This is a genomic window from Lysobacter firmicutimachus (assembly GCF_037027445.1).
In the GTDB taxonomy this organism is placed as follows: domain Bacteria; phylum Pseudomonadota; class Gammaproteobacteria; order Xanthomonadales; family Xanthomonadaceae; genus Lysobacter; species Lysobacter firmicutimachus.
Genome location: NZ_JBANDL010000002.1, coordinates 54,665 through 112,335 on the forward strand (window position 1 = coordinate 54,665; position 57,671 = coordinate 112,335).

Annotated in this window: 52 protein-coding genes and 1 pseudogene (1 of these 53 cut by a window edge); 26 read left to right on the forward strand and 27 right to left on the reverse strand. The window is 62.7% G+C overall.

The features are described from left to right. Nucleotides 1-29: 29 nt before the first annotated feature. Complete coding sequence (locus V2J18_RS00335; RefSeq protein ID WP_336130538.1) at nt 30-686, reverse strand: response regulator; 657 nt, start codon at nt 684-686, stop codon at nt 30-32. 704 nt (nt 687-1,390) lie between these two features. On the opposite strand from V2J18_RS00335, the gene V2J18_RS00340 reads away from it, so the two are divergent. From V2J18_RS00340 to V2J18_RS00350, 3 genes are all read left to right on the forward strand, one after another. Then, nucleotides 1,391-4,807 (forward strand): DUF6531 domain-containing protein, encoded by a 3,417-nt coding sequence (locus V2J18_RS00340; RefSeq protein WP_336130539.1) that lies wholly within the window; start codon nt 1,391-1,393, stop codon nt 4,805-4,807. A gap of 180 nt (nt 4,808-4,987) precedes the next feature. Next, the gene (locus V2J18_RS00345) at nt 4,988-6,178 is read left to right on the forward strand and encodes an RHS repeat-associated core domain-containing protein (RefSeq protein WP_336130540.1); all 1,191 of its coding nucleotides are present in this window, start codon (nt 4,988-4,990) and stop codon (nt 6,176-6,178) included. Continuing rightward, entirely contained in the window at nt 6,175-6,549 is a 375-nt protein-coding gene (locus V2J18_RS00350; protein WP_336130541.1) for a hypothetical protein, read from the forward strand. The genes V2J18_RS00345 and V2J18_RS00350 overlap by 4 nt, the downstream gene beginning before the upstream one ends. A gap of 51 nt (nt 6,550-6,600) precedes the next feature. Here the strand turns inward: V2J18_RS00350 and V2J18_RS00355 are convergent, their stop codons facing one another. Together V2J18_RS00355 and V2J18_RS00360 are read right to left on the reverse strand one after the other, a co-directional pair. Continuing rightward, nucleotides 6,601-7,056, reverse strand: a complete 456-nt coding sequence (locus tag V2J18_RS00355; RefSeq protein WP_336130542.1) for a hypothetical protein — start codon at nt 7,054-7,056, stop codon at nt 6,601-6,603. A gap of 334 nt (nt 7,057-7,390) precedes the next feature. Continuing rightward, a complete protein-coding gene (locus tag V2J18_RS00360) occupies nt 7,391-9,181 on the reverse strand; it encodes an ATP-dependent nuclease (RefSeq protein WP_336130543.1) in 1,791 nt (596 codons plus the stop codon). A 793-nt stretch (nt 9,182-9,974) separates the two neighbouring features. Between V2J18_RS00360 and V2J18_RS00365 the strand changes: the two genes are divergently transcribed. From V2J18_RS00365 to V2J18_RS00415, 11 genes are all read left to right on the forward strand, one after another. Then, complete coding sequence (locus tag V2J18_RS00365; protein WP_336130544.1) at nt 9,975-10,349, forward strand: DUF6900 domain-containing protein; 375 nt, start codon at nt 9,975-9,977, stop codon at nt 10,347-10,349. A gap of 187 nt (nt 10,350-10,536) precedes the next feature. Further along, complete coding sequence (locus tag V2J18_RS00370) at nt 10,537-10,779, forward strand: hypothetical protein (RefSeq protein ID WP_336130545.1); 243 nt, start codon at nt 10,537-10,539, stop codon at nt 10,777-10,779. A 177-nt stretch (nt 10,780-10,956) separates the two neighbouring features. Further along, nucleotides 10,957-11,499 carry a DUF3489 domain-containing protein gene (locus V2J18_RS00375; RefSeq protein ID WP_336130546.1) on the forward strand — a complete coding sequence of 181 codons (543 nt, stop codon included), beginning with the start codon at nt 10,957-10,959 and terminating at the stop codon, nt 11,497-11,499. 459 nt (nt 11,500-11,958) lie between these two features. Next, a complete protein-coding gene (locus tag V2J18_RS00380) occupies nt 11,959-12,594 on the forward strand; it encodes a hypothetical protein (protein ID WP_336130547.1) in 636 nt (211 codons plus the stop codon). 99 nt (nt 12,595-12,693) lie between these two features. Further along, on the forward strand, nt 12,694-12,969 hold the full coding sequence (locus V2J18_RS00385; protein ID WP_336130548.1) for a helix-turn-helix transcriptional regulator: 276 nt from the start codon (nt 12,694-12,696) through the stop codon (nt 12,967-12,969). Nucleotide 12,970: 1 nt separating this feature from the next. Then, the gene (locus V2J18_RS00390; protein WP_336130549.1) at nt 12,971-14,770 is read left to right on the forward strand and encodes a hypothetical protein; all 1,800 of its coding nucleotides are present in this window, start codon (nt 12,971-12,973) and stop codon (nt 14,768-14,770) included. Next, nucleotides 14,767-14,991: a hypothetical protein gene (locus tag V2J18_RS00395; protein ID WP_064749713.1), complete on the forward strand. Its 225-nt coding sequence runs from the start codon at nt 14,767-14,769 to the stop codon at nt 14,989-14,991. The genes V2J18_RS00390 and V2J18_RS00395 overlap by 4 nt, the downstream gene beginning before the upstream one ends. After that, on the forward strand, nt 14,988-15,833 hold the full coding sequence (locus tag V2J18_RS00400; RefSeq protein WP_336130552.1) for a hypothetical protein: 846 nt from the start codon (nt 14,988-14,990) through the stop codon (nt 15,831-15,833). Before V2J18_RS00395 ends, V2J18_RS00400 begins: the two co-directional genes overlap by 4 nt. A 124-nt stretch (nt 15,834-15,957) precedes the next feature. After that, the gene (locus V2J18_RS00405) at nt 15,958-16,431 is read left to right on the forward strand and encodes a DUF2924 domain-containing protein (RefSeq protein WP_064749623.1); all 474 of its coding nucleotides are present in this window, start codon (nt 15,958-15,960) and stop codon (nt 16,429-16,431) included. Next, the gene (locus V2J18_RS00410; protein ID WP_336130553.1) at nt 16,428-17,789 is read left to right on the forward strand and encodes a recombinase family protein; all 1,362 of its coding nucleotides are present in this window, start codon (nt 16,428-16,430) and stop codon (nt 17,787-17,789) included. Before V2J18_RS00405 ends, V2J18_RS00410 begins: the two co-directional genes overlap by 4 nt. Continuing rightward, nucleotides 17,786-18,244, forward strand: coding sequence for a hypothetical protein (locus V2J18_RS00415; RefSeq protein ID WP_064746973.1), 459 nt, complete (start codon nt 17,786-17,788; stop codon nt 18,242-18,244). The genes V2J18_RS00410 and V2J18_RS00415 overlap by 4 nt, the downstream gene beginning before the upstream one ends. 179 nt (nt 18,245-18,423) lie before the next feature. On the opposite strand, the gene V2J18_RS23085 is transcribed toward V2J18_RS00415, so the two are convergent. The 5 genes from V2J18_RS23085 to V2J18_RS23090 form a co-directional block, all read right to left on the reverse strand. Next, on the reverse strand, nt 18,424-18,705 hold the full coding sequence (locus V2J18_RS23085) for a universal stress protein (RefSeq protein WP_079248063.1): 282 nt from the start codon (nt 18,703-18,705) through the stop codon (nt 18,424-18,426). A gap of 284 nt (nt 18,706-18,989) precedes the next feature. Beyond that, the gene (locus tag V2J18_RS00420; RefSeq protein WP_079248064.1) at nt 18,990-21,428 is read right to left on the reverse strand and encodes an aminotransferase class V-fold PLP-dependent enzyme; all 2,439 of its coding nucleotides are present in this window, start codon (nt 21,426-21,428) and stop codon (nt 18,990-18,992) included. Nucleotides 21,429-21,517: 89 nt separating this feature from the next. Continuing rightward, complete coding sequence (locus V2J18_RS00425; RefSeq protein WP_336130554.1) at nt 21,518-24,517, reverse strand: amino acid adenylation domain-containing protein; 3,000 nt, start codon at nt 24,515-24,517, stop codon at nt 21,518-21,520. A gap of 55 nt (nt 24,518-24,572) precedes the next feature. Then, nucleotides 24,573-25,199: a hypothetical protein gene (locus V2J18_RS00430; RefSeq protein WP_336130555.1), complete on the reverse strand. Its 627-nt coding sequence runs from the start codon at nt 25,197-25,199 to the stop codon at nt 24,573-24,575. Beyond that, on the reverse strand, nt 25,174-25,953 hold the full coding sequence (locus tag V2J18_RS23090) for an FAD-binding oxidoreductase (protein ID WP_425605917.1): 780 nt from the start codon (nt 25,951-25,953) through the stop codon (nt 25,174-25,176). The genes V2J18_RS00430 and V2J18_RS23090 overlap by 26 nt, the downstream gene beginning before the upstream one ends. A 470-nt stretch (nt 25,954-26,423) precedes the next feature. On the opposite strand from V2J18_RS23090, the gene V2J18_RS00440 reads away from it, so the two are divergent. Further along, complete coding sequence (locus V2J18_RS00440) at nt 26,424-26,789, forward strand: hypothetical protein (RefSeq protein WP_336130558.1); 366 nt, start codon at nt 26,424-26,426, stop codon at nt 26,787-26,789. A 394-nt stretch (nt 26,790-27,183) separates the two neighbouring features. Here the strand turns inward: V2J18_RS00440 and V2J18_RS00445 are convergent, their stop codons facing one another. The 4 genes from V2J18_RS00445 to V2J18_RS00460 are packed head-to-tail and all read right to left on the reverse strand — an operon-like array spanning nt 27,184 to nt 31,014. Next, entirely contained in the window at nt 27,184-28,011 is an 828-nt protein-coding gene (locus tag V2J18_RS00445) for a peptidoglycan-binding protein (protein ID WP_336130560.1), read from the reverse strand. Then, nucleotides 27,996-29,198, reverse strand: a complete 1,203-nt coding sequence (gene hxsC, locus V2J18_RS00450; protein ID WP_336130561.1) for a His-Xaa-Ser system radical SAM maturase HxsC — start codon at nt 29,196-29,198, stop codon at nt 27,996-27,998. The genes V2J18_RS00445 and hxsC overlap by 16 nt, the downstream gene beginning before the upstream one ends. Further along, on the reverse strand, nt 29,198-30,712 hold the full coding sequence (gene hxsB / locus V2J18_RS00455; protein ID WP_336130562.1) for a His-Xaa-Ser system radical SAM maturase HxsB: 1,515 nt from the start codon (nt 30,710-30,712) through the stop codon (nt 29,198-29,200). Before hxsB ends, hxsC begins: the two co-directional genes overlap by 1 nt. After that, nucleotides 30,709-31,014 (reverse strand): hypothetical protein, encoded by a 306-nt coding sequence (locus V2J18_RS00460; protein WP_336130563.1) that lies wholly within the window; start codon nt 31,012-31,014, stop codon nt 30,709-30,711. The genes hxsB and V2J18_RS00460 overlap by 4 nt, the downstream gene beginning before the upstream one ends. Nucleotides 31,015-31,952: 938 nt before the next feature. Between V2J18_RS00460 and V2J18_RS00465 the strand changes: the two genes are divergently transcribed. From V2J18_RS00465 to V2J18_RS00475, 3 genes are all read left to right on the forward strand, one after another. After that, a complete protein-coding gene (locus tag V2J18_RS00465; protein WP_336133025.1) occupies nt 31,953-33,167 on the forward strand; it encodes an N-6 DNA methylase in 1,215 nt (404 codons plus the stop codon). Between the two features lie 7 nt (nt 33,168-33,174). Beyond that, on the forward strand, nt 33,175-34,902 hold the full coding sequence (locus V2J18_RS00470; protein ID WP_336130564.1) for a hypothetical protein: 1,728 nt from the start codon (nt 33,175-33,177) through the stop codon (nt 34,900-34,902). A gap of 71 nt (nt 34,903-34,973) precedes the next feature. After that, nucleotides 34,974-35,819, forward strand: coding sequence for a hypothetical protein (locus tag V2J18_RS00475; protein WP_336130565.1), 846 nt, complete (start codon nt 34,974-34,976; stop codon nt 35,817-35,819). Nucleotides 35,820-36,380: 561 nt separating this feature from the next. Here the strand turns inward: V2J18_RS00475 and V2J18_RS00480 are convergent. Continuing rightward, entirely contained in the window at nt 36,381-36,827 is a 447-nt protein-coding gene (locus V2J18_RS00480; protein WP_336130566.1) for a hypothetical protein, read from the reverse strand. 321 nt (nt 36,828-37,148) lie between these two features. Beyond that, nucleotides 37,149-37,892 carry an SDR family oxidoreductase gene (locus tag V2J18_RS00485; protein WP_336130568.1) on the reverse strand — a complete coding sequence of 248 codons (744 nt, stop codon included), beginning with the start codon at nt 37,890-37,892 and terminating at the stop codon, nt 37,149-37,151. 97 nt (nt 37,893-37,989) lie between these two features. On the opposite strand from V2J18_RS00485, the gene V2J18_RS00490 reads away from it, so the two are divergent. After that, entirely contained in the window at nt 37,990-38,910 is a 921-nt protein-coding gene (locus V2J18_RS00490; RefSeq protein ID WP_336130569.1) for an AraC family transcriptional regulator, read from the forward strand. 130 nt (nt 38,911-39,040) lie between these two features. Here the strand turns inward: V2J18_RS00490 and V2J18_RS00495 are convergent, their stop codons facing one another. The 4 genes from V2J18_RS00495 to V2J18_RS00510 form a co-directional block, all read right to left on the reverse strand. Next, complete coding sequence (locus V2J18_RS00495) at nt 39,041-40,483, reverse strand: hypothetical protein (RefSeq protein ID WP_336130570.1); 1,443 nt, start codon at nt 40,481-40,483, stop codon at nt 39,041-39,043. Between the two features lie 574 nt (nt 40,484-41,057). After that, nucleotides 41,058-42,074: a hypothetical protein gene (locus tag V2J18_RS00500; protein ID WP_336130571.1), complete on the reverse strand. Its 1,017-nt coding sequence runs from the start codon at nt 42,072-42,074 to the stop codon at nt 41,058-41,060. A 297-nt stretch (nt 42,075-42,371) separates the two neighbouring features. After that, the gene (locus tag V2J18_RS00505) at nt 42,372-43,124 is read right to left on the reverse strand and encodes a TraB/GumN family protein (protein ID WP_336130572.1); all 753 of its coding nucleotides are present in this window, start codon (nt 43,122-43,124) and stop codon (nt 42,372-42,374) included. 102 nt (nt 43,125-43,226) lie between these two features. After that, nucleotides 43,227-43,976, reverse strand: coding sequence for a LytR/AlgR family response regulator transcription factor (locus tag V2J18_RS00510; RefSeq protein ID WP_336130573.1), 750 nt, complete (start codon nt 43,974-43,976; stop codon nt 43,227-43,229). Nucleotides 43,977-44,874: 898 nt separating this feature from the next. Here V2J18_RS00510 and V2J18_RS00515 point away from each other — a divergent pair. Beyond that, entirely contained in the window at nt 44,875-45,552 is a 678-nt protein-coding gene (locus V2J18_RS00515; RefSeq protein ID WP_336130574.1) for a hypothetical protein, read from the forward strand. A gap of 250 nt (nt 45,553-45,802) precedes the next feature. On the opposite strand, the gene V2J18_RS00520 is transcribed toward V2J18_RS00515, so the two are convergent. Next, nucleotides 45,803-46,405, reverse strand: a complete 603-nt coding sequence (locus V2J18_RS00520; protein ID WP_336130575.1) for a hypothetical protein — start codon at nt 46,403-46,405, stop codon at nt 45,803-45,805. Nucleotides 46,406-47,549: 1,144 nt separating this feature from the next. On the opposite strand from V2J18_RS00520, the gene V2J18_RS00525 reads away from it, so the two are divergent. Then, on the forward strand, nt 47,550-48,272 hold the full coding sequence (locus V2J18_RS00525) for a hypothetical protein (protein WP_141233382.1): 723 nt from the start codon (nt 47,550-47,552) through the stop codon (nt 48,270-48,272). Between the two features lie 575 nt (nt 48,273-48,847). Here V2J18_RS00525 and V2J18_RS00530 read toward each other — a convergent pair. Together V2J18_RS00530 and V2J18_RS00535 are read right to left on the reverse strand one after the other, a co-directional pair. Continuing rightward, nucleotides 48,848-50,545: a SulP family inorganic anion transporter gene (locus tag V2J18_RS00530; RefSeq protein WP_064746987.1), complete on the reverse strand. Its 1,698-nt coding sequence runs from the start codon at nt 50,543-50,545 to the stop codon at nt 48,848-48,850. Nucleotides 50,546-50,587: 42 nt separating this feature from the next. Then, a complete protein-coding gene (locus tag V2J18_RS00535) occupies nt 50,588-50,908 on the reverse strand; it encodes a helix-turn-helix domain-containing protein (RefSeq protein WP_315851250.1) in 321 nt (106 codons plus the stop codon). Between the two features lie 226 nt (nt 50,909-51,134). Here V2J18_RS00535 and V2J18_RS00540 point away from each other — a divergent pair, with 226 nt between their 5' ends. From V2J18_RS00540 to V2J18_RS00560, 5 genes and pseudogenes are all read left to right on the forward strand, one after another. Then, nucleotides 51,135-51,518, forward strand: coding sequence for a hypothetical protein (locus tag V2J18_RS00540; protein WP_064746989.1), 384 nt, complete (start codon nt 51,135-51,137; stop codon nt 51,516-51,518). A 19-nt stretch (nt 51,519-51,537) separates the two neighbouring features. Beyond that, nucleotides 51,538-51,780: a hypothetical protein gene (locus V2J18_RS00545; protein ID WP_222423725.1), complete on the forward strand. Its 243-nt coding sequence runs from the start codon at nt 51,538-51,540 to the stop codon at nt 51,778-51,780. 79 nt (nt 51,781-51,859) lie between these two features. Further along, nucleotides 51,860-52,069 (forward strand): annotated as a pseudogene (locus V2J18_RS00550) (alkylphosphonate utilization protein); the annotation flags it as partial. 49 nt (nt 52,070-52,118) lie between these two features. Further along, entirely contained in the window at nt 52,119-52,472 is a 354-nt protein-coding gene (locus V2J18_RS00555; protein WP_064746991.1) for a YkgJ family cysteine cluster protein, read from the forward strand. Nucleotides 52,473-52,476: 4 nt separating this feature from the next. Then, on the forward strand, nt 52,477-52,680 hold the full coding sequence (locus V2J18_RS00560) for a hypothetical protein (protein ID WP_064746992.1): 204 nt from the start codon (nt 52,477-52,479) through the stop codon (nt 52,678-52,680). Between the two features lie 329 nt (nt 52,681-53,009). On the opposite strand, the gene V2J18_RS00565 is transcribed toward V2J18_RS00560, so the two are convergent. The 6 genes from V2J18_RS00565 to V2J18_RS00590 all read right to left on the reverse strand — a co-directional run. Further along, entirely contained in the window at nt 53,010-53,540 is a 531-nt protein-coding gene (locus V2J18_RS00565) for a hypothetical protein (RefSeq protein WP_336130576.1), read from the reverse strand. A 53-nt stretch (nt 53,541-53,593) separates the two neighbouring features. Next, nucleotides 53,594-54,574 carry an alpha/beta fold hydrolase gene (locus V2J18_RS00570; RefSeq protein WP_336133026.1) on the reverse strand — a complete coding sequence of 327 codons (981 nt, stop codon included), beginning with the start codon at nt 54,572-54,574 and terminating at the stop codon, nt 53,594-53,596. A gap of 144 nt (nt 54,575-54,718) precedes the next feature. Beyond that, on the reverse strand, nt 54,719-54,877 hold the full coding sequence (locus V2J18_RS00575; RefSeq protein ID WP_064746995.1) for a DUF1427 family protein: 159 nt from the start codon (nt 54,875-54,877) through the stop codon (nt 54,719-54,721). Continuing rightward, nucleotides 54,874-55,113, reverse strand: a complete 240-nt coding sequence (locus V2J18_RS00580) for a DUF1427 family protein (protein WP_336130577.1) — start codon at nt 55,111-55,113, stop codon at nt 54,874-54,876. The genes V2J18_RS00575 and V2J18_RS00580 overlap by 4 nt, the downstream gene beginning before the upstream one ends. 33 nt (nt 55,114-55,146) lie before the next feature. Then, complete coding sequence (locus V2J18_RS00585) at nt 55,147-57,000, reverse strand: amidohydrolase (RefSeq protein WP_064746997.1); 1,854 nt, start codon at nt 56,998-57,000, stop codon at nt 55,147-55,149. A 121-nt stretch (nt 57,001-57,121) separates the two neighbouring features. Further along, nucleotides 57,122-57,671: the 3' portion of a hydrolase gene (locus V2J18_RS00590; RefSeq protein WP_064746998.1), read on the reverse strand. Its footprint extends 107 nt past the window's final position; only the last 550 of its 657 coding nucleotides appear in the window; its start codon lies beyond the right edge, outside the window; it ends in the stop codon at nt 57,122-57,124.

The window sequence follows — 57,671 nt, forward strand, 5'->3', positions numbered from 1 at the left end:
GCAGTTCAGCGGTTGGATTGACGTTTAGGTCAGCTACCACGATTCGGACGGCCTGAGCCGCCGCCACCCGCCGGCGGAAGCAGCCCGTACTCCATCGCTAGCCGGATCAGGCCTAGATCTCCTTGGACGCCCAACTTGGCCATCACCTTGGTCCGCACGGTACGGACGGTCGAGGTGGTCAGTCCCAGCTCCAGCGCGATATCGCCGTTTTGCCTGCCCCGTAGCACCAGCCAGACCACTTCCATTTGACGTGGACTGAGCTGGTCGAACGGCGAGACTTCGAATATCAGCCGGGCGCCCAGTGCGTCGTCCAGAAAACGACGCCCCGCCGCGACCTCGCGGACCGCACGCACGATAGCCCCGCCATCCTGCGCCTTGGAGACATATCCCCTGGCACCGGCGGCCAACAGCCGGCGGGGCACGGGCCCCGCCTCCACGACGGAGATGATCAGGATTCGAAGACTGGGGTGCCGTGCCAGCAGTCGGCGCGTGACCTCCAGCCCGTCCCAGCCGGGCAGATGAAAGTCGCACAACACCACGTCAGGAATACCCGATCCGATGGCCGTGAGAGCATCCTCGCCATTCGACGCCTCCCCAACGATCTCCATGTCGCCTTGCGCCTCTAGCACGCCCCGTAGGCCAACTCGCACCAGCGGGTGATCGTCAATCACAAACACACGAATCATCTTTATCCTCGGCACCAACGACCGAGGATGGACTTAGCCAATACGGCCTGCTCGTTATCAACCGAATCATCTGGATTCTGCTTTTAGCTGATGCGCGGCCAAGCGAAACGCGCCTCTTGGCGGACAGATGTCTACTCGTCACCAACTAATTCCGAGAAAGAATCAGAATTTCCCTACACCAAAAGCGCTCACCAAGTGCTAGCTTTTGCACCCTGTCTGTAGCGCTCAGAAAAGCACAGTTGAGGCGATGACTGCTTGGCCTCGGCTCCACGCGACATGGCCCGAGATCGGTCGGTCGCTATGCTCGGTATGAAACAGTCTCGCCAGAAGAGATCGTTCTCGGCGATGCTGGATCAAAGGAAGAAGTGACGAGACGTCGCAATCGGCTAATAGCGTTTAGACCCTGGACATGGAACGTCGTATGCATCCCCTGTAGCCCATCGGCGCTGACTTAGACCGCGTTCGCGATCTTGTCGGTAATCATCAATCTCCCTCTTTCCCCAGGCACTGGCACTTGTCCGTGCTGTCTCGTCGTGCGAACAGGAGTAGCACCCAATACGTATGGACCACAGAAGATTCAGCGCCACCCCGGATTGGTACAGCCGGGCCGTAGATCAGCGCACCAAGGAGTAGGTATGTCGATAGTTCACAAGTGTCAAAGAAAACGCAGAGTAGCCGCCAGATCTCTTGCTGCGGCTGCGCTCATGGTGGCTGCCCTAACGCAAAATGCGGTGGCGCAGGAGAGCGGCCAGCCCTGGACCTTCCAGGGCCAGACCTACAACACCCAATACGAGGCCGAGCTCGCCATCAAGGCACAGGGCGGTGCCTACCAGTACGTCGACTCGGTGCGCGAGCGGCAGATCACCGAGACCGATGTCCAGCTGACCTACGGCATTGCTCCGGAAACCGGGCAGGTACGCGATTGGTCGGCCTACCTCTCGGGCAATAGCGGCGGCACCAAGCTCAGCGAGCAAGCGCTGGTCGATGCGCTGATCGCCCACTACACCAACCGCAGCACCTCGCTCGGCTGCGCACCCAGCACTTCGGTGGTTCGCAAGGGCGATTGGCGCCCATTCAATAAATGGTCCGACGGTGTCGCGTGGCGCGAGCTCGCCGACTTCGAGGTCCGATACGTGGGCACGGCGGTCGGCGGCGCGACCTGCCAGAACCTTGTCACTAACGAACCCGCGGACCGACAGCGCACGCGTTGCTCACAGGAGTTCCTGACTTGGAACCAGAGCGGAAACGTCTGCACCAACGACTCGTACACCGCGACCATCCGTTCGTCCCTGCTGGCCTGCGATGCTTGCAATATGGTCGGCAATCCCGCCGACGTGTCGACCGGCGACAAGTACGAAACCGAGCCCGACTTCGATCTGGGATGGGTCAGTTTCGCCCGCGTCTACCATTCCGCCGCCGCCAACAACGGCAATGCCGGCTTCGGCCACGGCTGGGGGCATACCCATGAGATCCGCCTGGCGATCAATTCCGACGGCACCTTGGGTCTGATCCAAGCCAACGGCTCGCAGCTGGGATTCAAGAACGTCGACACCGGAATCGCCGAGGCCGGCGACGGCAGCGGCGACCGCATCGTTCAGGACGGCAGCCAATGGCGGCTGTACCGCGCCGATGAGGTGCTGGTATTCGACGAAACCGGAATGCTGCTCGAGCGTCTGTTCGAGGACGGTACCCGCCTCACCTACGCTTACGATAGCCTGGGTCGGCTGGCCACGATCACCCACTCGACCGGCCGTAGCCTGGACTTGGTCTACGACCGACCGTCGGCGCAGGCGGCCATTACTGCGATCAACACGGGTGGAGCCCAACTCGTTGGGTATGGATACAACGCCAACGGCCAAGTCCAGACGGCGCAGTATCTAGGCGGCACCACGCGTACCTATCACTACGAAGACGCCGCCTTTCCCCGGCACCTGACCGGTATTACCAACGAGCAAGCGCAGCGTTACAGCACCTTCAGCTACGACACGCAAGGCCGGCTCCTAGTCAGCCAGCATGCGGGCGGCGCCGACAAGGTCGCGCTTAGCTATACCGCTGCCGGTGGCGCCATCGTCACCGATGCACTCGGCTACAAGACCACCTACGGCCTTAACGACGCTGGCGCGTACCGCAAACCACGCAAGCCCGGCAATGTCGTCGATAGCCGCGGTTCCATCGTGCGTACCTACGTCGACGATTTCGACGACTTCCGCCGCCGCCTGGACACCGTCACCGACCGCAACGGCACCCAGACCAAGCACAGCTACGCCGAGGCCAACGACCCGGTCACCGGCCAGCCGGCGCGCACGCACACGGTCGTCGAAGCCGTCGGCCTGCCCCAGGAGCGCACCAGCCTGGAGCGCCGCGACATCGCCGGCAACCGCACCGTGCTGACCCAGCTCGGCAACCGCGAGACGCGGATCGTGCGTAACGCGCGCCTGCAACCGGTCACGGTCACCGTGCGCGACACCACTACCAACCAGACCCGCACCACCACCTACGCCTACTGCGAAGCCGCCGACGTCGCCGCCGCCAACAGCACCTGCCCGACCCTGGGCCTGCTGAAGTCGGTCGACGGCCCGCGCAGCGACGTCAACGACGTGGTGACCTACCAGTACTACGGCAGCGACGACAGCACCTGCGCCACCCAGCCGGCGCTGTGCACCTACCGCAAGGGCGACCTGCGCAAAACGATCGATGCGCTCGGCCGCGCCACCGAGATCCTCGGCTACGACCCGCAGGGCCGGCCGCTGTCGATCCTCGATGCCAACAACGTGGTCACCGACTACGAGTACCACCCGCGCGGCTGGCTGGCCGCGACCAAGCTGCGCGGCGCCGACAACAGCGTCGAGACCGACGACCGCATCACCCGCCTGGAGTACTGGCCGACCGGCCTGCTGCGCCGGGTCACCCCGCCGGGCGGCGCCTACGTCACCTACAACTACGACGCCGCCCAGCGCCTGACCTCGGTGACCGACAAGGCCGGCAACAAGCTCCAGTACACCCTGGACAAGGCCGGCAACCGCAAGCAGGAGGACACCCAGACCCCGACCGGCACGGTCCGCCAGACCCTGTCGCGGGTGTTCAACTCGCTCGGCCAGCTGCACCAGGCCAAGGACGCCGCCGCCCACGCCACCACCTTCACTTACGACGCCGACGGCAACCCCGACCTGACCACCGATGCGCTGGGCCGGATCAGCGACCAGAACCACGACCCGCTCAACCGGCTCAGCCGCCTGCTGCAGGACGTCAACGGCCTGGCGGTCGAGACCCAGCTGGCCTACAACGCCTTCGACCAGGTGACCCAGGTCACCGACCCCAAGGGCCTGAACACCGTCTACGCCTACAACGGTTTCGGCGACCGCACCCAACTGAGCAGCCCGGACACCGGCGTCACCGACTACACCTACACCCCCGCCGGCCAATTGGCGACCAAGCAGGACGCCAACGACGCCGTCGCCCACAGCTATACCTACGACGCCCTGGGCCGGCCGAAGACCATCTCCTACGGCAGCGGTACGAACGATGTCGAGTACGACTACGACACGGTCAACGCGGTCTGCGCCGCCGGCGAAACCTTCGCCCTGGGCCGGCTGACCGCGCTGCGCACCGAAGGCACCGAGCTGAAGTACTGCTACGACCGCTACGGCCAGTTGGTGCGCAAGGTGCAGGTGGTCGACAGCAAGTCGTTCACGCTGCGCTATGCGTATACGACCTCCGGCCAGGTACGCACGATCACCTACCCGGACAACGCCGTCGTCGACTACGTCCGCAACACCCTGGACCAGGTCACCGAAGTGGGCGTCAAGCCGGCCGGCGGCGTGCGCACGGTGCTGCTCAACGGCGTCGCCTACGAGCCCTTCGGCCCGGCCACCGGCTGGACCTACGGCAATGGCCGCAGCCTGGCCCGCAGCTACGACCTGGACTACCGCGCCAAGACGATTCACGACAACGCCGCCGGCGGCCTGTCGCTGGGCTACGGCTACAACGAAGTCGGCGAGCTGACCGAGCTCAAGGACGGCTTGCAAAGCGCCGTGCTGGCGAAGTACGACTACGACACCCTGGGCCGGCTCAAGATCACCCGCGACGGCCCCAGCAACACCCCGATCGAAACCTACGGCTAAGACGCCACCGGCAACCGCACCAGCCTGCTGCATGGCGGCACGACCACGACGTACACGTACCCGACCACCAGCCACCGCCTGACCAATGTCGGCGGCGTCGCCCGCGGCTACAACGCGGTCGGCAACACCACCAGCATCGGTGGCACGGCCAAGGAGTTCGTCTACAACGGCAACGACCGCATGAGCCAGGTCAAGCTGGCCGGCGTGGTCAACCGCAGCTACCGCTACAACGCCAAGGGCGAACGCGTCGCGGCCACCAACGGCGCCAGCGGCCCGGTCGCGGTCTACACCCTGTACGACGAAGCCGGCCGCTGGCTCGGCGACTACGACGCCAACGGCTCCAGCAAGCAACAAGTCGTCTGGCTAGGCGAGTCCCCGGTCGGCGTCCTCGCCGGCGCCGGCACCGCGCAGAAACTGCACTACGTCCAACCCGACCACCTGGGCACCCCGCGCACGGTGATCGACGCCACCCGCAATGTCGCGATTTGGAGTTGGAACGCCAAGGGCGAAGCCTTCGGCAACGACACCCCCAACCAGGACCCGGATCAGGACGGCACCGCCTTCGTGTTCGACCTGCGCTTCCCGGGGCAGCGGTATGACGCGGCGACGGGGCTGAATTACAACTACTTCCGGGATTACGATGCGGTTAGTGGCAGGTATGTGCAGAGTGATCCGATTGGGCTGGCTGGCGGCAATAGTACGTATTTGTACTCAGGCGGCAGCCCGATTGATTCCATAGATCTCTGGGGCTTGCAGTATCGCGAGGCTAACTGGGAGAACAAATACGTCCACAAAGTTATAGCCCCGCCGAGAAGTCCCGATGACTGGCTTGGTCCGACGATTGGTGTTGGTCTCGGTGTTATTTCGCTGCCTGCAATTGGCTACGGTCTCTATGAGCTAGGCATAGTTGCGCTAACCAATCCTGCAACTACACAAGCACTTGCTATTGGTGCAACAGAAGTAGTCGCAGGAACGTCCGTTACTATTCCGGCAGCAGTAGGCACCGGGGCCGCATGCAAGGTAGCAGAAGAACTGGTAGATGCCGCAACACTTGCGAGCAGTGCTGCGCGTAAAGCGACCAGTACATTTACCCCGGGGCCGTATGCCGGCGCTTCGATTCCCGCTAGGTCTTCGGCACAAACTTTCACCACAGCGGAACGGGCGGCCATCAACGACATAGGACGAACTACGGGGTGCCATACTTGCGGCGCTACCACCGCGGGAACAAAGAGCGGAAATTTTGTCCCCGATCATCAGCCCGTGTCATCACTTAACATAAATAATGCTCCTCAACGACTCTATCCACACTGCATCAACTGCAGCAGGCAACAAGGACTAGAGGCGGCACGCCAACTGAGAAAAAAGCCATGAACAAGTCCATAAAGATCGCCCCTCCAAACTCGCTCATACTTGTAATGGATCACTCGTTCGGCGAAGTTCCCGCTGAAATGGGCGGTCAACTGGTGTCGAGTACGGACTCATGCGTCGCTGTCGGGACTCTATCCGAGATCGATGGTGAGACCACAATCACTCTAACGAGCGACCTTCAAATTGAGCCTGGGCTTGAAGAAGCGTTCAACGGCATTGTCCAAACGCCGAGTGGAGAGCTGTCCATCTGCAATTCACGGAATGAAGCGCTAATTTCACTTAGAGAGCTTTCTCTAGAGACTAGGATTCGGATTCTTGTCAATGACAGTTACGAACCCGATCAAATCGTAGTGGTTGCAGAGCCTTCCTCTTAATAGAGACCTTTAGAAGGCCCCGGCAGCGGGGCCTTTCTTTTTGAGCGACTGCTACAGCATTGATCGCCGCGGCTCCCGCAGTTGCCGATCAAGCGAGTGCCCCCTTCCTTCGCCGAGGACACCGACCAACGTGCCTGAGCTGATGCCCATGCCGTCCAGCCTCGCGAGTTCGTCGTGCAGTTCGATGGCGAAGTCGGCCAAGCCGTCCGTTTCGGCTGCTGGTTCGGTCTGGGCGTAGGCGGTTCGACCACCCGAAACGGACGTAGCTTCGACGAGGTGGAACATCTCGCCTTTCTGCCCCCTGGCCTCGGCCGCCAGCGCGCGGCCGAGCATGACCCGCTTGCGCGACGACTGGCGTGCCGGCGGCGCTGGTGCCAGTCGGTCCTTCCGCCATCCGCAAATCCAGCCGATGTCGGCGCAGATCTTCAGTAGCTTCGCCTCAAGGGCATCGTGCAGACCGGGGGCCCGCGATACGCGCCGCGGTTGATTACGCTTCGTGTTCCTCATGCCGTTTCCTGCTGTAGTCATCTTGTGAACACGATGCGGCCGGGTCTGCGACGACTCAAGCATCTTCGCGGTGCCGTGACGGTTGTGACGTTCGTGATGGTGTATCCGGACCTGGCACTACATGAAGGAAAGAGAAGACCAGGGCAAGCGCCGTCGCTGTGACGGTCGTGACGATTGTGATGGTGTATCCGGATCTTGGAACGTAGTTGAGAGAGAGGAAGTGCCGTCCAGCTACTGGTTCTCCGCCGCTGCCAAGACTATTCACTAACCGATCGAGCGACGACTACTATGGCGATGATGTAGTCGGTCTCCAGTTAGTGTTGAAAACAGGAATCTATTCACTCGGCGAACTTCTAATCCATTCAAAGAGCGCCTTCAATGCCGGCATAGACGCCTCTATCTCAGATGGACCAAGCACGCTAAGGCAGTTCTCTTGATAGAAGATTGCATCTTCGCCTTTATCACTGGCGCCGATGACATGTTCGATGCATCCAGTTGACCAAAGCCAAACTCCTTTAGCGATAAGGGCGTCATGTGCTGATTCGGCATAGGTCTTTCCTTCCGAATCTTGTGCGAAAGCTGCCCACGTTTCTGCTGCTGTGTGACCCCCTCCTTTGATTGGTAGTCCGTTTTCGCCAAGGGGTAATCCACTGCTTGCGCTAAGACGGGCAAGTATGGCCTTTACTTGCTTAAGGTCATCAGCATCTTTACTCAGCCACGCAGATGCACCTCCCTTGCGGGCTTCGACAAAGGCGAAGTCGAGGTCGGCAACAGCAAAGGCGGAAATTCCCATAACGTGTAGTACCGGGAGACCTTTTGTTATGTCCGAGCCACTACCAAGAGAGACGAAGCAGATGCGATCTAGTTCCGGCGCGTGTCCATAAATTCGTTCGTAGGCTAGTGGAAGCAAACGAAGTTCCGTCTTCCCCTCACAAAGTATTATCTTTTCACAGAAGTAAATCTCCGCAACGTTGCCAAGCTGGAAGAGTGCTCTAGATTGGGATTCAGAGTCACTTAAAGCTGAGGTCACGGCCTCACGAAGAGGGCGCCTAACCGTCGTTCCTGTGGATTTCCGACTTACTATTACTGTGTCTGGAGCGATTTCTTTGCTCAACATCAATGGCGAGTGTGTCGAAAAAACTACTTGAAAGCCGGCTCCGGCTAGATTGCGGAGAGCTTCTCGCAAATGACGAACCCCTTGGGGGTGGAGAAAGAGCTCTGGTTCGTCAATTAGCAGTAAGCGCCGATAACTTATCGAATTTTCCGGCTTTCGTGCTTCTGCTAGATATCGAACTAGCGCCATCTGAATCGCTCGCTGTGTGCCGGTTCCCATCTGGTCAAATCTTCGACGCTCTCCTGTCAGCTGGTCAGTGACATATAGATCGCCAGCTCTAAAAAACTCCTTCAAGTCCACAATTGGTAGATCGACATCAAGGCTTAGGCCGGGAAAGAAGTCGGCCAACGCCTCGGTGGCCTTCTTGTCGAATGTCCGCAAGTGCGGTGATCTTTCCGTGCCGTTGGTAGAGAGGATTTCGCGGATAGTCGCCAATGCGCTGCTAAGGCTCTCATGTGTTGCTAGTACCGGCGCCATAACTTCATCTAACAAGCCTTTAATAGTGGTTCCGCTCTTCGCCTTGCCGAGATCTTCAGTGAGGTCTTCCATTGCAACAATGTGCAGAGGCTCCGGAAGTAGAGCGGAAACCGCTTCAGGTAAACCAGTTGGATATGCACGCCATTGTTCTGGTATTCCTATCCCCGTGTAGCTGGATGGCTCCCAGACCTGTTGGGTAGGTTTCTTGCCAGCAGCAGCGGCACTGATTCGTATCCATAGTTTTTCATCAACGATGTATGGGGACATGGCAGACCGGTGCTTCGGATCAGGTATTGTTGCCAATAGAGTTGCATCAATTCCTTCGATGCACGCTGCCACCGTCACAGGCAGGCTTGGATCTGAAAAATCACCGTTCGTCAATGCGCTTGGTGAGAGCACAAGTCCTATCGCTGAGAGGACGGTAGACTTGCCTGTATTGTTTTGACCAACCAGTGGGGTTAAGTCCCCCAGCAACAGCGAGACATGTCGGCAAGCCCGAAAGTTTGTGATGTGGATATGGCTGACCCTATGCATACGCGCTCCCGCAGTCGAAGGGCTCTATGCTGAGTATGTTGTTGGTCCAGTCACTTAGCACAGTAAGTGGGTACATCAGGACATAGAACGTTGCCTGATGACGATCGAGGCCAGGCAGCAGTAGCTGCTGTAGTGCCGGGTCCTTCCTGGCGGTCGGGATGAACGGGGGGCACGGCCGCGAAACCTCGCTAGCGCCAGGCTCGCGAATGAGGTTTGCACTCAAGCGGTTCGCACTCGCAAGTTAGGTTTGCACTGAGCCGATGACAGAGGTTGCGTCAGTTTTCCGCTCGAAGCGTTGTGCCCCAACACCCTTGCTCGTAAATCGGAAATGTTTCCGATTAAGCAAGGTCGCACGCGTAGCTCTTCTGGAATCTTTCGCCGCAGTGCTGTCACCTGCAAATCGGCCAATTGGCCGATTTAGCGCTTCGGCCTATGGTCGAAGCGCTGGCGCGGGCCTTTGCCCAGCGGACGGAAAGAGAAATAGCGGCGCCTCCGATTGGCTGGGTCGATCCTGCTCCACCGGCCGCCGTTAATGCGAATTCACACGCCATCGTTCAGCCCCCCTTCTGATTAAAGACCCCACACCCGCTTGGGCGGCGCAATACTGTCCGAATTCCGACAGTTTCCGGCCGCCTACCGAATCAGCTCCACGCGATATCCGCAGCCCTCGACGAACCAGTCAGGAAGCTGTCCGCCTTCGAGGACATTCGTTCTTCTCCGCGAATTCGACTTGGATTCATCGTCGAAGGAAGCGTTCATGCGTCCACACCGACGCACGGCCAAGGAGGCCCGCATGTACGACGCAACCCTAAGCGAGATCGCCCAGCAGCACTTGAACCTCGCGACGCTGATGGATGGCCCCGATCGCCACGAGGTCTCGGCCGACTCGGTCAAGGCCGCCCTCAATGCTGCCTACCTCGCAGGCTACGCGGCTGCGATGCGGGCCGCCGCCGGCAGGGGCAAGCCCCTCCCAACCGAGCCCCATACGATGCTAGGCAACGAGTGGGTGGGCCAAGGCTACGCCGACGAGCTGCTGGACGACCCGAATGCGATCACGGTGGTGACGCTGGCGATCCCCGAGGCTCTTCTGGTCGAAGACCGGTCGAAGGCCAAGCGCGCGATCGAGGTCTTGGTGCCTACAGCCATTCGCCACCGGCGTATCCGCTAACAACACCCCGCCCCCTAGCAGCGCCCTATCTGGGCGCTGTTTCCGTTCAAGCCTCTCGCCCAGTCGTTGTACCTGTCCGTGGGCTGTCCCAGAGCGCGGGTTCCGGCATTGAACCCAAGAATCTGCTTGGCTTACGCGTGGAAGGAAGCGTTCATGCCGTCACCCCAACCACGCACGGGTGCTCAGCATGACTAATGAAGAACAACCCAATCTGGAACGGCTCAAGCACGGCCTGCGCGACCTTAGGCGATTGCGTCCCATCGCCTTCGGCGACATCGCGGCGCTCGAGGACTTGCGAGAGCTTGCCTACAACGAGCTTCAACGCCGTGCCGGCAACGCCCTGCGCCTGCTGCACAGCGATCTGGTCGAGATGATCGCCTTCGACAACGTCGATGTCCTCAAGGCGGTGTGCGATGTCGTCGCCGAGTGACACCGACCTTTGGTTCTTGAGGGCTATGGCGGCGACGGTTCTCGTCGCCGCCTCCGACGGAACCCTCGACCTCAATCATCTCGCTCGCGAAGAACTGATCCGCCGGGGCCTCGGTCCCAATGGAGAGTGGGTCGGCCCCTGCCGCGCACGCGAGCTTCACACCAAGGACAAACAACCATGAGTCGGACCGAACTGACCGATAGCCAGCGCGGCGTCCTCCTTCTCGCCATCACCACCGAAGGCCGCGTCGAGCACTTCCCCGAGAACTTGCAAGGCGGTGCCCGTACCAGCGTCATGCGCGGCCTGCTGCGCAACGAACTGATCGAACCGCACGATGCCGGATACCGGCTGACTGACGTCGGCTGGAAGGCCACAGGCTACGAACCGCCGGAACCGAAGGCCGCCAGCGCGGAGGCTAAGGCCGACGCCAGCGAGGCAATGCAGCCCCCACCCGGTCGGGTCGCCCCAATGCCGACGCCTGCGCACCGTCGGAACCGGCTGGATCTGGTCGTCGGCCTTCTCAGCCGCCCCGAGGGCGCGACCATCCCGCAGATCATGGCGGCGACGAACTGGCAGGCGCACTCGGTGCGGGGGTTCTTTGCCGGCACGGTCCGCAAGAAGGGCTACCCGTTGATCTCCACAAAGGAGGGGAAGGAGGGACGGGTTTACCGCATCCAGGCCGGGACCGAGCAGCACGCCAACGGCGGCGCAGCCGAGTAACCCGACGGTGAGCCGGGCGTTGCTCGGCTCGCTATCCGACATCTGTCCACGAACGCGGGATGCAGCAACACGCCCGGCACATCGCTTGCTTCGCGCGACCTTCTGTTTTCGGCCGTAGTTGCAGGCCCGGATACACCATCACAACCGTCACCACCGTCACGGGAGCGTCCCGCTGGTCGACGTTCTTGTTGTTCGTCCCTAGCCGTAGGTGCGGATACACCATCACGACCATCACGTCGGTCTCGCCCGCCTGTGGACTTAAGTTTTTTCGTAGCCTCGGGTTACCCAGTTCGCTATCAAACTGTCTACGCCGAACCAATCGGTGATGGTCGTGAGGGTGGTGACGATTCATCTGGACCTGCGATTAGCGGCAAAGAACAGAAGATCGAGAGGCATGCGGGCTTGTGCTGGAAGGTCATCGTCACCATCGTCACGAGTCCCCCCATAGCAGGACCGACCATGACCTCCGCAGACACCCCACCTTCGCCGATCCACGCTGACCAAGCGAACCTGACCGGCACCGTTTGTATCGATTACGCGGTCGCGCTCTGGAGCGGAATCACGCTCGAGGAGTTGGACTCGATGTACGCCAGCCACGACATCTTCGAGGTTAAGCGCTCGGCCCTCATCAGCGCCCTCCGGGATGGACGGCTGGAATGGTCGGATTCCGGCGCAGGCGGAGTGCCGGGCAAGGAGTCGGCCACTGGCTCGTCCGTGGATGATCTGATCAAACAGGGATGCGTTGGTATCCATGAGCACAGCCTGCGGTTCTGGCTTGCGCAGATCGGATTCAGCGAACTACAAGATGTCCCCCTTCGGAAGAGTCGCGCAGCAGACTGGTCGCGCGGGAGCGCTGCTGTCGATCTGAATCGCGACATCGTCATCGCTGCAATGGCCGACCTGCTCGCCGAGGCGGCGCCCGAGACCTACGCGGTCGCCGGCCGCCCCAACGCCGCACAGATTGGTCTCGCCATCGACGTCCGGACGAAAGAGTGGTTCGGACCGGATGTCCAAGGCTTCTCCTCTTCGCGCAAGACGGTCTCCACTGCTTTGCGCCGCGCCCAACAAGAAGTCCCTACCCGACGCTGGAACTGACAGAAAAATGGCATGCCAGAATTTTTCTGGCATTCGCCACGATCACTGACGGGCTGCTCCTAGTCTGCCGCTTCCCCCGGCAGACCCCGATGGAGCCCCATGATCGCCCGCACCACCCGCCGCTGCGCCTTGCAGCGGCAAACCGAACTCAGCCGCCTGTTCTGGGCCGCGCCCGACGCGGCCCTGCTCGACCGCCGCACCGCCGCCGCCGGCCTGGGCTATACCGTGGCCTGGCTGGAAGCCGTCGCCGGCCGCGGCGAAGGTCCCAGCTACACCCGCATCGGCCGCCGCATCCGCTACCGCAAAGCCGATGTGCTGGCGTGGCTCGCCCGCCACGGCGAGCGCATCACGCCCTCCGACGAGGGCGCCCGCTGAGATGTCGCTGCACTCCGAGTCGGCCGCCGGCGACGTGGTGGCACACCTGCAACAGCAGATCGAGGCCGCTATTGCCGCCTCCGCCGAGGATGTCGGGGCCGTCCTCGCGCCGTCGGTCGTGCCGGCGTGGGCGGAGTTGCGCTCGCTGGACCGCGGCGCCTTCGTCCGGCTGCGGGATCGCGCGAAGAAGGCCAACCCGAGTTTGCCGCTAGCCGAACTGGAACGCGCCATCCGGGATGAGGCCGCCACCGCGCCGGACCGCGACCTGACCGCGCTCGACGAGCTCGTCCAGCTGGCGCGATCGCACTGCGAGTTGTTCCACGACGCCGACCGCCAAGCCGTCGCGGTCATTCCGATGCACGATCACCGACAGGTGTGGCGGGTGCCGTCCAGCGGCTTCGCCGACTGGCTGCGCGCGCTGTGGTGGGCCGAGCGCCGGGCCGGCTTGCAGGACACTCTGCTTAAGGCCGCGCTGGCCACCCTCGCCGCTGCCGGCATCCACGAGGGCGAATCCGTGCAGGTGCACCTGCGCGCCGCTCGCACCGACGACGGCTACTACCTCGACCTGGGCGATCCGCTCTGGCGCGTGGTCCACGTCGGTGAAGCGGGCTGGCAGCTGCTCGACACCTCCCCGGTGCTGTTCATCCGCACCCCGGCGATGCGCGCTCTCCCGATTCCGAACCCACACCTCTGGGACGGCCGGGATCTGGATCGTCTTTGGGACCATATTAATGTCAGCGCCGAGGACCGACTGCTGGTGCTGACCTGGCTACTCGACTGTCTGCGGCCGGAAACGCCGTTCCCAGCACTTGAGCTGGTCGGCGAGCAGGGCTCGGCGAAGTCGACTACGCAGTCGATGCTGCGCGACCTGGTCGATCCGAACAAGGTGCCGCTGCGCGGCCGGCCGAAGACCGTCGAGGACATCTTCGTCGCCGCCGCCAACAACTGGCTGGTGTCCTACGAGAACCTGTCGAGCCTGACGGCTGAGCAGCAGGATGCGCTGTGCACGCTCGCGACTGGCGGTGGCTTCGCCGCCCGCCAGTTGTTCACCAACGGCGAGGAGCATGTCCTGCAAACCAAGCGGCCGGTCGTGATGAACGGGATTTCCGTGATCGCCACCCGCCCCGATCTGATCGATCGCGTCGTGCATCTCGACGTGCCGGTTATCCCGGCCACTCGCCGAAAGGACGACGCTCACGCCCGTACGGCGTGGGAGCAAGATCGCGCAGCGGTCTTCACCGGCCTACTCGACCTGTTCGCGGTGGTCGTGCAGTACCTACCCAATATCGAGCTGCCATCCAAACAGCGAATGGCCGACTTCGAGCGGCTGGGCGAGGCGGTCGCGCGCGGACTTGGGCTGCCTCCCGGCACCTTCCAGGCCCGCTATTCCGAACTGGTACACGCCGGCATCGATCGCGCCCTCGATGGCAATCCGGTGGCGCACGCGCTGGACAAGTTGCTGCGCCGGGAAACCTTGCCGTGGGTCGGCACCGCCGGCTCGCTGTACGAGCAACTTGGTCCCCTTTGCGGCCCGGACCGTTCGACCTGGCCGCGCTCGCCGAAGGGCCTGAGCGATCAGCTTCGACGTATCGCCCCGGCGTACCGCGCCAAGGGTATCGAGATCGAACACCGCGGCCACACCCGCGACGGTGCGGTTTGGAAAATCGACCGCGACCCGGAAGGCCGTGTGGATCGCCGTTACCCGGTGTCGGCGCCGGCCGACACCACCCGAAAAGAACTGGACGCCGCCGAAGCGGCGGCGCGCCGCCCCTCCCGCCCCCGTAAAGGAGCTTCATCGTGACCGTCGCCAGCGATCCCCTCGATACCCCGTCCGCCAGCCCGGCAGCGCAGGTCATCGACTACATCCCGGTCTTCCGCCGCGCCGAACCCGACCGGCACACGGACGCGCCTTCGCCCTACGAGACCTTGGCCTACCTCGCCTACGTGCTTCCGGCACGCATCTACGCCGCCAATCCCTGGCTGCTTGACCCGAAGTACCGCAACTACCTGGAGAACCGATGAAACTCAATCCGTTTGCAAAGAAGCAGAAGAACGCTAATCCGACGCGCTACGACGAGTTATGCGCGCAGTTCGTCGAATCCGAAGCGCGATTCAACGCCTCTAAGGCCTCGCTGGACAAGGCAGAAGCGGACTACACCGAAAAGTACAAGGAATTCCATACGCTGCAAGCTAAATCCCAATCGACGTTCTGGTCGGTGCAGGAACAGACCTTGCATCGGGAGATGAATCGCGCGCAGCATCATCACGAGGAATGCGCACGCGCCCATCGCGCCATCGAGCAGGAGTTTCACACGCTTCGCTCGCGGGTCGAGGCGCCAAATCGGCTGTCGCAGAGCAAGGCCAAGTTCGCCCAGCTTGAGAAGCACGATAGCGACCTGCGTAACGAACTGGCCAAGGCCAAAACCCGTCAGAATCAGTTGCAGACCCGCGCAGATCACCTCGCTCAGGAAGTGGAGAACGACCAGCGTCAAGCCGCGCAAGCCCTGATCGACAGCGACGACGACGCTCCGGAGATCGCGCTTCCGAAGGGTCAGGCGGAACTGGTGGTGGTCCGAGCCGCGCTGGAACAGATCGACAAGCGGATCGAGGAGTTGCAGGCGCAGCTGAAGGAGATGCCGAAACGCATTCGTGATGCGCAGCACTCGATCCACTGCGACCAAGCCACGCACGCAGAGACCGAACTGGAGGCGGCCATTCCAGGCTTCATCGGCCACATTGCCCGCTATAAGGTCGCGCGATACCGGGCTGGCTGGACCTCGTCCACGCGGAGTCATGAAGTTGATATCCCCACCGCGGCACTGGAAGCTGCTAGCGCACGCCTCGACGCCGAGATGCGCGCGTAATGCCAGCGCGCGGGCGACAACGACCGTCGCCCGCGTGCGTTCTTGCCAACAACTGGACGCGGTTGGGTTGGCTTTCAGGCCGACCCGAGCGTACATGTCAACCCGTCCACGCGAGTCCAACCGCATGTCACAGATCACCACCACGTTCCAACCGTCCGCCTCGCTGTTGGCGCAGTTGGCGCGCTTGCCCGAGATGTCGTGGGCCGAGTTGAAGGCCGAGCATCAACGCCTATATCACGCCGAGCCGGCGGTAAAGCACCGCCGGTTTGTCGAACGCCGCATCGCGACCCGGCTACAGGAGATCGAGTACCGCCATCACGACCGCGCCCGGCTGGAACGAAACCAGCGGCGCATCCGGGCACTGGTCGAGTCCGGCGAGATTCCGCCGCGCGCCCGCAAGACGGCGCCGATGCCGGGCACGGTGCTGTCGCGTGAGTTCGGAGGCGAGATCCATCGGGTCGCGGTCGCGCAGGACGGCACCGTGGAGTACGGAGGTCAACGCTACAACAGCCTATCGGCCGTCGCCCGCGCCATCACCGGAACCCGCTGGTCCGGCCCCGCGTTCTTCGGCCTGCGCGCCACGAAGGAGTCCAAGTGAACAACCCGAACAACCCGCGCCGCCTTCGCTGCGCCGTCTACACCCGTAAGTCCACTCAGGAGGGGCTGGAACGAGAGTACAACTCGATTGAAGCTCAGCGCGACGCCGGGCAGGCATACATCGCCAGTCGACGATGCGAAGGTTGGATTCCGGTAGGCGATGATTACGACGATGCCGGTTTCTCGGCGGCGACGATGCTTAGACCAGCGCTACAGCGCCTTCTGTCGGACATCCGCTCAGGAAAGATTGATGTCGTTCTCGTCTACAAGCTGGACCGCCTATCCAGAAGTCTTCGGGACTTCGTGCACCTGTATTGGGAGGTGATGCAGGAGAATAACGTAGCCTTCGTGTCCATAACCCAGCATTTCAACACCGCGGATGCGATCGGCAAGCTCATGATGAACATCATGATGTCATTCGCGGAGTTCGACCGAGATCTCGACGTGGACCGTGCTCGCGACAAAATGATCGCGAGCAAGAAGAAGGGGCTATGGATGCACGGGGTTCCGCCGCTGGGATACGATCTGAAGAACCGGCGGCATCGTCGTCTTGTACCCGATCCAAAGGAAGCGCCGTTGGTTCGCTGGATCTTCGAACAAGTCGCGGAGGGCGTCCCCACCGCGCAGTTGGTGGCCAAGCTGCGTTCTCGGGGCGCGACCTCGAAGTTCTGGACCACAGGGAACGGGCGAGAGATCGTCGGGAAGCCCATCGACAAGTCGTTGCTGTACAAGATGCTGGCGAACCGCACCTATCTCGGAGAGCTTCGCCACGGGACCGACTGGTTTTCGAGCGCGCACGAGCCGATCATCGACCCGGATCTGTGGGCGCGGGCGCAGGCGGCGACGGAAACCCGAGTGCGTGCCCTGACGGCGCCGGACGCTTCTAAAATTCCCTTCCCTCTACGCGGGTTGGTGTTCGCCACGGATGGGCGCGCCATGACGCCTTGGCACACGACCAAGCGCAACGGTCGTACATATCGCTACTACGTTCATACGCGCGCGCTGCATGAGAGCGCCAAGCTGCTGAAGCTACCCCGCGTTCCGGCCGGTGAGCTTGAGGCGGCTATCATCGAGCAATTGCGTCTAGTTCTTCGCACCCCTGAGTTGATTTCCGCGATATTGCCGCAGGCGGCGGCGCTGGACCCCGATCTGGACGAACCAAAGATCATGGTGTCCATGCTGCGTCTCCATGAGATCTGGGAGTACCTTGCCGGCCACGAGCAGACACAGATGCTTCAACTGCTGATTGAACGTATCGTCGTCCACGAGGACCGTGCCGAGCTGCGTCTTCGCCCCATGGGCCTTACCAGCTTCGTGCGGGAACTGGAGACGCACGAAGGGATCGAGGAATCCGCATGAGCAAGTTCAAGGTAGAGATCGCCACCGGTAGCGACGGCTCTATCGCTTTCGATGTCCCGCTTCGGATCACGAAGCGCGGCTACCGCAAGCTCGTCCAGCTCGTCGGGCCGGAAGCCGCCGAGCGACCTTGGGACGCCCAGCCTACCGCCCTCCAGCGTGCGTTGGGTCGAGCGGAACGCTGGCGCCGAATGCTGGAGTCCGGCGAGGCCACGTCCATCAACGATCTAGCAGCGAGGGAGGGCACTGACTTCAGCTACATCGCCAGACTGCTCAACCTCACAACGATGGCGCCGCAGCTCGTAGCGGCGATCCTAGAAGACACGCTTCCCAGCGGAACCACCGTCAATGATTTGGCCATCAACCCGCCTCTGCTATGGACTGAACAGGTGTCGAGGCTGGAACTTAACAGAGGGCCGTTGCGCAACCAGCGGTTATCGTCGCCTAAGACGGTTTAGGAGTGATCGCGTAGCGCTGTAACACTTGGTCCAAGGCAAAGTGAATCGCCCAAGATTTCGCAGACATACCGTGCGGGCCCGGCGAGAAGTTCACATTACCCCTCGCTGACCGCTACTGGGCCTTACTGGCAAGCCGAAACTTACGTCAGCGCTCATATCACTAAAAACACCTACTGCGATCAAAAACCAGAGTTGCCATGCTGCGAAAAAACGGCGCAACCGGGACTAATTGGCCTCAGCGCGAGAAAAACAGGTGCTGGCGAATTGGCCAAGAGACTGCGAGTGGTCCCACCAAACACCATCCCCATGACGCTCGGGTGTCCGTAAGCTCCAGCCACGACCAGGTCGGTGCGGCTCTCCGCAGCGTAGGCGCCGATTGCTTGACCTGCGTCGCCTACGGACGCACTGCAGCGAACGATCTGGGTTTCGACGCCCTGCCGGCGTAAGTGCGCGCGGATCAGCGCGTCGTGAGTGTGCGGCTAAAAGCAGCCGTCTTCAACTACCAGAATCTCCGCCACGCGCATACGCTGCAGCCAAGGGATAGCATCGTAGACCGCGCGCGTGGCCTCCCGACTAGCATTCCAAGCGATCAGCGCCCGCTCTATTGCAATCGCTCCCGAGCCGGCCGGTAGCGACAGGATCGGGCGGCCGCCGCCGGCGGCCAGTTCCCCGAACAAGCGCTTCGAGTACAGTGCGCCGGGCAGGTCAGCCTCCAGCACCGCCAAGCCGCGCAGGTCGCGCGACCTCAGCTCGCCGAAGATCCGCCCGGAGCGTCCTCCAGCCGCGCGCACTCGATATTCAGCAAGCACTTCGCAAACAAGTAGAAGCAGTACGCATCGCGAAAGGTCGACCCCAGTCCGAACGACACCCGGATGGCGCCGCAGTTTCCCTTGTTGAGGATGTTTTCGTCGAAGGCCTTGCAGTCGAGGATCTTTTCCGTTTTGTCAAGTTCGCAGTGCTCTGCGCCCGCCGTCGTGTACGTGGCCTGCTGCACAGCACCCAAGTTGCAGAAGCATCCGTTACGCACGACGATGCCGAAGGATTCGGCGGCCCGCTTGACGAGCGCATGCGGAAACACGGCGTTGTAGCAATCAAAGAAATTCAGCATGACGGTAGCGCCCTTGTGTTCCGCCGCAGGGCCGTAGATACGGCAAAGGGGGGTCTGGCTCTTGATGTCGTGGTGAAGTTCCTGCAGCCGCGCCTCAAGCCACCGCGCCAGCGCCCCTGATCGCGCGCCGATGCGCTCGAGCCCGATCTGGGACACGAACTGGAATCCCTGGGCGATGGCGTCGAAGGAGGCATAGTTCGGCGTGCCAATCTCAAACCGTTTTCCGTCTTCGCGATGCAGCAGCCGGTCGGTGGGCGACCAGGGTCCTGAGTAGTAGCACACCGAACCTCCCGCGAACGACGGCGGGGTCAGCTCGCGCAGCGCGGACCTGCGGGCGATGAGGCAGCCGGCCCCGGTCGGATGGCCGAAGATCTTGTAGAAAGAGATCGCGATGAAATCCGGCCGATGCACCGAACAATTCAGCCGGGCCTGGGGCACGAACGCGGCCGCATCGCACAGCACCATCGCCCCGCGCTCCTGCGCGAGCCCGATCCACTTCAAGTCGTGGCGGGCGCCCGTCGCATTGGACTGCGCCGGGTATGCCAACAAGTGCCGCCGCCCCGGAGCGAGCCGGTCCAACGAACGCCGCATCGAGCTTTCGAGAATCCGAAGCTCGTTGTCGAGCGGAATGTATTTCACCGACGCGCCCTTGGCTCTCGCATACTCGCGCAGGCCGTGAACCGACGTGTGGTTGTCCTTGGTGAGCAGGACCTGCGAGCCGCTTCCGAACGGGAACGACTCCGCCACCAGCCGGATCGCCCCGCTGGCGTTGGGCGTGAAAATGATTTCGTACTCGTCCGGCGCGCAGCGGAAGAACCGGTAGATTTCCTCCCGAGCCTTCTCATGCGCCGCATCGGACGACTTCGAGCCGCTGTGCGGGTTGCCGAGAATGCTGTTCTTGAGCACCCGATAATCCTGTTCGAGCAGGCTGTCCGGAGCGATCGTGCCGCCGACATGATCCAGGTAGGTGGCCTGCAGGGCGTCCAGCCGCGAGAACTCGCGCTTGCGCAGCGCTTCGGCCTCGGCATCCGGGTAGGCCGGATGTTCGGCCAGGAAGTCCCGCTTCATCATGCGATAAGGCCGCAGCAAGCGCTCCGCCTGCGGCGACAGCGGGCTGTCCGCGTCGCTGCCGATGAGCGCCGGCGCCATTCGGCAAAAGTCGCTCAGTTCGGAAAAATCGGGTGGCTGACTCGGGGTGGCGGCCCTCTTGCAAGCCTCATCGACCTCGCCGCGCAGAAGCCAGGCCTTGACCTGGTAGTTCCGGCTGGGAACCTGCACGTGGAATTCCTGCAGCATCGTGTCCAAGTAGGCGTCGCGCGTGGGCGCGTCGCACTGGTTGAACTCCTCAAGCAAGATGCAGGCATTGAAGAGGAATTCGCGAGTGTCGAGGTCGTCCAGGAAGAAGGAGAGCGCGCGCGAGGTCGCCACTTCGCCGACGCCTCGACTCAGCCCTTCTAGATCGAAGGCGCGGGTGATAGCCGAGGGGTCGGCTAAGCTCAGCGCCGCGCCCATGATGGCCGATGGCGTACCAAAGTGCTTCTGCGATTGTCTCAGGGCCAGATCGAACAACTCGTTGTACTGAAAAACGGTGCCGTAGATCTTTCCGCCCGGACGCAGCACGCGCTTAAACTCGCGGGCGACCCGGACCTTGTCTGGGGGAAACATCAATCCGAAGCCGCAGACGACGACATCGAAACTGTCGTCCGCAAACGGCAGATCCGCCATATCCACGTCGGAATGGAAGGCGACGTTGCGCTTAAGCTCCGCGCTGACCGCCTGCTTGGCCATATCGATGGCGATCTTCGACAAGTCCGTCGCGACGAGCCGCAGGTTCAGCGGCTTGGCCAAGTCTTCGTAGAGGGTGGTGGTAATGCGGCCCGTCCCGCAAGCGACCTCAAGGATGCTCGCTGGAGGAGCGTCCGGACGGATGTCCTTGCGAATCTCCTGAACGAGTAGCTCCCCGTAGGGCTTGAAGAGCCGAGGACCCAAGACGCGCTCATAGAACTCCATGAACGTACTCAGGGACCACTTCTGCTCCGACACCGTCTTACACTGTTGCTGCGCAGTCTTGTGCATTGTGGATTCCTGATGAGCCGGCATTAGTAGTGGCCCGCAGATTTACCGGGCATCGCCAGACGTCTGATCAGCGCAACGCGGCCAGCCGACTATACCGCCACCGAAGATTCGGCCCGCTCGCGAACCCCGATGGATTTCTCGAGGTAGCGCCGAAGCTCGGGCTCGTCGAACGCCGGAGGGAGAATCCCACTGCCTTCGAGCAGGGCCGATGTGTTGTCGTGATTCCAGAGGTAGGTGTGCTGGTACATCTCGATGATGCAGTTGTCCTTGTGCATCGGATCCCGGAACAGATTTAGTACCGGATAGAGCGGGGTCTTCGGGTCGTTCATCCAGCAGGCTCGCCATTGGCGGAAAGGGACAACCTGAAATTCAAAGCCGAAGTAGCGCGCCATCAAGTCGAAGAACTGCTTCAAGGACACGTTGGCCTCTCCGGAATGAATCAGGTTGAACTTCTGCCCCAGGCAGGATGCCTGTCGACCGATATGGGCGATCGCCTTGGTCATGTAGTCAACCGAACTTAAACCTTCGCGAAGTTCATGCAGGTCCGGAACGAGACCGAGTGACAGACACGTCTTCACCAGCCGCCCCCACCATTGGTAACTGGCGCTCAGTCCGGTTTGGCTGTGATACGTGGCGTAACCGAGCCGAAACGTAGCCAACGGCAGACCGCGGGTCTCGGCCAGATCGGCGATCTTTTCCATGACCCATTTGCTTTTAACGTAGCCGATGTCGGCGCAAACGGCGTCCAGGTTTTGGTCTATATCGTCGACTTCCGCGGCGACGTCGCGCCCCGTGATCCAGTACCCCCAGCTGTAAACGGAAATGGTTGACAGCAGCATCAGCGCTTTCGTGCTTTTTCTGGCGGCGAAGCGAATGATGTTGACGAGTCCATCGACGTTGTCGCGCTTCATCGCCGCATAAGGCTTGATGAAGTTGACCGAACTAGCCGAGTGGTAGATGACCTCCACGTCGCGGCACAACGCTTCGTAGTCATTCGCCTGAAGGCCAAAACCGGGCGAGGCGATGTCGCCCGGATGCGCCCGGACCCGCGCCAAGTCCGAAGGAGAGATCGGTACCTTGTACTCTTCGACTTTTTCACGGATCCGCTGCATGGCGCCGGCCGCTGTGCGAGCGCGCACGATGCAGTGGACAATGGCGCGCGTGGTGGCGAGCAGTTCGGCGAGCAGATGAATGCCGACGAAACCCGTAGCTCCGGTAAGAACTACGTGACTGGGGCTGATCAATCGATCCGCGTCGAACGGCGCGGAAAAAACGATATCGTCCGGCAGCGTTGCATCGCGTCGCAGCATCGCAGGCGAAATGTAGTCGGAGACGTCATCGATCGCATCTTGCCGTTGCCGAATTTCCGCGGCCAGGGACTCGGCGGTTGGCCGGTTGTAGATGTCGGTAATGCGCAAAGCGAGCCCGAGTTCCTTCGACAAGGCCGCGATCACCTCAGCGGCCAACATAGAATGTCCACCGATGTCAAAAAAATTGTCGTTGCCTTGAAAATCGGAGTGCTCGAGGGCACCTTGAAACGCGATCATAACGGCCCGTTCGACGCGATCTTCAACCTCCTCGAACGTTCGCACCGGCGCGATCGTGCGCGCGAAGTCGGCCATGAGCGCGCCTTTGTCCGTCTTTCCGTTGGAGTTCAACGGGAAGCGATCCAGAACCGCGTAATGCCCCGGCACCATATACTCGGGGAGTACAGCGCGTGCACCTTCACGAACGCCGGCGATGAACTCGCGATGCGGGACTTCGTCGTTACTGCGGATCAGAAAGGCGACCAATTCCTTCGGGCTTCCGTCCGTTGGCGCAGTGGCCGATACGCTGACTTGACGAACGCCAGGCAGCCTGGCCAGAACCACTTCGACCTCGCTGGGTTCGACCAAGTGCCCGCGGATCTTGACCTGCTCATCGACACGGCCGAGGAACTGGATGGATTGGTCCGGCAGCCTACGGCCCAGATCGCCCGTCCGATAGATCCGTTGACCGGCCTCGAACGGGTGCGGTGGGAACTTCTCGGCCGTGAGTCGATGGTTATGAAGATAGCCCCGCGCCAAGCAATCGCCGGAGATGCAGATTTCACCGACATCCCCCGCCGGAACCTCGCGCATGGCCTTGTCCAAGATCCATACATTGGCGCCTTCCACTGGCGTGCCGATCGAAGGTTCGCGACCTAACGACGCGCTGGGCACCAAATGGTACGTACACCAGATGGTGGCTTCGGTCGGGCCGTAGTAATCCACCAACGCAAAATGAATGTGATCCGTCACCACAGGATTGAGCTTTTCGCCACCCGTAAACAAGTATTTCAGCGCAGAGGGCCGAGTGCTGTGCCGAACAACCTCCGCGGCCATGACGGTTGGAACGAAGGCGTGGGTGATTTTCTCGCGGGCAATCCATTTCACCAGTTCGCAGGCGTCTCGTCGAATGTCGTCGTTCAGCAGATAGAGTCTCGATCCGGCGCACAGCGACGACCAGATTTCCCAGTGCGCGACATCGAAGCCCAGCGCGGCCATGGACGTGGACCGACTTTGGTAGTTGACCTGAAAACGACGGTTGTGCCAGTCGATCAACGCGGCCACCGAATGGTGTTCGACCGCAACGCCTTTTGGAACTCCGGTCGTCCCCGAGGTGAAGATGACGTACATCAGGTCGGCCGGAGAGGGAGAATAAAGCGGTACCGGCGACGCGGTCGCGTTACGTCTCAGCGTGTCGATATCGACGACTTGGACGCCCGGATCTGTACTCGAGACGTCCGGTGCGGTCGTCAACAGCCAAGCCGCGCGGCTTTGCTCGATGATGTAGGCCTTCCGCGCCTTGGGGTAAGCGCGCTCGATCGGAACGTAGGCCGCCCCGGACTTAACGATCCCCAGCAGCCCAATAATGAAGTCCGTCGACCGCGTCGCCTCGATGGGCACCAAGTCGCCGGCACCAATGCCTTGACCGACGAGGAATGCCGCAACGGCGTCGCTGTATCGATCGAGTTCGCCATAAGTCAATGTCTCATGGTCGTCGACTATGGCAATGCGATCGCAATCTTGGCGGCGCACCGCGTCCAGAACCGTGCTTTGCCCGTTCATAGCTCCCCCTGATGATTGTGGCTCCATGGTGACTAGGCCTCGACCATTCGCATCCTCAGAACGCAAGATCGTGGAAGACGCCCGCCGGATCGTGGCGTTGTTTCAGTTCCCTAAGACGCTGCCAGGCCGCTTCGGAAAAGCAGCGCGCCACCTCCCGCGAGCGATACTCGAGGTCGAATTCGTTGATATAGCAGTGCGAGGCGATGGGCTGTAGGTCGTCGTACAACGATCGGAGCCATTTCTGGTTGACTTCGTCTTCGTTCGCATCGCTCCATCGAGCGTACGTAGAAAAGTACCAGCGGCCTCGGGCTGAGAATGCGCCATCCGGAAGCGACGGCGAGCCGCGCCAAATGAAGATCGGGAGCGTGGCCAACGAGGGCAAACTCGGTAGATGCGCGATCAGTATCTCCGCCGCACGTTCCGCGTGATCGGTCAGGATGTTGTCGGCAAGATACCGTCCTGCGCCGAACGTCGCGTCGCCGTGATCGTGCAACGCGGTGAAGCCTGTGGCATGTTCTTCGCTGGCCGGAGCCAGGGCCCACGGCAACAGTCGATCAATGATCGACGCATGCAAATCGCTGGCGGTCGTGATGCTCTCGGCGAACGCTAAAGTGGTCAGCGCCACCTCGCGGGGTGGCGCTTGCTGAGCCACGCTTTCATCGGAAGCAATCACCGCAAGCATTACTTGCAGCCGAGGATCGGGCTCGGTGCGTTCCACCGATCTCAGGGTGTCGGCCAGTCTGGTCAGCGGAAGACGCAAACTGCGCGCCGTTATCGCGGCCGGTGCGGCATGGCATTCGAGCTCGAACGATACAGCGGCAAAAAAAAACCATCGGCCCACCGCCTCGGGCGGCCCAGAACAAGTCGGAGTTTTCCTCGGCGCTGGCACGACGCAGCACCCCGTCGGCGGTCACCACGTCGAGCGCTTTGATGTGGAAGGCGCTCATCGGCCCCCACTGGCCGAAGTTGATGCCCAATCCGCCCCCCAGCAAGAAGCCGCCCAGGCCGACGGTACCGCTGTGGCCGGTGGCGAAACCCAGGCCATAGGGTGCGAGCGCACGGCTCAGATCGCGACTGGTAACTCCGGGGCCGACGATAGCGCGCTTACGCTGCGAATCGATCGTCAACGCGCGCAGCGCCGACAGATCGAGAAGCACTCCGTTCCGACGAATGAAGGCGTTGGCGAAGCTATGGCCTCCGCTGCGGAGTGCCACAGCAAGTCCATGCTCGCGGCAAGTCCGTATGACTGCGATCATGTCATCGACCGAACGGGGGCGAACGATGTAGTCGGGACGTCGATCAACGTCTCGTTCATTCCAGCGTGCCCGGCATAACCAGGCGTCATAGCCGGGTTCGCTCCGTCGACGAACGGACCCGCTGGCGCCAAGAGCCAACATCTGAACGGCTGATCGCAGCTGATTCAGTGGACTGGACATCCCTATCCCCTTTTGGCGGCGCCTTCGCTGAGGTCGGTGTCTAGAGGACTCGCAATCAAAAACACCGCGGACGCCCTCGGCACGGAGCGGACCATAGGCGGAAAACCACTGTTAAACAGTGATAGCTCGATCAGTACATCGGCAGAGAATCTGTGAGTTTCGGTGAGCGAACAAAGGGTTTGAATCGCCCAGATCGTTGTAGACGACCGCCAGCCATTTAGTACGCGCGCATGCCATCAACGCGCCGCGTTAACGCCGTCGAGCGTGGATCCCCGGAGGTGGGCCTGGCCAAACTTCGGATACCAACGACGGCGACAAACCACTCAAGACGCACTTGGCGATGAACCGCCGGATAAGCGATTGCGCGCAGTCTCGCGTTATGTCCGTCACCGGCCTCGAGGCCGCGCTTGCCGGCGCCCGCGATCGCGCGTGGCGCCTCCCGAAGCCGCGTGTTTTGGACGCCCGCGTCGATGAAAGCGCTGTCCCAGGCCACCTTGATCGAGCTCGCCCGTGCCGGCGCCGTGCGCGGCGACACCCTGCACGGCCGCACCGACGGCTACCTCCTGTCGGTGCAGTACGGCCTGCACGAGGCCGTGCTGACCGCCAAACGCGGCGGCACCTGCCGCTTCGCCCGGATCGACACCGCCCTCACCTTGTTGCGGACCGTGCGCGCGGCCGCGGTCGAGGTACGCCTGGCCGACATCGCGCGGCCCCCGCGCCCCGACTGCCGTGGGTGCCCCGTCGGCCTGGCCGCGCTGAAGCGCCTGCACGCCGAGGCCGCCACGCCGCCACCGGCCGTACCGCGCGCCCGATCGCCCCGCGGCCCCCACCCCTGAGCCGCCGCCCTGCTCGATGCCCTCGAGGTCGGCGAGACCTGGGACGCCCACGACGCCGAACGCGTGTTCAATTTCGAGCGCTGCGGTGCCGCGCTGGTGGCTCGGGCGCCGCGGGGGGTGAGCGCTTACCTGCTGCGAATGGAGCGGGAGGCGCGGTACACCTCGCCGACGTTTGCGCGGCTCCATCGTTCGATGGGGCTGCCCCAGGTTCGATGAGCACCGCACCCGAGCCATCGCCAGACGGAGTGGGGCCGCGGTCCGCGCGGCGCGACACCCCAAGCGATGTAGACGCCGAAGTTGAGTCACTATCGTGGCTACGAGATGTCCACACGAAACCCTGGGCGATTCAATGTGCAAGATCCTTGTAATGGTGAATGCGTCGTGCAATCGTTGCCTATCTAAGGAGCGCAACACCCAAAGCATTCAGTGTTTCCGTCGTCATGCGTCCGGTAGGCACCAAGCCATAGGCTTCCTGGAACTGGCGTAATGCCAGCACCGTACGTTCGCTCAGGGCCCCATCGATCGCGCCAGGGTCATAGCCCTTCGCATACAGCGCGGCTTGAACACGCATGATCATGAGGCGCAGTTGATCGGCGCTGGCTCGGGTGGACGCCCCGTTGGTGTCTGTGGGCACCGCCGTATCCCGGTCGGCCCAGCGTCGCCAGCTGCTTTGCGGTGTAGCGGGAGCGGGAGCCACCGGTGCCAAGCTAGTCCCCGAGCCAGTCGAATAATCGGATGTGGCCGGGTTGACCGACGGCAACTCGTAATCGCTGGCGTTGGGGGGCTGATAGGTCCGCGTCGGCGACGAGACAGTCCTTCGGGGCACAGACCGGATGGTCGAGGGGGGCGAGCGAATGGGGGCAGCAGGCGCTACATAGGGGCTCGGCGCCGGCGCGCTGTAGGTCGACGCCGGCGGGGTATAGCTGGAAGCCGGCCGCGTGTAGGTGGAGGCCGGGGCGCGATAGGAGCCGCCGCTGCCCGAGTAGTGCGAGCTGTGGGAACGATGGGAGCTGTGCGAACGGTGCGAGCTGTGAGACCGGTGCCCCGCGTAGAGATTGTCGATGTCCGCGTTGAGCGGCGCCACGAGCGTTGTGGTGTAGTTCGCGTCTTCTTGTGCAAGTGCCATCAACGCGGACTGCTTGCCCGCCTGGCCTTCGGTGTCCTGGAAGGAGCCGTGCAGCGCCGACAACGCGCCACCGGCCAGGGTCAGTGCCTTGCGCATGAGAAATCGTCCTTCGCGGTAATCGGGGCGATGGCACGGCTGGTCCACTCTGGGGTGATCCAGCCGAAGAAGCCGCCACAACGGTCTTTCAGCGCGCATCCTTCGCACGCCGGTAGGTAATGTTGCTTCCAGTCGGAAATGCTGCGCCGGGCGAACGGCCACAGATCCGGAGGCTGAGTGCACAGCGGCAGGTTGTAGAGCGACACCGCCATACCGCGCCGATCCAGGAACTGCGCGGCTTCCATTAGCGTGGGGCCCAGGTCGACGGGATCGATCCACAAGGCTTCGTGATGGGCTTTGGCGAAGCCAATGGGTTCCGTGCCCATCAGTGCCACATGTTCAACAAAGGGCAGGTTGCGGTAGAGGTAGCGCGCCAACTCCGGCAGCCGTTCGGCCACGGGTTTGGTAAGCACCACCCGCACCTCGATCCGCTGCCCGGCGGCATGCAGGGCGTAGAGCCCGCGCACGGTCTGAGCGAAGGCGCCCGGGCTTTGGACGATGTAGTCGTGTAGGCGGTGGTGATCGCCATATAGCGGCACTCCCCAGGTCAACGAGGGGTGGGCGCCGGCGAAACTATCGGCGTAGGCCTGGTCCTCGAAGCGGCGGCCATTGGATAGGACGTGCACATGAGTGTCCGGCAGCGCCCGTGCGCAACGCCGGATGACCCGCTCCAAGCCGGCGCCCAGGAGCGTGGGTTCGCCGCCGCTGATGGCCAGGGAGGGTTCGTCCTTGTCGATCAGCCCTGCCAGGTCGCACAGCTGCTCCACGCGCCAGCCGTCCTCAATCTCACGAGGGGGCTGGGAGCACATCAGGCAGAAGCTGTTGCACCGCTCGGTCGCAAACAGGACATTGCCGTTGTCGCCGCGGCGGTAGCGCACGGCGATCTTGGAGCTGCCCGGGCGCAGCTCGACCACGTCACCTGGCCGCACCGTGGCGGGGTCGCCCAGGAGCGCCACCTCCCGATGCCTAAGGCGCGTAGGGCCATCGGCGTCGGCGCCGACGAGCACCCCGGCCCAGGGCAGATCCAGCAGGGCAGCCGCGGCTGCCGTCTCCGGAACGCGCAGGTCCAGCAGCATCCGCTCCAGGGGGAACTCACCCGCGGCGAACTCCTGCAGTCCGGCGACCTTGAGCAGGGTCGGCTCCTGCCACTCCGGGCTCCAGCGTGCCTTGGCGTCCAGCGGCAACATCAGGCGGCCACCTCTAAGCCGGGAGCCTCTGGAACGGCCGCGGGAGATCCCCCCGACTGCCGGAGCGCCCAGGTCTCAAAGACAGCCCGGTCGGCCGCAGAGCCGTCCTGCCACCGCTGCAAGAGCAGATCGAAGAGGCCCATTTGCTTGGCGCAGAAGTCGCTGGTCGGCCGGTGCCCGATCGGGTCGCCCTGGCGGGCGTAATGGTCGATGGGGTCGGCGCCGCACAGCGGCACATAGGCGCAGTCGGCGCAGGTGGGCAAAGCCTCGGCGACGCCGGCTGCGAGCACCCGCTGCATGGCCGGGGATTGAAGCCATTGAGCCACGGGTTCATCGACGCGGCCCATTGCAAAGCTATGGGCCCCCATGGCGGCCAGCATGCGGGCCTCGTCCGAGGGGTAGACCTGGCCGTCGTAGTCGTAGACCACCGTGCCCAGGCCGGCGCCCGTGGGCGACCTTAGATCCACATAGCCGTGGGAGAAGGGTGTCAGCAACTGGGACAGCAGCAGGCTGGCATAGGCTTCTTCAAGCTCAAAGCCGTCCTGGTTGACGCTCAGAATGTGATCCAAGGCCATGGAATAGAACGTCAGGAACTCCGTGATCGGATAGCCCTGGCGTGCCTGGGTCTTGCGGGCGAAACCGTAGGGGCTGAGCGGCCGTAGGAAGATCGAGTGCAGCCCCTGCTTGCGATATTCGTCGATGATCTCGCGTGGGGCAGTGAGGCTGCGTGCGGTGAGTGTCGTCAGGGCCGACACTGCATCCTCACCCAATGCCCGCCGCCCGTGCTCGATGCCTTCTATCGTTCGTCGATAGCTGTCTCGCTCCGGGCGCGGCCGATTTGCGTTGTGCAGCCACTCGGGACCGTCCAGCGAGGTGGACAGTTGGAAGCGGTGTTCCCGCATGAAGGCGAGTTGATCGTCGGTCAGGTCGTGCAAGGTCGACGCAATGACAAAGCGCAGGGATCTTCCTTCCGACCGGTTGCGCTCCACGATGGCTTCGGTGAGCGAGCGGATGCGATCGAAATGCAGCAAGGGTTCGCCGCCCTGAAACTCGACCGTGAGCTTGTCGGACGGCCATTCGAATAGGCGCTCCACCGCATGCCGGCCTGCTGCGCCGCTCATATCGAAGGTCGTCTCGGAAGTCGGACGGCGCGATACTTGGCAGTAGGAGCAGGTGTGATGGCAGCGCAGGGATACCACGAAGATGTGCAGCGCGGGTCCCGCTTGGAGATAGGCCTTGCGGGTCCGATACTGGGACAACAGTGGCGCCAGCGTAGAGCGCGCTGGATCGGCCAGGATGAGGTGGCGCGCCTCCATCGACGCGAACAGGACGTCGTCCTGCTGCAGCTCGCCCGCCACCGCACGGTCCAGATCGGATCGCGGCATGACGAGCCAATCGCCGGCCAGCGAGGTCACCAGGACCTGGGTCTCGTCCCAAGGCAGTCGGCGAAAGCGCATGGGCAGCAACCGGTAGCCGGAGGCGCTATCGAAGGCGGAGCGTGGAGCGAACTTCATGGCAGCGCCTTGGGATCGCGAGGGCTTGCCTCACGCAGCGCGGCTTGCACAAGGGCGGCCTGGAGATCGGCGGTTTCTTCGCGGATCTGAGCACGCAGTCGTTCGTCGAGCAAGTCGTTGCCAAAGCGCAACGCCAGAAGCTCCACATTCGCATCGGCATGCTTTGGAGTGAACACTACGTGAGATGGAGGGGGCAGCAAGGCCATCTCAACGAAAAACTCGCCGGTGTAGCTATGCGCGGCGCGCGCGATGACATCGGGCGGAAACATGCCGACATCGACATCGATCCAAATGGCGTCCATGGCCACCAGCCCCCTGACTGATAAGCCAATGCTGCACTCGAAAAACGCCCCATGGCAAGCGAAATATCGAGAAGTTCCTCTCGGAATTTGGTCGCCGCGCAAGGGCTAACTATCTGCTTACGGGAAATGCAGGACGAAACGGCCATGCTGACCAAGCCGGCATGCTCCAGCGGCATAAATCCGGGTTCGATTTGGGAGCACCATTGCTATGCAATCTGTCGAGTGCCAAGTTGGCAGCTCGAGCCCTGCTCGACACTTTCTCGCAAAGCCCTGAGTGCGTCACTTCTCGCCCTGATAGGCATGCGAGCTAGCAGATCGATCGCCTCCACATCGACACCGCCCCCGCCCTGCTGCGTACCTTACGCGCGCTCGCGGCCGAGATGCGCCTGGCCGATACCGCGCCGCCTCGCGCCCACACCGCCGCGGCCGCCCCGCCGGCCTGGCCGCGCTGGACCGCCTGCACGCCGAAGCCGCCCCGCACCCCCAGCCCGCCGCACGCCCGGCCGCCGCGCGGCCCGCTGCCCTGAGCTTGCCCACCCCATGCCCCTGTCGATCCGCCGCGCCAAGGCGCGCGCCGCTGCCCTGCTCGACGCCCTTGAGGTCGGCGAGACCAGGGACGCCCACGACGCCAAGCGCCTTCAACTTCGAACGCCATTGGGCCGCGCTCGTGGCCCGGGGCGCCGCGGAGGGTTGCGCGGTCACCTGCTGGACCTGGAACGACGGGCGCGGGACACCTCGCCGACGTTTGCGCGGCTCCGTCGCTCGAAGCGCAGCGGACAAGCTGAGGACTAGGCTGGGCAGGCCAATCAGGTCCTACTCGCGAGAGGTAACGAAATACGGTCGGAGCCCGGCCCAGTCGTTCGACGGCAATACGATGCTTGTTTGCTGCTTTTAGGGTAAATTTCGCCCATGTGCGAACGGAGGCGATCTTGAACATTGTGATGGACCGCCGGAGATCAGATCGCCTCGGTCGTTACTACACCCAAGAAACGATCGCGGCATTGCTGGTTTCGTCCATGAATGTGACGGCTCCGAAGACGGTGATCGATCTTGGTGCTGGCGACGGCACCCTTATTGGCGAAGCCGCCAAGCGCTGGAGAGCCGCACGCTATGTGACTGTGGATATCGATGCAGGAGCAGGCAGTGGTCGCCTCCCGACTCTGCACGGCTCCGCCTTCCGCCACTACACCGGGGATGCGCTCGACTCGCGCCTGAGTGACCACTTGGGTGTCCCGTGGGGAGATGCTTGCGTTGCAGTCTGTAACCCGCCCTACATCAAACCGCGCTGGCGGCAGCACTTTCGCAGCATCTTGGAGGACGTGGGGTTGGACCACGTGTTGCCACGCGCGGAGGATATACCCGCGGATGTGCTGTTCGTGGCTCAGAATCTGCGTCTACTAAAGAAAGGTGGCCGGCTGGGGCTCATTATCCCCGATGGTTTAGTCGCAGGCGAGCGATTTGCAGCCTTCCGGCGCACTCTCGTTGAGCGACACGCCATAGATCAAGTCATCGAACTACCGCGTAACATTTTCAGTCGCACTGAAGCCAAAGCCCACATCGTCGTACTGACGAAAGCAACCGCGCAGAGAGCGGATATTGCCGTGCGGAAGCTGGAGCCAGCGGGACAGTTGTCGTCACCCATGTTGGTCGCTCCCGAGCGCGCCATTCAACGCCTCGATTATTCGTATTACACCGCGCTAGCTGTTCCACCAACAAAGCGCCGCCGTTCTCCAGTACGCCTCGCCGATCTGACCCGATCCGTCGAACGAGGCAATTATAGTTCTCGCTCACTTAGAGACGTCACTTTCCCTGTATTCCATACCACTCATCTGCTAGAGGGCGTGGAGAAAGTGCCGCGCTCGTTTGTGCTCCCAAAGATCCATCGAAACAGGGTCAATGGCGTCACTGCGAGAACGGGCGACATCCTGGTGGCTCGCGTGGGGCGCAATCTGAGCAAGAAGATCTGTCAGGTAGCGCGTGGTCCGGTAGTGGTTTCCGACTGCTTCCTTGTCGTGCGCGCGAATCCCGGTGACCGTGATCGATTGTTTGCGTTGTTGACCAGTTCTCGTGGACGAGCAGCTCTCGACGCAGTCGCTCATGGCGTAGGCGCGCGATTTATCACGCCGAGTGCTCTCCTGGGCCTTAGCCTGTGAGATGTCCATGACCTCCGCCCAGGTTGAGAACGAACTCGAATCGGCGCTGCAGCAGCGCGCCGATTACATTCCCATTGAAGACCTGCTCCGCGAAACGTCGCCCAGCGGGGACTTATTCCAAGTTGTCCTCCGCGAACTTACGAATCGCAGTATGCGCACGATCGTGGGACCTCGTGGTTGCGGCAAGACCCACATGATGCGTTACGCGTGGCTGCAGTGCCGGGATGAAGGGGCGCGGCCCTTTGCTGTGTACGCCTCCTTCAATCGTTATTTTCGTTTAGAGCCGTTGCTGTCCAGCCATGCGGGCGCGCTAGAACAGTTCCATTCTTGGGTACTGGCCCGTACGGTCCTCGCACTAGTGGACAGTGGCCAAGAATGGCAGCCGAAGTTAGAACTTGATGATCTGCTTCAAGAGTTGGTGTCGGTGGATGACCTGCAGGCATTTGTAACGCGTATTGAACGTAGCCAGCCACTTAACGAGCTCACACAGCGCGTCGCCGATTCCCTGTCTATCGAGGTCGTCCAAAAACTTATCAAGGCAGCACGCGAACGAGCAGGGCGTAAATTTGCAGTGCTGCTCATGGATGACGCGGCGCTGACCCTGACGCCTGAATACTTGATCGAGTTCTTGGACATCGTGCGCTCGTTGAAGGCTGTCGACTTAGCGCCGAAAGCCTCGGTTTATCCAGGTACGACAGAGATCAGCCCCAAGTTTCATCAAGGGCAAGACTCAGTTGCGATTCCTGTATGGCTTTGCGTCGAAGATCCTGGCTACGACGACACCATGGATGGAATAGCCCAGGCACGCGTCCGGGATTTTAACAAGGTGCCGCATGATGTCAGAATCATGCTGCGATTCGCCGCATTTGGCATTCCGCGCGCGTATCTGACGATGCTCGACGAATTCCAGCGAGGCGACTTCAAGACGCAGCAGCAAGGTGTGAGCCGAATTATTCAGGACCACTTTGATGCTCGCATCGCGGAGTTCCGCTCATTGGGTAAGAAGGTGCCCAAGCTGGAATCGCTAGTTACGGCTGGCGAAGCAGTCCTAGAGGGCATAGCGCGTGAAATTAAGGCATTTAACGAGAAGCTGGCCGCGCGCCAACAGAAGCAACTCACATACGGCATTGTCGAAGCGGAGCTGACTCCGATAATCGAGCGTATGTTCAGTTTGCTTGTCGAGGCGGGCCTAACCTATGACAACCGCACGGTAAAACACGGCACGCCAGAGCGCATCTATCGTCGCTTTATTCCCCATACTGCCAATCTTTTGTTCATCCGTGCACTGGGTGGTGGCGGCCCCGGCGGAAGTTTGAAACAGACAGTTGATGCCATCGCGCTTCGATCCGCCAAGCATCCGATACGCAAGGGTTTGCAACGAGTGGTTCCCAGTGTGGATCTGGAACACCTCAGCCTATCACTGCCAAAATGCGCGGCGTGCGATACACGACGACTGACCGACAATCAGCGCTTCTGCCACAACTGCGGCCAGCAGTTAGTAGATGCATCCACCTTCGCACAATGCCTCGATACGCCCATTGGCCAAGTTCCGGGCCTGACTCAGTGGCAAAGAGAGCAAATCCTGCAGCATTTGCCCATGCTTCGCACATTGCGTGACTTCTTGGCCAAGCAGGATCCGGCAGCTGACTTATTGACAGTCAGGGGGTTCGGGCGCCGCCGCACTGCTCGAATCGTTGACGTCTTGAACGGTTTCGTTGACGACTATCTCTCTTAGATATGGCACGCGAGGGCGCCCTTTCTGCAGACTTCTCCGCTGCCGTTACAGTACGGCAGGTGAAGGCGTCGTTGAATACTGCCGCCCTATTCGATCTCAAGCACGATGATTCTGCGACGTCACCAATCGACCAGTTCATCGAGAACACGCTTCGTCTCAACAAAATGTGGGTAGGAAACACGGCGACCACAAGCTTGGAACAAGAGCTCGGCATCTTGCTAATCCTAGGATACGTATCGGCAGTCGAAAGCTTCATGCGAGCACTAATCCGCCGTGTTTTGACTGTAGATCCGTATTCGCAGAGTCAATGCGAGACGTACACCCTGTCTTATGCCGCGGCCAACCATCATCGCAGCGAGATGCTTCCGGAAGCGTTGCTGGAAGAGCAGATGTTCTCGGGCAAGAAAGGCATCAGGGACGGTCTCCGGAAGTTTCTTGATTTGGAACTTAAAGAAAATGTCATCGTTGAATTGTTAGAGCAGTACGGTCAAGTGTGCGAACTTCGTCATTGTTGTGTGCATCGTTTTGGTAAGTTAGGCACGAAGAACGCCGTGGAGCTAGGCCTGGATCGTCACAAAAACTTCTTAGAGAAGCCCATTCGATTGACGACTAGCGACATGGAGTCGATAGCTGACTTACTGTTTGTTCTAGTCAAGTCGATTAACAACGAAGTGTTCCGATTTCTACTAGACCGCTCCGTTAAAAGACCAATGAAGGGCGAAACGTCATTAGGGTTGGGCTGGACTTGGAACAAAGCGCGCGATCGTAAACGGTATCGCGCCTACTATTCGATATTCGCCAGTGAGCGCGATGCATCACCATCACCGTCGGCTGATGAACTGTACGAGCGCTTCCGAACTTCGTTTCGCCAGGTAGGTCGGCGAAAGGCTAAGAAGCTCAACGGGGGAAGAGCCTAGCTAGGTTGCGCCGCCTTTTAGAAATTGGTGCTCACCTTGCTGCAAGGGTACTAAACCGTATGCGCCCTAACCACGACAACGCCCGATAGCAGTTATGTATTGTTCCTTGATGTTTCCCAGCGTGTAGAGACTGGTTCAAGACAGGAGCGTGGGCGCCTCGATTTAGGCCGGCTATCGTTCTCCGGGACGACTTTCCGTGAACCTACCAGTTCGAATCCGGGAGCCGTGGGCGCGCCAAATACCCCTGTTCGAACCTCTCTATTTCGAGAGCAGCGACCGCCGAAAACGCCTTGTTTTCGGCGGTTTTCGCGTTTTGGCGTTGGACCAAGGTTGGCGGCGGATCGACCGAAAACGGCCAGATCCCCCCCTCTTTTCTCTCTCTTTTCTCAGGGCGTTGGTTTTTTAGTCCAACACGCATGCCGCTTGTCCTTCCAAATCAGTGACTTAGCGCTGGACTGAAAAGAGCGGTTTGAGGCGCCTTTTGCATTCCCGCAGCCGCTTCAAGCCAACCACGCGGCCACCGTTTCCTTCGACACCATCTAGCTGCCCCGCTGGGAGTGCTTAGCTCACCTCATGGAATAACCTGAGCAGCCCGATCGGCTGTTGCTGCCGGTCTGACATCCAGTTGAAGTAGTCCGTTTCTCCTAGGATCTGCCCCTCCGAGAATGCCTCGCTTCCTTGCAAAGCGATTGATTCCATCGCGAATGTGATGGGGTCATCCAAGTCCTTTTGCAGCACCAGCTCGTGACCCAGCCCCAGATAGGTGAAGAACTGCTTGTCGCTAGAAAATTCAACCCCTGCTGCCTGTGCTGCGCCGTCGAAGAAACCGACGATGTAGCCCCGGACCCGTTCGCTCGCGAGGATGACTTCGAAATTATCAACAGACCGGCAGAGAACAAGATTCAGTTCCAACACGGGGCTCGCGGCCGCAACGACTTGCCTAGCATGGTCAGAGATCCCCCATCCCGACTGTTTTTCCTGAGTTTTTCCCTTCAACCATCCGAACATGCCCGCTCCAACACTGAACAGACTATTCGGCATAGAACGCGAGCGGTGAGATCGGCAGGCCATTTAACTCGACGGGCACCCAACGAGGGGGCGAGCTAGTCTTCGCCCAACGCCCAACCGGCGACCAACGCCCGTTGCAAGAGTTCGGCGCGGGTGCTGATGCCAAGCACTCCGGAATGCCCGGGTTCGCATCGTCTTTACCGAGTTGACCGAGATCCTCCGTTCCGCCCCGATCGCCGAGCGCTGCTGCCAGGGACAGACCTGCGGTGAACTTCCATCGCCGTGGCCGCTCGCCAACGGGCGCTACCCGCGTACGCGATTTCATCGCGGGCCGGCCAACGCGATGGCGTCGGCGCCTGCAGGGAAATGGAACTGGTCCGTTTCGTCGTGGGCAGCGCGCCAGATCGCGTCAGCGACATCCAGCGGCTGCGTCGTCGCCTGCGAGTGGGCGAACGCCTCGAAGATCGGACGGGCGAAGTCCGCATAGGTCTGCGGTATCAGGCCGTTCATCCGCTCGGCGCCGTTTTCCGCGAAGCGCGTCGCCGGGCCATAGCCGGGTTCGACCAGCTTGACCCGGATGCCAAAGGCGCCGAGTTCGTGCGCCAGTGACCCCATGAAACCCTCGACTGCCGTCTTGCTGCCCGTGTAGGCCGCGGCGAGCGGCATGCTGGCCAGCGTGACGCTCGAGGTGACGTTGACGATCGCGCCCGACCGGTGCGCGCGCATCTGCGGGATGACGGCCTGGGTCACCGCCATGGTGCCGAACGTATTGGTGTCGAAGATCTCGCGCACCGTTTGCATCGGCGTGGCCTCGAAGGCACCTACTACGCCGATGCCCGCATTGTTGACGAGCACGTCGATCTGGCCCGCCTCCGCGATAGCGCGCCCGATACTGCCGGCGTCGGTGACATCGAGCGCGACTAGCTTGACCCGGTCGGATACGGGCAACAGGCCTGGGTTCGGCCGGCGCATGGTGGCGACGACATTCCATCCGCGATCGTGGAAGTAGCGGGCGGTTTCGAGGCCGTAGCCGGAGGAACAACCGGTGATCAGTACCGTCTTCATTGTGGGAACTCCTTGATGGTGGGTGTGGCCACGATAGGGAGTCGATTCGAGACTTTCGATGAGGTAGAGTCCATAAAACATTCTCCAGAGTCCGATCATGAGCGACCCCCTTGCCGAGCTGATCGCCCTCCTTCGGCCCAGCAGGGTCGTCGGGAAGAGCATTTCCGGCGCCGGGCGTTGGGGCGTGAGGTACTCCCCGTTCGGATATCCGGGGTTTTGCGTGGTGACGGATGGGGCCTGCCTGCTACACGTCGATGGCGTCGATCCGTTGCATCTGCAGGCAGGCGATTTCGTGTTCCTGCCCGCGACGCCGGGATTCGTCCTCTCGGGATTCGAGCCTGTCGAACCGGAGCCGGTCGATCCCGTCGCCATTGAGGGACAAAGCCTCGAGCTGCGCCATGGTTCCCTCGACGGGGAGCCGGACGTGCGCATGCTTGGCGGCTATTTCGTCTTCGACTCGCCCGACACCGCGTTGCTGGTGGCGCTGCTTCCGCCGGTCGTCCATGTCCGCGGCGAGGACCGCCTTGGCGTACTGGTGCGGCTTCTGCGCGAGGAAGCCCTGCAATCGCGGTTGGGGCGCGACCTCATCCTCACCCGATTGGTCGAAGTGCTGCTCATCGAGGCATTGCGTGCGGCGCCCGGCGAGACAGCGCCAGCCGGACTGCTGCGCGGCCTGGCCGACGAGCGCCTAGCACTGTCGATCCGGGAGATGCATCGCGACCCGTCGCGTGCATGGACGGTGGAGCAGTTGGCCAAGTCCGCCGCGCTGTCGCGATCGGCCTACTTCCAGCGCTTCACTCGGGCTGTAGGGATGCCCCCGATGGAATACCTGCTCGCGTGGCGAATGGCGATCGCAAAGGACATCCTCGACCGGCAGGACTTGGTGATCGAAAAGGTCGCGGAACACGTGGGCTACTCATCGGCGAGCACCTTCAGCACCGCGTTTAACCGCTATGTCGGCCGATCGCCGAGCGGCTATGCGCGGGAGAGGCGTCGACTGCGTGCATGCGTCGCTTGATGTCTGCTATGGGTCGAAAGCGGGTACTAGCGCCGCCGCCTCGCCGGCGCCGCTCGCCGACCAGCGCTTGGCCAGCGACGCCGGCGACGGCCGCGATGTCTACGAAACCCTGGGCGATTCACGTCTTGGCCTATAAAAGGATCACAAGCCCAGCGATCGCTATAGCGAGCGCATAGAACGACGGCGTTCCCTCATATCCCGACCCTTTCCAGCAGAACCCGTCAGGGCTTCCGCGCTTATACGAAACGAACCTATGTCCGCCCGCACAGCCGGATACACCCGCTGCAACTTGGGCATTTTTTCTGGGTTCGTGCATAAGAGATTGTGTCAAGCCGGAACGAGATATCCCAAGCCGATAGGCGTGGCGTTGCCCGGTACTGATAGGACTCGTGCCGACAATCCACTCTCCATTTGGACTGATCGCGACGGGGTGGTTGGTTGCCCCGCCGAGCGTTCCAAGATCCTGCATGGAGCCTGTGGCACTCCAATAAAATCCGGCTTGTGCGCCTCGACCGTTCTCAGCAATTCCAATGACACCGCCGTTGTTAGCTATCCGTTGTGCGACAACGACGGTGCCGCCAAGATCCCCCAAATCCAATCCATCCTCGGTGGCGGGATCACCGGTGGGAGCCCAGACGAAGCTCCGATATTTCCCATCAGAAGTAACGAAACGGCCAACTATGGCACCAGCGGAATTAATGGCTGTTGCGATCAACTGCTGGCCGTTAGCGGACTCGCGGGGCAATCCGTACAACACCGCAGGCGAGCCCCCTGAGGGCGGCCAACGAACAGCCGCTAAGTCGCCGTCAGCGTCCTCGCACGTCCCTCCCACATATCCATCCCTATTGATGCCGGCTGCAGTGCAATTGGAACCTCCGGAGATTCGCGGGAGTGAAGCAACACTGTAGCCACCCGCGGAATTTGGCGTCCATTTCACCGCAATGGCGCCGCCGTGGCGAAGTTCGCAATAACCAGTCACCGCTGGCGAAGGCGTGTCTGCGAGCGCAGCGACGTGGCACTCCGCAACTGACGAAAGCAACGGAGGCAATAGCCCGGGGACCGGCAGCGACGTCGCCGCCGTCTGTCCGCTTTTCCACAATACAGGATGATCCGTGCCGTCGGGGTCGGTACTCGTGCCGGCAACTGTGCCGAATGCATTGATGAATTGCGCTTCAGCCCGATCATGTCCGGTGCTGGCATTCAGCAACTGAGGCGCTGTGGAGGGCAATGATGGGGTGAGCCAGCGGACCGGAAAAGGTTCACCATTGTCGCCCAATTCGCAGTTGCCGGCGATAACACCATTGCCGCTAATGCCAACTGTCGAGCAAGGACCGTCGACCTCCAGGCCGGGCAGTGCCATTGCCGTAACTCCAGTGACGGCCCAGTAGGTCGGCGCGAAATCCCCATCCGTAGTTCGACATTGGCCCACAGCCGCCCCTGTGTCATTCACGTCGATAGCGACGCATAAATTTCCTCCAAGCGTGCCTAACTCAGATGAGGCCGCTGAAAAAGGGGCGGACGCGAAAACACCCAATGCAACTAGGACTAGGAAGCAATTCGATTCGACCTTCATTGGCTGTATCTCCTCCTGTATCGACGCAAGGGGCAGGAGCGCGAAAAGTTGGCAATACACGGAGCCGCGTCGACGCGGCAGGACAATACGTCCGCGCAATCATGTGCTCTGGGCAGCAAACTATGACGAGACACGAAGAGGCCGCCACAGGGCGTCGGGACCCACTCAGAACATCAGCGTTCGTGCATTCCTACTGATCGAAGTGGGGCGGCATAAGTGGCGCAGCAGTTGGATGTTATACGCACATGCGCATGACACAGTGACATCGATCATTCTTTGATCCTCCCTAACAGAAGCTCACAGGCAATTCCATTTAGCGACCGCCCACCAATGCACTGCGAATCGCCCAGGTTTTTGTAGACAGTCGTCAGCCGCTTAGTGCGTGCCGCTTTTCAAACCCTATCGGGGACGGGCCCTCGTTGGAACGATGCCGTCACTCGGGGTTGTGGAGCAGCTCAACGTAGTCCAACACACTCTGTGCAGCAGTAGTCTGCGTCGGGTACCCGGCAGCGGCGTAGCCGCCGCCGGAGTCGCGTATCGGCGCCCGCACCGCGGCGGCGACACTCCGCCGTCTTCAGTCTGAGTAAGGCTCCGGATTCGCCAGTGCCGCGCCGCGGTGATCGGACTGAGTGGGGTCGTTGCGATAGTTGTCCACCCACTGGCTCCAGCCATAGCCGAGTCGCGCGTCCTCGTCGTACACGTAGCCGTAGCCGTAGCCGTAGCCGGTCACGCTGAAGCGGTTGTCGACCACGCTCAACGCGCGGCCGTAGCTATTGCCCCAGCGCGACTCCAGGATCAGTTGGTAGCCCTGGCCCTCGAACAGGTTGCCCTCGACGCGGACTTGGTCGATGTCGGCGGCGGTCTGGAAGAACAGCGAGCCGGTGTCATTGCCCGAGCGGATGTCGAGACGGTTGTTGCGGATCAGCATGCGCCGCAATGGATTGGCGGCGGTGGAGAAGTCGCGCACGGTCGCAGCCGAGTTGTGCGACGCGCTGGAGCCGGTGCCGTAGGAACGCAAGCGGTGGACGTAGTTGCCGTCGGCGACGGCGTCGTATTGCGGGCCGGTGTTGTAGAAGCAGATGCCGCTGCCGGTGTCGTGAATGTAATTGCGCTCGAGGATGCCCACGCCGAGGAACGCGCACGAACGCGAGATGCGCTTTTGCGCGATCAGCGCGCCGGAGATTTCCGAGTCGCGGATCTCAACCCGGCCCTTGGCCGGCGGGCAGCTGTCGTTGACGCAGCGCGAGTAATCGGTCGTGGTCAGCACCGCGGTGCCCTCGCTGAGCGAGGTCGGGCGGAAGCACGAGCGTTCGATGACGATGTCGCCGGCCGACAGGTCCAGCGGCGCCTCGAAGCGCACGTCGCTAATCCGCGCGCCCGCCGGAAGTTTGGCGTTGCCGGTGTAGCGAGGCAGGGAATCGCAGGTATACCGGCCCAGCGCGGCCAGGCCGGTGTTGGTGGGGGTCAGCTGCCAGCCGCGCAGCGCTTGTTGTGCGTTGGCGGTGCCGGCAAACGCGACCAGCGCGCCGCAAGCGAGGAGGTGGACGATCCGGGCAGAGGAGGCGGCGCGTGCAGGTGTTCCGACATTCATCATGGCTCTCCCTCGGGAAGGTGGTCGTTAAGGGGAATGCGCGTCCGCAGGCTCGACTGAGGCGGCGCTCCCCAGGCCGGGGCGGCCTTTGGCACCGCGCTGGCGAGCCGTCCGTCGGCTCGGTTCTTCGCCGGCACTATGATCCGGACCGGCGGTCATTCGTCGGCTTGCTCTGCATCACGCTTGTACAGTTGATTGCGCGCACGCAGTCGATCCAGGACAGCCTCGGTCCTTGACGCGCAAGCAACTAGACGGGAAATGCACGGGGAGCGGTGCGTCGAGTAGGCGGCGCCGGGCTCAATTCGCGCTCGCGGCCGACGGCGCAGCAGCTTTGCCGACCCAGGCTTCTGCGTCGACGATACGCTGCGAAGACTGCTCCCGGGCGACCCGTTCGAGCATCGCGCGATTGCTGTAGCTGCCGACGACCATGATGCGCTTGCCCGGGTGGTCGCGGACGGCCTTCCGCACTTGGCTGGCCATGTAGCCGTCCCAGCGGGCCTGGGCGGCCGCGAAATCCGGGCCGGCCAGCGCGAACTGGGCCGACTGCAAGCCATAGGCCACCGCCGCGGTCTTTTCGTCCTGGATCTGCCCTGGCTGCTGCCAGTAGGCCAGAAGCGCTTCGTCGGTCGCCTCGTCCAGGCGAGTTAGGGCTGCGGCTCCGATCGGGTTGCGTTGTTTGAGCGCTGCGAACGCCGCCCCCGCTTGGCGAGTAATTTCTTCATAAAGATCGCCGCCGGGCTCCATGGCGACGGCATTAATTCGCATCTCGGCGAGCAGCGGCCAGATCACCGCCGGATATTCCGGCCGCCCGGGCGTCGGCTTTTTCTCCGCGAGTTCGTCGGGCCTGACTTCCAGGACCAGGACGTCCGGGCGGAACTCGACGATCGCCGAGCGCAGACGATCATAGTCAAAGGCCGGCTCGCGATCGTGCAGACCCTGCAGGGCGCCGATGACGACGACCCGGTCGTCGGCGCCGAATGCCTTGATCGAGCCTATCCACAGCAATAGGACGGGGAGAGCGAACAGCAAGGCAGAGTACATGTTGCGCACGGCGAAGCACCTCGTTCCAGTACCTGGGGGCACGCTAAACCCGGGTCGGCCGCAGACGCCAGCGCAATTCTGCGAGCGGGACCGTCCTGTCGGCGAGCGGGCTCAGCGGGCTAGAACGCTGGCGAGGTTGTCCCGGTACCGCCGGCTCAGGCGTAGGGTGTGGCCGCCCTGCAGGACCACGCTGGCGTCGCCCCGGCCCAAGCGGCGGATCTCGCAGATCCGGTCCAGGCGCACGATCGCGCCGCGATGGATGCGGGCGAAGTCCGCCGGGAGCTCGTCGGTCAGGGCGGCGAGCGACCGATCCATGAGCAGGCTGCGGCCGCCGGCGTGCACCTCGGCGTAGTCGCCGGCGGCGGCGATCCAGTCGATCTCGTGAAAGCGGACCAAGCGCGAGCCGGCGCCCACGCGAACCCACAACCCCTCGCTTTCGGGCCGTTCCGGCGCCGCCTCGGCGGCGCCGGGGCGCTGGCGCAGGTGCCGACGGATCAGCACGGCGATGATCAAAGCGGTATAGGCGAAGGCGGCCTTGTCCAAGTTGGCCAATACCACCGGCCATACCATCGCCGATGGGTTCGGCAGCCCCGACCCATAAACGGGCCAGAAAACGACGACGAACAAGGCGACGTGCAGTGCGGTAGCGAACAAGTATCCGAACACGGCGATGGCCGCCTGCTGGACTTTGTTCAAACCGCTTGCGAATAAGCGATCGGCCGCGGCCATTATCGCCGGCGCCAGAACCGCCCAAACCGAGAATATCGCCGCGGTATAGCCCAGCGTGCTCCACCAATCCTGAGGACGGCCCCGGTAGGCGGCGAAGGCCTGCCCTTGAGCTGCGCTGATCAAGGTCGCCAACGCCCATACCGCCACGCCCAGCAGTATCGAGCGCGCGCTGTATGCAGGCAGGCGCGCCTCGATCTGGGTTCGAATCTTGTCCCACGCCTTTCGCATCGAAGTTCGATTCTCTCGGGGAACTCGGAGCGGGAGTCTGCTGGGTTTTGCTGCGCTTGTAACCTGCCCTTGGTGGCGGCACGGCAGGGACAGCGCTCGCTCGCCGGCAGGCCCAGGCTCGCTTTCGTGGGCGCCTCGGCCCCGGCGGTATCGCGATCCCGCCGGACGAGCTACCCAGGCTCAGCCTAGCGCCTCGCGGCGCGCATGGAAGAACTCGGCGGCGGCCGCGCCCGCGCCCGATCGCCGCACGGTCCCCGCGCCTGGGCCGCCGCAGCCCCCTCGGGATCTGCTGCGCCCATGCGCGTGCTGCCGGCCGGCTGGAAGCCCTTGAGGTCGGCGAGACCTGGGATGTCCACGACGCCGAGCGGGCGTTCGACTTCCAGCGCCATTGGGCCGCACCGATGGCCCGTACGCCGCCTGGGCTGCGCGCCCATCTGCAGCAGATGGAATGGGAGGCGCGGGAAACCTCGCCGACGTTCGTGCGGCTCCATAGCTCAATGGGCACGCCTTAGATTCGCCGAGCACGACGGCGTGGAAGAGCGCCCGGTATCCGAACCGATGGGTAAGCGATTGGAGTTCCCTGCTGGGTATCGACCATCCACCAAACTCAGGGATAGCAGCGCTCACAAAGCGAAGCACCATTTGTTTGCAAGTGAGTCAAGCCGTGCTTTATTGGTCGTAGAAACACGACACAACCCAACTCGCCAATGGCCCGTACGGACTCGGCCCTGAATTGCGTTTCAGGGGCGCCTTGGGTCTTTTGGTTGCGGATCCTCCTTGCCAAACTTTTCGAGTCGCAAACATGAGCAGCGAAAACAAAATCCCCGACCCAAAAACAGCAATCTCTCTTTTAGAACGGTACAACGACGTAACTTTCGTCCTAATGATCGTCAACGCGGTTGCGGCCGCGGATCTGTTCCTGTCCTACAACCTCGGCAAGAATCTTCTAACCTTCGACTGGACGTTTGGAGTCCAGGGGCTTGGCGTCGGCTGGGGCGTACTTTTTTTTGTTTCCTTGCTACTCCTGTTCTCAGTTGGCAGCAGCGTAATAGTTGCCCTGGGCGAATATGTCTGGCGACTCTTGCCCGAGCGCGATATGCCGACTGGCGGCGGTCCAGATCCCTGGAACGTAACGCCGCGCCAACTTGAAGAACACGCCTTAGCCGAAAAGGACGCTCTCCTATTGAGTTTGGTCGTCAAGGCCAGAGAAGAGGACGACGCCAGGCGGCACGATCATCAGCGCCGACTGTCGGTCACCGCATTGGCTTGGCCTCTACTGTTCGCCGAGTTGTACATGCCGGGGACGGTTGTTAACGGCGCCCCCACCTTTGTGCAGTTGATCTGCGGCGTTCTGGCGATCGGCTCTTTCATGCTGTTCATGGACATGACGGAGCTTTCGCGGTACCGCCCGACCCAGATCTTCTACCCGCCGCTCGCACGTTTGTACCGACAGCGCTGGGAGAACCAGAGGGCGAGTTAGCCGCCGGAGGAACCTGTAGCTGCCCCTGCATCCTATAGGCGCGTTCTATCGGGCTGTTCCTTCCTTTGCGTGAACCTACCAGTTCGAATCCGGTAGGCATGGCGCGCCAATTATCGGCGGAGAGCTCTCTGCGCACTCCGCGCGCCCTCTCAAAGCCCCGGTCTCGGCGGGCTTCAGCGAGGGGCGTTTGGTTTTGGGAAGCCGGCACCCTGCGCGAATCCACCCGTTTCCGCCTCACGGCGACCGATGCTCAACGGCGGCGGCTTATACATTGGCGCAACCGGTCCCGAGCCTGGTGGCCGCTGTGCCATTCGCCCCAGATGAACGTCTCGTCGCCCGACGCGACCTCAAAGTCCTGCACATCCTTGATCGCATCCAGCAACGCCTGGGTTGAAGGAACCGCGAACATCACCATGCCCATCCGCTGTTCCCATGGAAAAGATCCGCGAAAAGCCTGCACTTGCTGAGTTTCTCCGGATTGTTTCAAGCTGAGGCGCTGCCGTACGATCTGTTTCGTCGGCGCAATTCCGGCCCCATAAAAAGCGAGAAACGTGCCCGGATTCTCGCCGGCCCAGTCCATGAGCATGACGCCTCCCTGTGGCGTCAGAAAGCTGGCAAGACAAATCTGCTTGTGATCGCTCCTGCTCGCCTCGGGATATTCCCAGTACCCCTGTTTCAGACGACGATAAGCGGGGTCCTTCATCCGCTCGGCCTCGCGCCATTCCTCGGCCTTGCGCGACCCTTCCATCAGGATCTTCCATTCTTCGGGGTCGAAACGCCGAAAAGGGAGGCCGTCGACGTAGCTGCCGTTTTCTTCCTCTCGATCATCCGCCGCCTCCTCGATGGGGCCCATCGGTGCACAGGCCTCCCAACCCGCACTTCCGCCCCCGGTCGGATAGTAGCCGGGTGGGCATCGACCCTCGGCGTGGGCCGGAGAGCCGAAGGCGCAAGCCAAAAGCGATAGGCCGGCAGAAAAGAACCAGTAAGACAACGGGCGCATAAGAGGTCCTGTGGTTATTCGGTTCGACTTGTCAGAAGCGAACAGGTTCCGGCAGTTTCGAGATCATCGATCGCCCTCCTCTCCCCAAAAAAGGGCGCGTCCCCGTACTTCGTCCCCAAACCCGTCGGCGAGATTGCCTGCCTCCCGCTACAGCGCACTATATCGTCACAGATCGTGGTTTCGTTCAAATGGATCTTGAGCATACCGGTGGCCGACGGTCTGCCGCGTCGCGCTCGACTCAAAAGAGCGGTTTGATGGCGTGGATGAATCCACGGCCAGGAGTGGAACCATTCGTGTCCCGAACGCGACGATAGGGAGTTCCATCTGCAAGTGCGGAGTTTCCCATTCGCGAACGACTTCGGAATGCGGCGGCGGTGGGCCTGGCATTTCGGTGGTCGAAATTTGCGCAACAGCGGTGCGGTTGGCATTGGCGCCCAGGGTGCAGGGTTCCGCATTGTGGGTTCTCAAGCGATGCCGTCTTGATGGCGTTTGGCGGGATCTGCATCGGCCGCAAGATCGTCCAGATCCCCAATCCCGGATGACACGCGTCCCAGCGGCGCCACCGAAAACGATCTGACGGTCGATCCGCCGCGGCTATGGACCGATCAGAGGGGGCGGCTACGATCGAAACGTAGGCAAACGGTCTGGCTTGAGCTTGGCGATCCGGTCGCGGACCACGCACCGTTGTCGCCTGTGTTTTGCGACATTGCGGTGCTCGGCGAACTGCGGGTGCCGTAGCGCGTTGACCCAACGTCCAGGCGCGTTCGTCTGCCGGTCCGGTGTCTAGGGGCAGGCATCCACGGGTCCCCTTGGGCCGCAGATTGGCCGTCCAGGGGCGGGTAAATGCATTGATATTGATGTATAGAACATCTGTTGATATGCTCATTCCATCTCCCTGGCCCCTTGTGGGGCCTTGATGCCGGAAGCCCCTGGAATGACATCTGCCCGACATGCCCGCGCAGCGACAAGGGCGCGAGATGCCCAGCCCGGTAGCGCCATGACCCCGGACCGAATGGCCTTTGTCGCATCCGCGCAAGGCGTGGACAGTGAGGGCGTGCCGGTGAGCGCCGTGGTCTTGTGCTGGCCCACGGTGCCGCAGGCATGGGTTGAGGTCGGGTATTGCTTGCGCGCCATGCTGGTTGAACGGGGGAGGATGCTGCCCGGCATACCTTTGCCGGCGCGAGCATCTTGGCTCCGCGATTGCGCGCCGCAACTGGCGGCTCCGTTTCAGCGAACCGCCCTGGCGGAGGAAACCTCCGTTGCGGCCCTGCTTTCTCGGGCGGCAATGCGTGTGGCCGTCACGGTGGTTGGTGTCGGTCCGTCTCGAGTTGCCGCGCCGAGTTCCCGGGCGATGCCCCTGGAGGGGTGCTTGACGACGTTTGACCGCGAAGCGAGTTCGGCATCGAAACGCGACTGTGCGTTCGTGGTCAGCGCGGCGCAGCCCGAGTCGATTCGAGCGGAGTATCTCGATTCGCTGGAGCTCGCGCGCTCCCGTATGCCGGGCTCGTCGCTGTTGCGAGACCTTCAGTTGACCTTTCTGCCGAGCGGTACGGAGCCTCTGCCGACGGAGCTGGCGAATGTGGTTGCCACTTCGGTGCTTCGCCATCTCCAGTCACACGGCGACACCGACGCGGTGTTCGACGCCGTCAGGTCCAAGTTTGCGAACGATCCGTTCCCGCGGGGTTGGGGCAAGACCCGATTGAAACGTGCGACCCGATAAAGCGCGCAAGCGATTGCGACCGCCCAATGCTCTGTGGAGCTTACGCATGTTGCGACAGCGGCTGATGGCAATGTCCTTCGGACCCAATGAGGTGATGCGGTGGTAGCCGGGAAGGAAGCGGATGAAATCCGACGGATGTGCATGGTGTTGTTCTGCGAATTGCAGGACATTCGTCAACGTCTCGATATCGTTCCTCTGGGCCTTCGGGATGAGGATGCTTATCGGGAGAAGGTCAAGACATACGTGAAATTGTTCGAAGATCGTATGAGTGCGGTGGAAGGGGGGCGGTCGGGTCGCGAGTTGTAGGCGACCTCGCTGCGTACTCCAGGGAGCAGAGAACGGAGCGGGCGAGACCGCCCGCGGGCGTTCAACGGCCGAAACGCGGCTGGCTGGGAAGCGGTGCGCTGGCCAGGGTGGTTGGGCATGGCCTGCGTGGCGGGTGTTCGGTTTTGAGCGTCGGGCACTCCCGCTTTACCGAAACCGCGCACCTGCCGGGCGCAGCGGCATTCAGGGGGAATGAACTCGCTGCAACACGGTGGCTTGAGGCCGTTGTCGGCTAACGCTGTCGCGCATACTCAGCTGCGCGGGCGCTGATCCGCGCGCACCGATGCGATGGCCTCGGAAAAATCGGAGGCAAAACGCAGTTGCTGCCCATCGGGATGGATGTGCATCTGTCGCAGGATAGCCAGAGGCTGAGGGCGCAGGCCGGAAAGAATCACTCGCGTGCCCTGCAATTCGCAGCGGCGCAGAAACTGTGTCAAGGCGGTGACGCCGCTGGCGTCGATGAGCGGAACCCAGCGCATGCGCAGAATGAACACCTTCGGCGGCGTGGGCAGTTGGTTGAGCGCTTCGTCCAGGCGATTGGCCACGGCGAAGAACAAGGGCCCCGAAATCTGGAAAGCTTCGACGCCGGGCGGTAGCTGCGCGCGCTGGTCGAGCTCTTCCCCGTTGCCTTCGTCGTGATCGAGCAGCGAAATGTTCGATTGCATCTCGACGACTTCGCTCATGCGGTGCATGAACAGGAAGCTTGCCAATACCAGGCCGACTTCGATGGCGACGGTCAGATCGAAAGCGACGGTGAGGGCGAAGGTCGCCAGCAGGATGGTTCTGTCGCCGATAGGGCCTTTCATCAGGTGAAGAAAACTTTCGACATCGGCCATCTGCCAGGCGACGACGACCAATAGGCCGGCGAGCGCGGCGAGCGGCACGTAGCCCATCAGGGGGGCGAGGACCAGCATGAAGATCAGCAGGAATCCGGCGTGGGCGATGCCCGCGACGGGTGTGCGGCCGCCGGCCCGGACGTTGACCGCCGTGCGCGCGATCGCGCCGGTCGCCGGCAATCCGCCGAACAGCGCGCTCCCCACATTGGCCACGCCCTGCGCGACCAACTCGCCGTTGGATCGATGACGCCCGCCAGTCATGCCGTCGGCGACCACGGCCGACAGCAAGGATTCGATGCCGGCCAGGAATGCGATCGTGAACGCGCTTGGAAACATCTCGAGCGTGCGCTCGAAAGGGATGCGTGGAATATCGAAGTCGGGCAGCGCGGCGGGTACGGCGCCGAAGCGGCGAGCGATGGTGTCCGCGGGCAGCGACAACGCCGTACTGGCGATGGTCGCGATCAGCAACGCGATCAGAAACCCCGGCCAGTTCGGGCGCCAGCGGCGCAACGCCAGCACCAGGGCGATGCAGCCGAGTGCGAGCGACGCGGGCGCCAGTTGCGCGCTGTCCAGGTGCTGGGCAAGGGCATGCATCCGCGCGAAGAACTCCGCCGGCAGCGCATCGATGCGCAGGCCGAGCAGATCCTTGATCTGGCTGAGGAAGATGCTGACGGCGATGCCCGCGGTGAAGCCCGTGACAACGGGTTGCGGGATGTATTTCATCAGCGCGCCGAGCCGCATCAAGCCGGCTGCGATCAACATCAGTCCTGCCAACAGGGTGCAGAGAATCAGCCCCTCGTAACCGAATTTCTGGATGACGGCGAAGACCACGGGAATGAACGCTGCGGTCGGGCCGCCAATCTGCACCCGCGAGCCACCGAGCAAGGAAATCAGCAGGCCGGCCACGATGGCCGTGTGCAGGCCCTTCTCCGGCGCGACGCCGGAGGCGATCGCCAGCGCCATCGCAAGCGGCAGCGCGACGATGGCGACAGTCAAGCCCGCGACGAGGTCGCGGCGAAAGTCCTCAAGGCGGTACCCATGCCGGAGGACCGTCAGCAGCTTCGGTTCGTACAGGCGCTGCAGCACGGAGAAGCGAGGCGACGGCGAGGCCATGGGCGCGGTCCGCTTGGGCTTTGGGGGGCGTTCCCGGCGACGCTATCCCTGGTCGGAGGGAGGCGACTTGAGTCGCACCCCTCGACCGGTGCCGTAGCTGGGGGTGTTTTCACCGATCAGTTCGACGCCCGCCGCATCCAAGGCGTTGACGATCTTGGTCAGGGTGTCGACCACGCCGCGAACATTGCCCGGGCTGGCCTCCATGCGCTGAATCGTAGGAAGCGATACGCCCGCCTTCTCGGCCAGGGTTTTCTGATCCATGCCCAACAGAGCCCGGGCGGCGCGAAGCTGGCTGGCCGTGATCAACGCGGTGCCCCTGCAGACGAAATGGCGGGAGGCTGAGCAGCAGGAGCGGTAGGGCAAGTCATCGTGGCCGTCGATAGAGGGGGCAAGGCGACGAATGATCGCCAATTACGTGCAGTTCGACACCCGGCTGAGGCGCATGTCATTCTTACAGCATCTATCTTGATGTGCAAAACATCTATTGATAGGCTTTGTATATCCAATCTGATCATGGCCGAGCCGTGGGCGGGCGGTGCAAGTGCGCGCCCGTTCAGCGCATGACGCATCGTTGTCAGGAGTCCTTCGCATGTCTGCGCCACTGCCCCAATTGAGCACGTTGACCTTTGTGGGCTTCCAGCTCACCGCTGCGGTTGAGATCGAACTGCAGGGCAATCTGACCTTCTTTGAGGTCTATCGGGCCATCGAGCAGGGAACCTTGTTGGACGAGGTCGCCCGAGTAGCGCCAGGGGCGTGCGACTTCAGCATTTACCCGCCAGGCGGTGAGCAGCGTGCGGGCTTGCACGAAGCGCTGCGTCGAGCCGCCGGCGGCATCGAGGGGCGCGAGCGGCGCAAGGTCGGATTGATTTCCTCTGGCGTCCATTTGGTGTTGGCTTTGATCCTGGAGGCGATTCAGCAGTGCTATTGGATCGCACCCCGGGTGAATCTGCAGGACGCTCCCGCGGTCCAGTGACGGCAAAGAGAGGACAATCGTGCGGTTGGAGCCCGATCTGGAGTTGGCGGAGTTGCCTTGGCCGATCCTGGCATTCGTGGAGGACCACTTGGCGAACGACGATCGTTCGAGCGACGCGGAACTTGCGGCGCACTTCATGGCCAACGGCTTGACGCGTGCGCAAGCGATTGACGCGCTTCGCTTTCGCCAGGCGTATCAGGACGCCTTCTTCCTGACCCACGAAACCCCCATCCGCTGCGGAGCGCGTTGCCGTCGAGCCTGACTCATCCATCCGACTGGTTGGCGCGCGGCCGCCGTTCTACGGTGCCGTTGGGTTCTCAGATTCTTTGGAGTTAAAAATGATTGTGAAAGATAGTAATGGAACGCCGCTTGCCGATGGTGATTCGGTTCTGGTGATTAAGGATCTCAAGGTCAAGGGCACCTCGGTCACGCTCAAGCGCGGGACGCTTTGCAAAAATATCCGCTTGACCGACGACGAAGATCTCATCGAGTGCAACGTCGAAAAAGTCAAGGGCCTGGTGCTGCGCACCGAATTCCTGAAGAAGGCTTAGCCCGAAGGCTTTCGCGTCAATCGCCGCAGTGATTTTTGGGAGAGGCCTGATGACAGACAACGATCGAAAGATCGCTGAGCTTCGGCGGCGGATTCCGTCGTTCCGCTGCATTGACGGTTGCCATGATTGTTGTGGGCCGGTGACGGCGTCTTCTGAGGAAATGGCGCGGCTTCCGATCAAGACGGCGGCCGAACACGAGGCTGCCCTGGCCGATTGGACCTGTCCTCACCTGGGCCCAAGCGGCTGCCAGGCCTATGAGGAGCGGCCGCTGATCTGTCGGCTGTTCGGGACGACGCCGCGCCTGGCGTGTCCGAATGGTTGTCGCCCCGAGCAAATGATCGACGAACACGTCGAGCGCGAGGTCCACGCCTTCCTCAGGCGTACCCGGCAAGTGTTGGTTTGATGCCATGATCGACCTCTCGCCCGACGAGCGCGCGGCCTTCTCGGTCTTGTTGAAGCGACCACCGCTGTTCAAGTGGGAGCGAGACGTGCTCACCGAGTTGGCGTTGGCCAGCTTGGAAAAGAAGGGGCTGATTCTCCGCGACGGGCCGGGCTGGCGGGTGTCAGAGTTGGGGCGCCGACGAGCGGAACTTGCGCGCACACCGCGATAGTGAAGGTGCGTCGACGCGCGCGCCCCCTGGGCTGGCGAGCCGAACCCGGAGCTTCGATGTCGCTCAGCCCGGACAAAATACAGGCCCGGTACGTCGTGAAGCTGGAAAGTGCCCGGGACTATTGGCGTCTGGAGTCGTGTCCGGATCTGGACTGTTTCGAGATTCGGGAGGAACAAGCCTCCTTCGTCTTCCGGCGGCGGCCATCGAGATTGTTCCCGGCCCAAAAAATGCCGCCGAAAGCACGGGGCCGCCGAAGGAATGAGGCGGCCCCACGACAAGCTCCGTCGGGCGGGGAGGTCGAACCTCGCCGCGCCCGGGTACTCGTACTTTTACTGGATTGCCCGGCCTGAGGCTTCGTGACCCGCGGCGTTCGAGTGCTTGGCCTGCCGGCGAAGGGCGATGACCTGCCATGCGGCGCCGATCAGATAGATGAGGAAGCACAAGCCGATGATCGCGGCCAGCTTCGGATCCTCCGGTCCGCTCGCCCAAGGCCGCCCGGCCGGAAGCCGGGTCAGGGTCTCGGTGAAGCCGGGAATGAAGTGGAAGAAGAACGTCAGCGAATAGGTCAACGTCGATACGTAGGCCGCGGCGCGGCCGAACCAGCGGTAGCGCTCGGCGCCGGCGGCCGCGACCAGCGCGGCCAGGGTGAGCAGGCTCAAGGCATGCGGCGGGCCGAAGCCGCCGTGATGGAAAATGAAAAGCCCGGTCACGCAGGCGGCGACGGTCAGCCAGACGTAGCCGCGGCCGCTGCGCCAGGCCAGCGCGATGCGGCCATGGCGAAGCAGGCAGGCCACGCCTGCGATCAGTGCGAGCAAGGCCAAGGCGGTGTGGAACGCTCCGAACGGGGTGATTCCCAACATGGTCGCTACTCCTGGCTGAGCCGGGCCGCGGCGCGGCCCGGCGTGGCAAGCGGTCAGGACTTGAGGAACTCGAGCAGATCCTGGTTGAGCCGGTCCTTGTGGGTATCGGTGATGCCGTGCGGGCCGCCCGGATAGACGATCAGCCGGTTGTTCTTGATCAGCTTGGCCGAGGCGCGGGCGGCGGCGTCGATCGGCACGACCTGGTCGTCGTCGCCGTGCACGATCAGCACCGGTACGTCGATCTTCTTCAGGTCCTCGGTGAAGTCGGTTTCGGAGAAGGCCTTGATGCAGTCGTAGGCGTTCTTGTGCCCCGCCCACATGCCCTGCATCCAGAACCAGTCGATCGCGCCCTGCGACTTCTTCGCGCCGGGTCGGTTGTAGCCGAAGAACGGGCCGGCGGCGAGATCCTTGTACAGCTGCGATCGGTCGGCGATCGAGCCGGCGCGCAGGCCGTCGAACACGTCGATCGGCAAGCCGCCCGGATTGGCGGCGGTCTTGAGCATCAGCGGCGGCACCGCCGAGATCAGGCCGGCCTTCTTCAGCCGTGCGGTGCCGTGGCGGCCGATGTAGCGCGCCACTTCGCCACCGCCGGTGGAGAAGCCGAACAGCGTCGCGCCCTTGAGGTCGAGGTGCTCGATCAGCTGCGCCAGATCGTCCGCGTAGTGATCCATGTCGTTGCCGTCCCAGGGCTGGCTGGATCGGCCGTGACCGCGGCGGTCGTGGGCGATGCAGCGATAGCCGTTGGACGCCAGGAAGAGCATCTGCGCCTCCCAGCTGTCTGCGCAGAGCGGCCAGCCGTGGCTGAAGACCACAGGTTCGCCGTCGCGCGGGCCCCAGTCCTTGTAGTAGATCTGCACATCGTCTTTGGTGGTGATGGTACCCATGGTCTTGGCTCCTATGGCCGGATCGGAAGAAGGTGAGGGATCGGCCGTCGCAGCGGCCGAAGGGGTTTCGGAACTGCAGGCCGCTAGGCCCAGGCCGGCGACGGCCAGTGCGGAGCCGGCGATGAGCAGTTGGCGACGGGTTTCGTCGATACGGGGCGGATTGGGCATGGACGGCCTCGGTGAGCGGATTGCGGTGTACGGGTTGTAGCGACGAATCTGAGTCGGCACCGGCGAGAGCCCGGAATTGCGCGATCGCGCTGTGCGGCTCCGGATCGAGCGTCGGTACGTGCTGCTTCAACTCAGCCAACGTTCGCCGGCGAGGAAACCCAACGTCATCGCCAGCACGAGCAAGGCGCCTTGGAGCTTGGGCGGCGCCGGAACTGGAATATCGACCAGGCGGCAGGCTGCGCCGATCGCCAGCGCCAGGATCAGGCCGATCAAGGTAGCGGTCATGATTTGTCGCGCTCCGCGACGTCGCGGGTCAGTCCGGTGGGACCGCCGCAGTCGTGCACGCGCATCGCCGGGCGGCGTGCGAGGAAACGGTCGGCGAGCGTGTAACCCCCGGTCATCGCCACCACCAGCAGGGCGCCGGCCAGGGCCGGCGGCGCGGGCGAAGGGATGCCCAGCGCCCGGCACCCCAGGCCGATGCCGAAGCCCAACAGCAAGCCGGCCAACAGCTTTGGATTCATGCGAGCTCCAGCGCGAATGCGTTCGAAGAGAAGTCAGAATGCGAAGCAGGAGCAGCCCAATGCACCCCAGAAGCCGCGTTCGTCGGCCAACGGCACGGCATGCCGCGCGGCATGGCCGTGCGGATGTGCGTGGCAGGCGCCGCCGTGCGCTTGGGCGTGCGCCTGGCCCAGACCCGCTACGGCCTGGATCAACGTGCCCGGCTGGTAGCCGCCGAAGCGCCCCACCGGCGACCAGTCCGGCATCGGCGCCGGCAGTTCGGGCGCCAGCGGCGCGAACTCGCCGTCGCCGTGCACCACGCGCCCGCCGAGCACGGTCAGCAGACTGGTGATCGCCGGGATCTCGGCGTCGGCGACGCTGAAGTAGTCGGCCGACAGGACGGCGAAATCGGCGAACTGCCCCGGTATCAGCGCGCCTTTGCGGGTCTGCTCCGCAGAGAACCAGGCGCTGCCCTGGGTGTACAAGCGCAGCGCCTGCTCGCGTTCGACCAGGTTGTCGTCGCCGTACATCGCCAGCCCGCCGACGGTGCGACCGGTGCTGAGCCAGTACAGCGCGACCCATGGGTTGTAGCTGGCCACGCGGGTGGCGTCGGTGCCCGCACCGACCGGTACGCCGGCGGCGAGCATGCGCCGCACCGGCGGCGTACGCCGCAGCGCGTCCGGGCCGTAGCGTTGCAGGAAGTACTCGCCCTGGTAGGCCATGCGGTGCTGGATCGCAATGCCGCCGCCGAGCGCGCCGATGCGCTCGATGTTGCGGTCCGATATGGTTTCGGCGTGATCGATGAACCAGTTCAGTCCGCGCAGCGGAATTTCGCGATCGACCCGCTCGTAGACGTCGAGGATGCGATCGATGCTCTCGTCGTAAGTGGCATGGATGCGGAACGGCCAGCGCCTTTCGCCCAACAGGCGCACCACCCGCTCCAGATCGGGCTCCAGCTCCGCCGGCAGCTCCGGACGCGGCTCGCGGAAGTCTTCGAAGTCGGCCGCGGAAAACACCAGCATCTCGCCCGCGCCGTTGTGGCGCAGCAGGTCGTCGCCCTCGCGCGGCGCCAGCAGCGCGCTCCAACGCTCGAAATCGGCCAGTTCGCCGCCCTTGTTCTGGGTGAACAGGTTGTAGGCGATGCGCACGGTCAACTGATCGTCTGCGTGCAACTCGCGAATGATCCGATAGTCGTCGGGGTAGTTCTGGAACCCGCCGCCGGCATCGATCACCGAGGTGATGCCGAGGCGGTTGAGCTCGCGCATGAAGTGGCGAGTGGAGTTGCGCTGATACTCGATCGGCAGTTTCGGCCCTTTCGCCAACGTGGCGTAGAGGATCAGCGCATTGGGCTTGGCCAGCAGCAACCCCGTCGGATTGCCGGCCTTGTCGCGTTCGATCCGGCCGCCCGGCGGATCCAGGCTGTTTCTGTCGTAGCCGACGGCGCGCAAGGCCGCGCGGTTGAGCAGGGCGCGGTCGTACAGGTGCAGGATGAACACCGGGGTGTCGGGCGCGGCCGCGTTGATTTCCTCGAGGGTCGGCAGGCGCTTCTCGACGAACTGATGCTCGCTGAATCCGCCGACCACCCGCACCCACTGCGGCGCCGGGGTGCGTGCGGCCTGTTCGCGCAGCATCGCCATCGCATCGGCCAGGCTGCGCACGCCGTCCCAACGCAGTTCCAGGTGGTAGTTGAGCCCGCCGCGGATCAGATGGATGTGGCTGTCGTTGAGCCCGGGAATCAGGCGCCGGCCGCCGGCGTCGATGCGCTGCGTTCCCGGGCCGGCGAGCGCGGCGATCTGCGCATCGTCGCCGACAGCGAGTACACGGCCGTCGGCCACGGCCAGGGCCGTGGCCGACGGACGCTGCGGGTCGAGCGTGGTGACGCGCGCGTTGAGGACGATCAGGTCGGCCATGGCGGAGGAACCTCGCGGGGCGTGCACACCCCCGCCGCTTAGACAGCCCGCGAGCGGACCGGCCAGAGTGGCGGCGAGCAGGCGGCGGCGGGTGCGGTCGGTCATTTCGGAGGGCCGCGGCTCAGTGGCCGCCTTCGGAGGCCCCGAACAACGTCTTGGCGTACTGGATGCCGATCCCGTACGCACCGCCGTATTCGCGGGCGATGCCGGTGGTCAGATCATAGGTTTGCGCCCGTGCCCAGTCGCGCTGCAGCTCCAGGAGGTATTGCACGCTGGTCATCGGCACTGCACCGGCCTGCATCATGCGCTGCATGGCGCGCTCGTGCGCTTCGTCGGAGACGTCGCCGCTGCTGTCGGCGATGACGTAGACCTCGAAACCCTGCTCGAGGGCCGAGATCACCGGTCCGACGATGCACACGCCCGTCCACAGGCCGGCCATCACCAGCCGCGATTTGCCGCCGGCGTTGACCCGATCGGTGACCTGAGCGTCTTCCCACGCGTTCATGCTGGTGCGGTCGAGCGCCGCCACTCCGGGAAACGCGGCGGAGATCTCCGGGAACAGCGGACCGGAGAACGACTTTTCCGCGACGGTGGTCAGGATCGTATCGACCCGGAAGCCGGCGGCGGCGCGGGCGACCAGGGCGACATTGTTGCGCAGTGCGGCGATGTCG

Coding starts and splice junctions, on each gene's coding strand:
- V2J18_RS00335 (WP_336130538.1), bottom strand. CDS start 686: ATGATTCGTGTGTTTGTGATTGACGATCACCCGCTGGTGCGAGTTGGC.
- V2J18_RS00340 (WP_336130539.1), top strand. CDS start 1,391: ATGGTGGCTGCCCTAACGCAAAATGCGGTGGCGCAGGAGAGCGGCCAG.
- V2J18_RS00345 (WP_336130540.1), top strand. CDS start 4,988: ATGAGCCAGGTCAAGCTGGCCGGCGTGGTCAACCGCAGCTACCGCTAC.
- V2J18_RS00350 (WP_336130541.1), top strand. CDS start 6,175: ATGAACAAGTCCATAAAGATCGCCCCTCCAAACTCGCTCATACTTGTA.
- V2J18_RS00355 (WP_336130542.1), bottom strand. CDS start 7,056: ATGAGGAACACGAAGCGTAATCAACCGCGGCGCGTATCGCGGGCCCCC.
- V2J18_RS00360 (WP_336130543.1), bottom strand. CDS start 9,181: ATGCATAGGGTCAGCCATATCCACATCACAAACTTTCGGGCTTGCCGA.
- V2J18_RS00365 (WP_336130544.1), top strand. CDS start 9,975: ATGTACGACGCAACCCTAAGCGAGATCGCCCAGCAGCACTTGAACCTC.
- V2J18_RS00370 (WP_336130545.1), top strand. CDS start 10,537: ATGACTAATGAAGAACAACCCAATCTGGAACGGCTCAAGCACGGCCTG.
- V2J18_RS00375 (WP_336130546.1), top strand. CDS start 10,957: ATGAGTCGGACCGAACTGACCGATAGCCAGCGCGGCGTCCTCCTTCTC.
- V2J18_RS00380 (WP_336130547.1), top strand. CDS start 11,959: ATGACCTCCGCAGACACCCCACCTTCGCCGATCCACGCTGACCAAGCG.
- V2J18_RS00385 (WP_336130548.1), top strand. CDS start 12,694: ATGATCGCCCGCACCACCCGCCGCTGCGCCTTGCAGCGGCAAACCGAA.
- V2J18_RS00390 (WP_336130549.1), top strand. CDS start 12,971: ATGTCGCTGCACTCCGAGTCGGCCGCCGGCGACGTGGTGGCACACCTG.
- V2J18_RS00400 (WP_336130552.1), top strand. CDS start 14,988: ATGAAACTCAATCCGTTTGCAAAGAAGCAGAAGAACGCTAATCCGACG.
- V2J18_RS00405 (WP_064749623.1), top strand. CDS start 15,958: ATGTCACAGATCACCACCACGTTCCAACCGTCCGCCTCGCTGTTGGCG.
- V2J18_RS00415 (WP_064746973.1), top strand. CDS start 17,786: ATGAGCAAGTTCAAGGTAGAGATCGCCACCGGTAGCGACGGCTCTATC.
- V2J18_RS00420 (WP_079248064.1), bottom strand. CDS start 21,428: ATGCACAAGACTGCGCAGCAACAGTGTAAGACGGTGTCGGAGCAGAAG.
- V2J18_RS00425 (WP_336130554.1), bottom strand. CDS start 24,517: ATGAACGGGCAAAGCACGGTTCTGGACGCGGTGCGCCGCCAAGATTGC.
- V2J18_RS00430 (WP_336130555.1), bottom strand. CDS start 25,199: ATGCTTGCGGTGATTGCTTCCGATGAAAGCGTGGCTCAGCAAGCGCCA.
- V2J18_RS23090 (WP_425605917.1), bottom strand. CDS start 25,953: ATGTCCAGTCCACTGAATCAGCTGCGATCAGCCGTTCAGATGTTGGCT.
- V2J18_RS00440 (WP_336130558.1), top strand. CDS start 26,424: ATGAAAGCGCTGTCCCAGGCCACCTTGATCGAGCTCGCCCGTGCCGGC.
- V2J18_RS00445 (WP_336130560.1), bottom strand. CDS start 28,011: ATGCGCAAGGCACTGACCCTGGCCGGTGGCGCGTTGTCGGCGCTGCAC.
- hxsC (WP_336130561.1), bottom strand. CDS start 29,198: ATGTTGCCGCTGGACGCCAAGGCACGCTGGAGCCCGGAGTGGCAGGAG.
- hxsB (WP_336130562.1), bottom strand. CDS start 30,712: ATGAAGTTCGCTCCACGCTCCGCCTTCGATAGCGCCTCCGGCTACCGG.
- V2J18_RS00460 (WP_336130563.1), bottom strand. CDS start 31,014: ATGGACGCCATTTGGATCGATGTCGATGTCGGCATGTTTCCGCCCGAT.
- V2J18_RS00470 (WP_336130564.1), top strand. CDS start 33,175: ATGACCTCCGCCCAGGTTGAGAACGAACTCGAATCGGCGCTGCAGCAG.
- V2J18_RS00480 (WP_336130566.1), bottom strand. CDS start 36,827: ATGTTCGGATGGTTGAAGGGAAAAACTCAGGAAAAACAGTCGGGATGG.
- V2J18_RS00485 (WP_336130568.1), bottom strand. CDS start 37,892: ATGAAGACGGTACTGATCACCGGTTGTTCCTCCGGCTACGGCCTCGAA.
- V2J18_RS00490 (WP_336130569.1), top strand. CDS start 37,990: ATGAGCGACCCCCTTGCCGAGCTGATCGCCCTCCTTCGGCCCAGCAGG.
- V2J18_RS00495 (WP_336130570.1), bottom strand. CDS start 40,483: ATGAAGGTCGAATCGAATTGCTTCCTAGTCCTAGTTGCATTGGGTGTT.
- V2J18_RS00500 (WP_336130571.1), bottom strand. CDS start 42,074: ATGAATGTCGGAACACCTGCACGCGCCGCCTCCTCTGCCCGGATCGTC.
- V2J18_RS00515 (WP_336130574.1), top strand. CDS start 44,875: ATGAGCAGCGAAAACAAAATCCCCGACCCAAAAACAGCAATCTCTCTT.
- V2J18_RS00520 (WP_336130575.1), bottom strand. CDS start 46,405: ATGGGCCCCATCGAGGAGGCGGCGGATGATCGAGAGGAAGAAAACGGC.
- V2J18_RS00525 (WP_141233382.1), top strand. CDS start 47,550: ATGACCCCGGACCGAATGGCCTTTGTCGCATCCGCGCAAGGCGTGGAC.
- V2J18_RS00530 (WP_064746987.1), bottom strand. CDS start 50,545: ATGGCCTCGCCGTCGCCTCGCTTCTCCGTGCTGCAGCGCCTGTACGAA.
- V2J18_RS00540 (WP_064746989.1), top strand. CDS start 51,135: ATGTCTGCGCCACTGCCCCAATTGAGCACGTTGACCTTTGTGGGCTTC.
- V2J18_RS00555 (WP_064746991.1), top strand. CDS start 52,119: ATGACAGACAACGATCGAAAGATCGCTGAGCTTCGGCGGCGGATTCCG.
- V2J18_RS00560 (WP_064746992.1), top strand. CDS start 52,477: ATGATCGACCTCTCGCCCGACGAGCGCGCGGCCTTCTCGGTCTTGTTG.
- V2J18_RS00565 (WP_336130576.1), bottom strand. CDS start 53,540: ATGTTGGGAATCACCCCGTTCGGAGCGTTCCACACCGCCTTGGCCTTG.
- V2J18_RS00575 (WP_064746995.1), bottom strand. CDS start 54,877: ATGACCGCTACCTTGATCGGCCTGATCCTGGCGCTGGCGATCGGCGCA.
- V2J18_RS00580 (WP_336130577.1), bottom strand. CDS start 55,113: ATGAATCCAAAGCTGTTGGCCGGCTTGCTGTTGGGCTTCGGCATCGGC.
- V2J18_RS00585 (WP_064746997.1), bottom strand. CDS start 57,000: ATGGCCGACCTGATCGTCCTCAACGCGCGCGTCACCACGCTCGACCCG.